This window comes from Streptomyces himastatinicus ATCC 53653 (assembly GCF_000158915.1).
Classification (GTDB): Bacteria; Actinomycetota; Actinomycetes; order Streptomycetales; family Streptomycetaceae; genus Streptomyces; species Streptomyces himastatinicus.
Genome location: NZ_GG657754.1, coordinates 5,415,837 through 5,457,051 on the forward strand (window position 1 = coordinate 5,415,837; position 41,215 = coordinate 5,457,051).

41 protein-coding genes, 1 tRNA gene and 5 pseudogenes are annotated in these 41,215 nt (G+C 70.8%); 23 read left to right on the plus strand and 24 right to left on the minus strand.

The features are described from left to right. Positions 1 to 183 precede the first annotated feature (183 nt). On the plus strand, positions 184 to 1,710 hold the full coding sequence (locus tag SSOG_RS22920) for an MFS transporter (RefSeq protein ID WP_009716623.1): 1,527 nt from the start codon (positions 184 to 186) through the stop codon (positions 1,708 to 1,710). A gap of 77 nt (positions 1,711 to 1,787) precedes the next feature. Beyond that, positions 1,788 to 2,573, plus strand: a complete 786-nt coding sequence (locus SSOG_RS22925; RefSeq protein WP_009716624.1) for a TetR/AcrR family transcriptional regulator — start codon at positions 1,788 to 1,790, stop codon at positions 2,571 to 2,573. A 41-nt stretch (positions 2,574 to 2,614) separates the two neighbouring features. Here the strand turns inward: SSOG_RS22925 and SSOG_RS22930 are convergent, their stop codons facing one another. The 3 genes from SSOG_RS22930 to SSOG_RS22940 form a co-directional block, all read right to left on the minus strand. Further along, complete coding sequence (locus SSOG_RS22930) at positions 2,615 to 3,469, minus strand: YceI family protein (protein ID WP_050799929.1); 855 nt, start codon at positions 3,467 to 3,469, stop codon at positions 2,615 to 2,617. Between the two features lie 188 nt (positions 3,470 to 3,657). After that, positions 3,658 to 6,150: an MFS transporter gene (locus SSOG_RS22935; protein ID WP_483754816.1), complete on the minus strand. Its 2,493-nt coding sequence runs from the start codon at positions 6,148 to 6,150 to the stop codon at positions 3,658 to 3,660. Positions 6,151 to 6,278: 128 nt separating this feature from the next. Further along, positions 6,279 to 6,764 (minus strand): MarR family winged helix-turn-helix transcriptional regulator, encoded by a 486-nt coding sequence (locus SSOG_RS22940; RefSeq protein WP_009716627.1) that lies wholly within the window; start codon positions 6,762 to 6,764, stop codon positions 6,279 to 6,281. Positions 6,765 to 6,964: 200 nt separating this feature from the next. On the opposite strand from SSOG_RS22940, the gene SSOG_RS22945 reads away from it, so the two are divergent. Beyond that, positions 6,965 to 7,165: a hypothetical protein gene (locus tag SSOG_RS22945; RefSeq protein WP_009716628.1), complete on the plus strand. Its 201-nt coding sequence runs from the start codon at positions 6,965 to 6,967 to the stop codon at positions 7,163 to 7,165. A gap of 57 nt (positions 7,166 to 7,222) precedes the next feature. Here the strand turns inward: SSOG_RS22945 and SSOG_RS22950 are convergent, their stop codons facing one another. From SSOG_RS22950 to SSOG_RS57525, 4 genes are all read right to left on the minus strand, one after another. Next, the gene (locus SSOG_RS22950) at positions 7,223 to 8,095 is read right to left on the minus strand and encodes a hypothetical protein (RefSeq protein WP_009716629.1); all 873 of its coding nucleotides are present in this window, start codon (positions 8,093 to 8,095) and stop codon (positions 7,223 to 7,225) included. A 38-nt stretch (positions 8,096 to 8,133) separates the two neighbouring features. Next, complete coding sequence (locus tag SSOG_RS22955) at positions 8,134 to 8,964, minus strand: RNA polymerase sigma factor SigF (protein ID WP_039938434.1); 831 nt, start codon at positions 8,962 to 8,964, stop codon at positions 8,134 to 8,136. A 183-nt stretch (positions 8,965 to 9,147) separates the two neighbouring features. Then, positions 9,148 to 10,002, minus strand: coding sequence for an RNA polymerase sigma factor SigF (locus SSOG_RS22960; protein ID WP_009716631.1), 855 nt, complete (start codon positions 10,000 to 10,002; stop codon positions 9,148 to 9,150). 195 nt (positions 10,003 to 10,197) lie between these two features. Next, a complete protein-coding gene (locus SSOG_RS57525) occupies positions 10,198 to 10,332 on the minus strand; it encodes a hypothetical protein (protein WP_281048219.1) in 135 nt (44 codons plus the stop codon). Between the two features lie 226 nt (positions 10,333 to 10,558). Between SSOG_RS57525 and SSOG_RS22965 the strand changes: the two genes are divergently transcribed. Further along, complete coding sequence (locus SSOG_RS22965; RefSeq protein ID WP_009716633.1) at positions 10,559 to 11,584, plus strand: 6-phosphofructokinase; 1,026 nt, start codon at positions 10,559 to 10,561, stop codon at positions 11,582 to 11,584. A gap of 134 nt (positions 11,585 to 11,718) precedes the next feature. Here the strand turns inward: SSOG_RS22965 and SSOG_RS22970 are convergent, their stop codons facing one another. Then, positions 11,719 to 12,585 carry a universal stress protein gene (locus tag SSOG_RS22970; protein ID WP_039938436.1) on the minus strand — a complete coding sequence of 289 codons (867 nt, stop codon included), beginning with the start codon at positions 12,583 to 12,585 and terminating at the stop codon, positions 11,719 to 11,721. Positions 12,586 to 12,863: 278 nt separating this feature from the next. On the opposite strand from SSOG_RS22970, the gene SSOG_RS54885 reads away from it, so the two are divergent. Then, positions 12,864 to 14,093, plus strand: a complete 1,230-nt coding sequence (locus SSOG_RS54885; protein ID WP_009716634.1) for a DUF6777 domain-containing protein — start codon at positions 12,864 to 12,866, stop codon at positions 14,091 to 14,093. A 136-nt stretch (positions 14,094 to 14,229) separates the two neighbouring features. Beyond that, a complete protein-coding gene (locus tag SSOG_RS52500) occupies positions 14,230 to 14,379 on the plus strand; it encodes a hypothetical protein (RefSeq protein WP_154685971.1) in 150 nt (49 codons plus the stop codon). Positions 14,380 to 14,445: 66 nt separating this feature from the next. Here the strand turns inward: SSOG_RS52500 and SSOG_RS22980 are convergent, their stop codons facing one another. After that, positions 14,446 to 14,685 carry a DUF6411 family protein gene (locus tag SSOG_RS22980; protein WP_009716636.1) on the minus strand — a complete coding sequence of 80 codons (240 nt, stop codon included), beginning with the start codon at positions 14,683 to 14,685 and terminating at the stop codon, positions 14,446 to 14,448. 163 nt (positions 14,686 to 14,848) lie between these two features. Here SSOG_RS22980 and SSOG_RS22985 point away from each other — a divergent pair, with 163 nt between their 5' ends. Beyond that, the gene (locus SSOG_RS22985; RefSeq protein ID WP_009716637.1) at positions 14,849 to 15,799 is read left to right on the plus strand and encodes an aminoglycoside phosphotransferase family protein; all 951 of its coding nucleotides are present in this window, start codon (positions 14,849 to 14,851) and stop codon (positions 15,797 to 15,799) included. A 33-nt stretch (positions 15,800 to 15,832) separates the two neighbouring features. Here the strand turns inward: SSOG_RS22985 and SSOG_RS22990 are convergent, their stop codons facing one another. Further along, the gene (locus tag SSOG_RS22990) at positions 15,833 to 16,414 is read right to left on the minus strand and encodes a GNAT family N-acetyltransferase (RefSeq protein ID WP_009716638.1); all 582 of its coding nucleotides are present in this window, start codon (positions 16,412 to 16,414) and stop codon (positions 15,833 to 15,835) included. Positions 16,415 to 16,515: 101 nt separating this feature from the next. Here SSOG_RS22990 and SSOG_RS22995 point away from each other — a divergent pair, with 101 nt between their 5' ends. Beyond that, the gene (locus SSOG_RS22995) at positions 16,516 to 17,061 is read left to right on the plus strand and encodes a helix-turn-helix domain-containing protein (RefSeq protein WP_245606350.1); all 546 of its coding nucleotides are present in this window, start codon (positions 16,516 to 16,518) and stop codon (positions 17,059 to 17,061) included. Here the strand turns inward: SSOG_RS22995 and SSOG_RS47640 are convergent. After that, positions 17,003 to 17,179 (minus strand): SRPBCC family protein, encoded by a 177-nt coding sequence (locus tag SSOG_RS47640; RefSeq protein WP_009716640.1) that lies wholly within the window; start codon positions 17,177 to 17,179, stop codon positions 17,003 to 17,005. The genes SSOG_RS22995 and SSOG_RS47640 overlap by 59 nt on opposite strands. Before the next feature lie 76 nt (positions 17,180 to 17,255). Here SSOG_RS47640 and SSOG_RS23005 point away from each other — a divergent pair, with 76 nt between their 5' ends. The 4 genes and pseudogenes from SSOG_RS23005 (at position 17,256) to SSOG_RS58485 (ending at position 19,853) form a co-directional block, all read left to right on the plus strand. Further along, positions 17,256 to 17,729, plus strand: a complete 474-nt coding sequence (locus SSOG_RS23005) for a substrate-binding domain-containing protein (protein ID WP_009716641.1) — start codon at positions 17,256 to 17,258, stop codon at positions 17,727 to 17,729. Positions 17,730 to 17,853: 124 nt separating this feature from the next. Next, a pseudogene (locus SSOG_RS54890) lies at positions 17,854 to 18,147 on the plus strand (hypothetical protein); the annotation flags it as partial. Positions 18,148 to 18,253: 106 nt separating this feature from the next. After that, complete coding sequence (locus tag SSOG_RS56215) at positions 18,254 to 19,222, plus strand: YVTN family beta-propeller repeat protein (RefSeq protein ID WP_050799931.1); 969 nt, start codon at positions 18,254 to 18,256, stop codon at positions 19,220 to 19,222. A 367-nt stretch (positions 19,223 to 19,589) separates the two neighbouring features. Continuing rightward, positions 19,590 to 19,853: a VOC family protein gene (locus SSOG_RS58485; RefSeq protein WP_245606351.1), complete on the plus strand. Its 264-nt coding sequence runs from the start codon at positions 19,590 to 19,592 to the stop codon at positions 19,851 to 19,853. A gap of 247 nt (positions 19,854 to 20,100) precedes the next feature. Here SSOG_RS58485 and SSOG_RS23020 read toward each other — a convergent pair. The 4 genes and pseudogenes from SSOG_RS23020 to SSOG_RS23035 form a co-directional block, all read right to left on the minus strand. Next, positions 20,101 to 20,416: pseudogene (locus tag SSOG_RS23020) on the minus strand (VOC family protein); the annotation flags it as partial. 49 nt (positions 20,417 to 20,465) lie between these two features. Then, positions 20,466 to 20,687, minus strand: a complete 222-nt coding sequence (locus tag SSOG_RS23025) for a helix-turn-helix domain-containing protein (protein ID WP_009716645.1) — start codon at positions 20,685 to 20,687, stop codon at positions 20,466 to 20,468. Then, positions 20,687 to 21,178, minus strand: a complete 492-nt coding sequence (locus tag SSOG_RS23030) for a DUF2975 domain-containing protein (RefSeq protein WP_009716646.1) — start codon at positions 21,176 to 21,178, stop codon at positions 20,687 to 20,689. Before SSOG_RS23030 ends, SSOG_RS23025 begins: the two co-directional genes overlap by 1 nt. Positions 21,179 to 21,232: 54 nt before the next feature. After that, on the minus strand, positions 21,233 to 21,985 hold the full coding sequence (locus SSOG_RS23035) for an SDR family NAD(P)-dependent oxidoreductase (protein WP_050799932.1): 753 nt from the start codon (positions 21,983 to 21,985) through the stop codon (positions 21,233 to 21,235). 161 nt (positions 21,986 to 22,146) lie between these two features. On the opposite strand from SSOG_RS23035, the gene SSOG_RS23040 reads away from it, so the two are divergent. The 3 genes from SSOG_RS23040 to SSOG_RS23050 all read left to right on the plus strand — a co-directional run bounded on the left by SSOG_RS23040 (position 22,147) and on the right by SSOG_RS23050 (position 24,961). Then, positions 22,147 to 22,785, plus strand: a complete 639-nt coding sequence (locus tag SSOG_RS23040) for a TetR/AcrR family transcriptional regulator (protein ID WP_009716648.1) — start codon at positions 22,147 to 22,149, stop codon at positions 22,783 to 22,785. Positions 22,786 to 23,131: 346 nt separating this feature from the next. Beyond that, the gene (locus tag SSOG_RS23045) at positions 23,132 to 23,674 is read left to right on the plus strand and encodes a PhzF family phenazine biosynthesis protein (RefSeq protein ID WP_245606352.1); all 543 of its coding nucleotides are present in this window, start codon (positions 23,132 to 23,134) and stop codon (positions 23,672 to 23,674) included. 342 nt (positions 23,675 to 24,016) lie between these two features. Next, the gene (locus SSOG_RS23050; protein WP_009716650.1) at positions 24,017 to 24,961 is read left to right on the plus strand and encodes a MerR family transcriptional regulator; all 945 of its coding nucleotides are present in this window, start codon (positions 24,017 to 24,019) and stop codon (positions 24,959 to 24,961) included. A 257-nt stretch (positions 24,962 to 25,218) separates the two neighbouring features. Here SSOG_RS23050 and SSOG_RS23055 read toward each other — a convergent pair whose 3' ends face one another. Then, positions 25,219 to 25,833 (minus strand): TetR/AcrR family transcriptional regulator, encoded by a 615-nt coding sequence (locus tag SSOG_RS23055; RefSeq protein ID WP_009716651.1) that lies wholly within the window; start codon positions 25,831 to 25,833, stop codon positions 25,219 to 25,221. Between the two features lie 110 nt (positions 25,834 to 25,943). Between SSOG_RS23055 and SSOG_RS23060 the strand changes: the two genes are divergently transcribed. Beyond that, the gene (locus SSOG_RS23060; protein WP_050799933.1) at positions 25,944 to 26,204 is read left to right on the plus strand and encodes a hypothetical protein; all 261 of its coding nucleotides are present in this window, start codon (positions 25,944 to 25,946) and stop codon (positions 26,202 to 26,204) included. Positions 26,205 to 26,244: 40 nt separating this feature from the next. Next, positions 26,245 to 26,346: pseudogene (locus tag SSOG_RS51240) on the plus strand (helix-turn-helix domain-containing protein); the annotation flags it as partial. A 112-nt stretch (positions 26,347 to 26,458) separates the two neighbouring features. Here the strand turns inward: SSOG_RS51240 and SSOG_RS23065 are convergent. The 4 genes from SSOG_RS23065 to SSOG_RS23080 form a co-directional block, all read right to left on the minus strand. Then, a tRNA-Ser gene (locus SSOG_RS23065) sits at positions 26,459 to 26,545 on the minus strand. Positions 26,546 to 26,604: 59 nt separating this feature from the next. Further along, the gene (gene tadA / locus SSOG_RS23070) at positions 26,605 to 27,105 is read right to left on the minus strand and encodes a tRNA adenosine(34) deaminase TadA (protein WP_009716653.1); all 501 of its coding nucleotides are present in this window, start codon (positions 27,103 to 27,105) and stop codon (positions 26,605 to 26,607) included. 19 nt (positions 27,106 to 27,124) lie between these two features. Beyond that, positions 27,125 to 27,661 carry a tRNA adenosine deaminase-associated protein gene (locus SSOG_RS23075; RefSeq protein WP_009716654.1) on the minus strand — a complete coding sequence of 179 codons (537 nt, stop codon included), beginning with the start codon at positions 27,659 to 27,661 and terminating at the stop codon, positions 27,125 to 27,127. A gap of 174 nt (positions 27,662 to 27,835) precedes the next feature. Further along, positions 27,836 to 28,036 carry a hypothetical protein gene (locus SSOG_RS23080; protein ID WP_078510376.1) on the minus strand — a complete coding sequence of 67 codons (201 nt, stop codon included), beginning with the start codon at positions 28,034 to 28,036 and terminating at the stop codon, positions 27,836 to 27,838. A 168-nt stretch (positions 28,037 to 28,204) separates the two neighbouring features. Here SSOG_RS23080 and upp point away from each other — a divergent pair, with 168 nt between their 5' ends. Continuing rightward, a complete protein-coding gene (upp, locus tag SSOG_RS23085) occupies positions 28,205 to 28,840 on the plus strand; it encodes a uracil phosphoribosyltransferase (RefSeq protein WP_009716655.1) in 636 nt (211 codons plus the stop codon). A 54-nt stretch (positions 28,841 to 28,894) separates the two neighbouring features. On the opposite strand, the gene SSOG_RS23090 is transcribed toward upp, so the two are convergent. Together SSOG_RS23090 and SSOG_RS23095 are read right to left on the minus strand one after the other, a co-directional pair. After that, on the minus strand, positions 28,895 to 29,566 hold the full coding sequence (locus tag SSOG_RS23090) for a LytR C-terminal domain-containing protein (protein WP_039938441.1): 672 nt from the start codon (positions 29,564 to 29,566) through the stop codon (positions 28,895 to 28,897). Between the two features lie 114 nt (positions 29,567 to 29,680). Further along, a complete protein-coding gene (locus SSOG_RS23095; RefSeq protein ID WP_009716657.1) occupies positions 29,681 to 29,977 on the minus strand; it encodes a type II toxin-antitoxin system VapB family antitoxin in 297 nt (98 codons plus the stop codon). 402 nt (positions 29,978 to 30,379) lie between these two features. Here SSOG_RS23095 and SSOG_RS23100 point away from each other — a divergent pair. Next, positions 30,380 to 31,856, plus strand: a pseudogene (locus tag SSOG_RS23100) (SDR family oxidoreductase). A 230-nt stretch (positions 31,857 to 32,086) separates the two neighbouring features. Here SSOG_RS23100 and SSOG_RS23105 read toward each other — a convergent pair. Both SSOG_RS23105 and SSOG_RS23110 read right to left on the minus strand, forming a co-directional pair. After that, positions 32,087 to 33,334, minus strand: a complete 1,248-nt coding sequence (locus tag SSOG_RS23105) for a cytochrome P450 (protein WP_009716659.1) — start codon at positions 33,332 to 33,334, stop codon at positions 32,087 to 32,089. Between the two features lie 142 nt (positions 33,335 to 33,476). Then, a pseudogene (locus tag SSOG_RS23110) lies at positions 33,477 to 35,137 on the minus strand (nuclease/transposase family protein). Positions 35,138 to 35,599: 462 nt separating this feature from the next. On the opposite strand from SSOG_RS23110, the gene SSOG_RS23115 reads away from it, so the two are divergent. From SSOG_RS23115 to SSOG_RS53825, 4 genes are all read left to right on the plus strand, one after another. Next, complete coding sequence (locus tag SSOG_RS23115) at positions 35,600 to 36,871, plus strand: acyltransferase family protein (protein ID WP_009716661.1); 1,272 nt, start codon at positions 35,600 to 35,602, stop codon at positions 36,869 to 36,871. Between the two features lie 198 nt (positions 36,872 to 37,069). Then, positions 37,070 to 39,328, plus strand: a complete 2,259-nt coding sequence (locus tag SSOG_RS23120) for a terpene synthase family protein (RefSeq protein ID WP_009716662.1) — start codon at positions 37,070 to 37,072, stop codon at positions 39,326 to 39,328. 134 nt (positions 39,329 to 39,462) lie between these two features. Continuing rightward, the gene (locus SSOG_RS23125; protein ID WP_009716663.1) at positions 39,463 to 39,699 is read left to right on the plus strand and encodes a hypothetical protein; all 237 of its coding nucleotides are present in this window, start codon (positions 39,463 to 39,465) and stop codon (positions 39,697 to 39,699) included. Next, positions 39,696 to 41,215: sodium:solute symporter family protein (locus SSOG_RS53825; protein ID WP_063631590.1), on the plus strand; the 1,520-nt coding region annotated here is incomplete at its 3' end. The genes SSOG_RS23125 and SSOG_RS53825, both read left to right, overlap by 4 nt.

Here is a 41,215-nt window from a genome sequence, read left to right on the forward strand (position 1 = left end):
GAAGGTGCCGGGGTGCACGGCCGCCTGCGCCATGGCGGACGTGAATCCGTAGGGCACCGGCCCGTACCCGTATGGAGGCCCGGGCGCGGACGCGGCAATTCGCTGTACGGCGTACAGTGGCACTTGTACGGTGTAAGCCAAACACGTAGCCATACACCGTACAAACGTCTCCCTGGAGTCCCCATGACGGCCTCGACCGCCGATACCGGACCGGCCGCCCCGCCCGGCACCGCCTCCGGTGGCCATCCCCAGCGCTGGCTGATCCTCGCGGTGATCTGCCTCGCCCAGCTCACCGTGCTGCTGGACAACACGATCCTCAACGTGGCGGTCCCCTCCCTCGCCCGGGAAATGGACGCGACCACCGCCGACATCCAGTGGATGATCAACGCCTACTCGCTGGTCCAGTCCGGACTGCTGCTCGGCGCGGGCAGCGCCGCCGACCGCTACGGCCGCAAGAAGATGCTGGTCGCGGGGCTCGCCCTGTTCGGGGTTGGCTCGCTGGTCGCGTCGATGGCGCAGGGGGCCGGGCAGCTCATCGCCGCCCGCGCCGGGATGGGCGTGGGGGGCGCGCTGCTCATGACCACGACGCTCGCCGTCGTGGTGCAGATCTTCGACGACACCGAGCGGACCAAGGCGATCGGCGTGTGGGGCGCGGTCAGCTCGCTCGGCTTCGCCGCGGGACCGCTCATCGGCGGCGGTCTGCTGGAGCACTTCTGGTGGGGTTCGATCTTCCTGATCAACCTCCCGGTCGCCCTGCTCGGCCTCGCCGCCGTGGTCTGGCTCGTCCCCGAGTCCAAGAACCCGACCGGCGACCGCCCCGATCTGCTCGGTGCGCTGCTCTCCACGGTCGGCATGACCGGGGTGGTGTTCGCCATCATCTCCGGGCCCGAGCACGGCTGGACCTCGACCCGGGTGCTGCTGTCCGCCTTCGTCGGCGTCGCCGTGCTGACCGGGTTCGCGCTGTGGGAGCGTCATATCCCCTATCCGATGCTGGACATGCACTTCTTCCGTAACCGCTCCTTCGTCGGCGCCGTCGCGGGCGGCATCCTCGTCGCGTTCGGCATGGGCGGCTCGCTCTTCCTGCTCACCCAGCACCTTCAGTTCGTGCTCGGTTACGACGCCCTGGACGCGGGGCTGCGCACCGCGCCGCTCGCCCTGGTGATCGTGGCGCTCAACCTCACCGGTGTCGGGGCCCGGCTGCTGCCGAAGCTCGGCACGCCGCTGACGATCGTCACCGGCATGGGGCTGCTCGCGCTCGGCCTCGCGCTCATCGCGGTCCTCGGCGCGGACGGCTACGGCGGGATGCTGCTGGGGCTGGTGGTGATGGGGGCCGGTATCGCGTTCGCCATGCCCGCGATGGCGAACGCCATCATGTCGGCGATCCCGCCGGAGAAGGCCGGGGTGGGCGCGGGGGTCAACGGCACCCTCACCGAATGCGGCAACGGGCTCGGCGTCGCGGTCCTGGGCGCGGTGCTGAACTCCCGCTTCGGCTCGCTGCTGCCCGCGGCCGCCGCCGGAGCCGGATCGCTCCCGGCCGCCGTCGCCGCGGCCCGCACCCCCGAGGACCGGGCGGCCGTCAGGGACGCCTTCGCCTCCGGGGTGGAGACCAGCCAGCTGGTCGGCGCTGCGGCCGTGCTCGCCGGTGGGGTGGTGGCCGCGCTGCTGCTCCGTCGGGCCGAGCGATCTTCACAGACGCCGTCCGCGGCATAGCATCGGACCTGTATGACCCGTCGCGCATCGTGTCCGCCTGATACGCGGCAGCAGCGCAGCGAAGAAGGAGAGCCGCCATGGCAACCGGCAGCCGTGTCACCCGCCCGCGGTCCAGCGTCTGGCTCTCCGAGCGCAAGGCCCCCAAACGCAAGAGCGATCAGCAGCCGGTCGGTCTCGACCATGTGAAGATCATCGCGGCGACCGTCCGGCTGCTGGACGCCGAAGGGCTCGCGGGCTTCTCCATGCGCCGGCTGGCGGCGGATCTGGGGGTCACCGCCATGTCGGTCTACTGGTACGTGGAGACCAAGGACCATCTGCTCGAACTCGCCCTCGACGCCGTCATGGGAGAGATGGCCCTCCCCGCGGAGGCCGCCCAGTCCGCCGAGCCACTGGAACGCCTGCCCACCGAGCCCCGGGACTGGCGCGAGCAGCTGCGCCAACTCACCTTCGAATACCGTCAGTTGCTGGTGCGCCACCCCTGGCTGTCCCCGCTGCTGGGGGAGTACTTCAACATCGGGCCGAACTCGATGGCCTTCTCCAATGCCGCGCAGCGGGTGATGCGCACCAGCGGACTTCCGGACGACAAGATCACCAGCGCGCTCTCCCTCGTCTACCAGTTCGTCTATGGCTTCAGCACCATCGAGGGCCGCTTCTCCGCCCTCTGCCGGACGCTGGGCGTGACCCAGGACGAGCTGCTGGAGGAGGTGATGAGCTCGGTCGAGGAGCGCCCGGAGTTCGACGAATCGCGCAAGACCATGGAAGCGAGCCGCGGGCAGACCGTCGAGGAGATGCGCAACCGGGAGTTCTCCATCGCGCTGGACTTCGCGATCGCCGGTATCGAGGCCCTGCGGGACGCCCCCTAGCCCGCACCCGCACCCACGCCCGCGAGCGGGCGGCGCGGCGGTCATGCCGCCGCCGGAAGCTCCTCGCCCTGCACAGCCTGTATGTCCAGCTCCACCCGCAGGGTGGTACCGATCGCCGCGATGCCCGCCGCGACCACCTGGTTGTAGTTCATCGCGAAGTCCTCGCGGCGCAGCTCCGCCGTCGCCCGGAAGGCCGCCCGCACCCCGCCCCAGGGGTCGGGGCCCGTGCCCAGATAGGTCAGATCCAGGTCCACGTCCCGCACCACACCGTGCATGGACAGCTCACCGTGGACCGTCCACCGGTCCGGCCCGGCCGCGCTCAGATGGGTGCTCTGGTAGGTGAGGACCGGGAACTGCTCCACGTTCAGAAAGTCGGGCGACTTCAGGTGGCCGTCCCGCATCCCGTTTCCGGTGTCGATGCTGGCCGCCTGGATCACCGCCTCGACCCGCGACTTCTCGATGTCCTCGGCGATCTCGATCCGCCCGCCGAAGTCCGTGAACCGCCCGTGCACGCTGGAGATCCCCAGGTGCTGCGCGACGGCCCCCACCGTCGAATGCGCGGGATCCAGCGTCCACGCCCCGGGCGGCGGCAGCTCCACCCCGCCCTGCCGGGCCAGCACCACCGTGCCCGCATCGGCGCGCCCGGCCGCGGTGACGATCGCCGTCGACGCCACCGGTGCGTAACCCACCGCGGTGACGATGATCGTGTACGGACCGGGCGACAGCGGCTCCTCGCTGTGCACCGAACCGTCCTCGGTGGCCTGGGCGCGCAGCACCTGCCCGCCCGTCATATCGGTCACGGTCAGCACCGCGTGCTGCACCGCCCATCCGTCGCGGGTGAGGATCCGGGCCCGCAGCCCCGCTCCCCCGCCTGCTCCTGCCCCAGTGGTCGTCATGCCCTGCGTCGTCTCCTGCTCCCGTGCTGCTTGGTCTTCCGCGCCCGGACCGGGCAGCGGTGTGAGGCCGTCCCCTGCCTGATGTACACCGCTGCCCGGCTCCGGGTTCCGGGTCCGGCGAAATGTGTGCCGCCCGGACCGGGGTGGGGGCGCGTCTCCGCTCTGCTCACGCCCCCGCCCCGGGGTTCTCAGTCGCCGGGGTGGGCGAGTTCGACGTCGTGTCCGTCGATCCCGTGCCCGGCGACCGTGAGGTTGCCCGCGACCGGCGGGTAGCCGCTCGCGATGACCGTGTAGTCGCCCGCGTCCAGGTCGGTGAAGGCGTACGCGCCGTCCTCCCCGGTGGTGGCGGTGGCGACCACGTTCCCGGCCCCGTCGACCAGCGTGACCCGCGCGTCCGGCAGCGGGCGGCGGTCGGCCCCGGCCCGTACGGTGCCCTGCACCCGGGCGCCGGCCTGGAGCGCTATCTCCAGCCGGGTCAGGCCCTGGGAGCCGACCTCGACGGGCAGCGCGGCGGGCCGGAAGCCGGGCGCGTTCACCGCGACCGTGAAGGTCCCGGCGACCAGTTCCTCGAAGCTGAACTCGCCCCGCTCACCGGTCTTGCCGGTGGCCAGCACCTCACCGCGGACATCGGTGACCACGACCATCGCCGCGTCCACCGGCTGCCCGTCGTCGGCGCCGCGCACGGTGCCCACGAGCCCGCTGGTGGCCGACAGCACGATGTCGAAGCCGAGCGGCTCGTCGCCGACGACGACCGTGGACGCCTGCGGCTGGTGGCCGTCGGCGGCCGCGATCAGCACGTACGAGCCGGAGCCCGGGGCGTCCAGGGCGTACGAGCCGTCGCTGTGCGCCACCGAACGGCCGAGCTGCCGCCCGGCGAGCGAGATCAGCGTCACCGCGGCGCGCGGCACGGCGCCGCCGTCCCCGTTCCGCACGAAGCCGTGCACGCCTTGCCGGGGCTGGTGCCCGGACCCGCCGTCACCGGCCGAGGCGAACGCCGCCAGGCGCTGCGGAGCGACCGCGGCGGCCGTCGCGCGGTCGGCGTCCGACGTGGACAGATCGGCGGACGGGGCGCCCACCAGGGCGGGCTCCCGCTCCTCGATCCGGTCGGGGCCGGTCATGGCGTCCGCGGGGGGCGCCGACTCGGCGGCAGCGGCGGGCGCTTGCGAATCGGGAGCGGAGCTGGCGTTGGTACGCAGTGCGACCTCCTTGATGAAGAGGGTCAGCAGGAAGGCGAGCAGCGCGGCCGGGGCGGCGTACAGGAAGACGTCCCCGATGCCGTGCCCATAGGCGCTCTCCATGATCGTGCGCATGGGCTCCGGCAGTGCCTTCACATCGGGGATGCCCCCGCCGCCGGTGCCGCCGTGGCCCATCGCCTGGCCCTTGGGGCCCAGCTCGGCGAGGCCGTCCTTGACGTAGTGGGTGACCCGGTTGGCCAGCACGGCGCCGAGCGCCGAGACGCCGATCGCCCCGCCCAGGGAGCGGAAGAAGGTGACGACGGAGCTGGCCGCACCGAGGTCCTGCGGAGCCACCTGGTTCTGGGTGGCCAGCACCAGGTTCTGCATCATCATGCCGATGCCGAGGCCCATGAGCGCCATGAAGATCGCCATGCGCCAGTACGGGGTGTCGTACCGGATGGTGCCCAGCAGCCCGAGGCCCGCCGTCACCAGCGCACCGCCGCAGACCAGCCATGCCTTCCAGCGACCGGTCTTGGTGATGATCTGACCGGAGATGGTCGAGGAGACGAACAGGCCGCCGATCATCGGGATGGTCATGAGGCCGGACATCGTCGGCGTCTTGCCGCGCGCCAGCTGGAAGTACTGGCTGAAGAAGACGGTGCCGGCGAACATCGCGATACCGACGAAGAGGGAAGCCAGCGAGGCGAGGGTGATCGTCTTGTTGCGGAACAGCCGCAGCGGAATGATCGGTTCGCTCGCCTTGGACTCGACCAGGATGAAGAGCAGGCCGAGCACGAGCGAGCCGCCGACCATCGCGTAGGTCTGCCAGGAGATCCAGTCGTACTTGTCACCGGCGAAGGTCACCCAGATGAGCAGCAGCGACACCGCGGCGCTGATGAAGAAGGCGCCGCCCCAGTCGACCTTGACGTCCCGCTTGACGACCGGGAGCTTCAGGGTCTTTTGCAGGACGATGAGCGCGATGACGGCGAACGGGACGCCCACGTAGAAGCACCAGCGCCAGCCCAGCCAGTCGGTGTCGGTGATCACGCCGCCCAGCAGCGGTCCACCGACGGTCGCGACGGCGAAGGTCGCGCCGAGGTAGCCGCTGTAGCGGCCGCGCTCGCGCGGGGAGATCATCGCGGCCATGACGATCTGGGCGAGGGCGGAGAGTCCGCCGACGCCGATGCCCTGGACCACCCGGCAGGCGATCAGCATGCCGGGGTTCTGCGCCAGACCGGCGACCACCGAGCCCGCGACGTAGATCACCAGGGCTATCTGGACCAGCAGCTTCTTGCTGAACAGATCGGAGAGCTTGCCCCACAGCGGGGTGGTGGCCGTCATGGCCAGCAGGGTTGCGGTGACCACCCAGGTGTAGGAGGACTGGCTGCCGTTGAGATCAGCGATGATCTCGGGTAGTGCGGCAGAGACGATGGTCGACGACAGGATCGCGACGAACATCCCGAGCAGCAGCCCGGACAGCGCCTCCATGATCTGCCGGTGGGTCATCGGTGCCGCGGCTTCGGCACCCTGGCCGTGGGGGCCGCGGTGTCCTCCTCCGCCATGCTTGGCGTGGGCGGGGTGCCCCGCGGGTCCCCGCACACCGCCGTCCGGTGTGGTCGTTGCCATGAATGTCCTTAACTTTGCGAAGGTGTACGGGTGGTGCTGTCGGCCGGGTACGGCAGGAGCCGGTGCCGGGTGTCACCGAAGCTCGTCCGCAGCCGGGCGAGAAGTTCATTGAGGCGGCCGACGTCGTCGTCCGACCAGTCGCTCAGACAGCATGCGAGTGCCTCCGTGTAGCGCTCGGATACCTGACTGAGCAGCTGCAACCCGCTCGCGTTGATGCTGAGCAGCCGCGAGCGCCGGTCGAGCGGATCGGGCTTGCGGTCCACCCAGCCGCGATCGGCGACATGGGCCACATGGCGACTGGTGACCGACATGTCGATGCCGAGCAGTTCGGCGAGTTTGCTCATGCGCATCTCGCCGTAGCGGTCGAGGAGCATGAGGACGACGGCCGAACCGGCCGGGCAGTCGGCCGGGAGGACGCGGCCCAGGCCGCGCTTGACGGTGCCGATGGCGCTGAGCTGACGGGCCAGCTCTTCGTACTGACTCTGCGCTGCCATCGCACCTCCCTGACTTTAGGTTGCTTTAGGCAACCATAGAAGAAGTTAGTTGCTACAGGCAAATGACAGGGTGGGTTGGGGCGGTAAATTCCCCTTAAAGGCTTGTCCTCTTATCGGTCAAATGGGGCCACTGAGATGTGAGGTGCCTGGAGTGACCCAGGGGTGGGCGGGAATCCGCTCGTTCGCTAGGGTCTGGGCCCATGGCGAACAACCCCCAGAGCCCCAACGGCAACCAGGATCAGTCCGGCTCCACCCAGATGTTCCGCGCGTTCGTCGACGAGGGCGGACGGCAGCCGCAGACGGCCGCCACCGCGAGCGGCGGCTCGCGGGTCGGCGTGATCGTCGGCGTGGTCGCCGCGATCGTCATCGTCGCGGCGGTGGCCTGGCTGGCGCTGGGCTGATCCATCCGGCCCGTCAGGGGCCGTCAGGCATCGGGTCCTTCGGGGCCCGTCAGGTACTCACGACACCTCTGGTGTCCCGGACTCCCGGGGCTTCGGGGGCTTCCACGGCTTCCAGTCGACGGAGACGTCCCGGGTCTCGATGTGCATGCCCAGCGGAACCCGCCAGGCGTCCACACACACCTTCCAGCTCCGTGTGCGCTTCTGACCCGCGCCGATCGGCGCGGGCAGCTTCCTCTTCGACTCCAGCGTCGCCCAGTCGAGGCCGAGCGCGTCGATGACGTGCGTCGACAGCGTCACCGTGCCCGATACGACGGGCAGTCCACCGGTGTTGCGGAACTCGACGCTCACTTTCTCGCACCAGCGCTCGTCGGTCGCCGTGCGCTCGGGGTCGCCGACCTTCAGGGCGGCGGGTTTGCCGGGCGCGGAGGGCGAGGGTGACGTGGTGCCTGGCGGGGACGAGGGGACGGGCTCGCCGTTCGTACGCCCGCCGCCGGGGTCGCTGCCGCCGCCCGGGTCGTCGGCATCCGGTGAGCCGGTGGCCTGGGGCCGTGATGACGCCGAGGGCGCGGGCGTGCCGGTCTCCGCACCCGATCCGGTGGTGGGCCCGGTAGTGGGGGACGCGCCGCTCGCCTCGTCCGTACCGGCCGTCCCCGGGCTCCCGCCTGGTCCGCCCTTGCCGTCCGTACGGCCGCGCGCGCCGGGGTCGTCGTCCTGGTCCAGCGGCACCAGGTCGACGCCGCCGTCCGGGGGGACGGCCTTCGTCGGGGCCCGCCCGTCGCCGGGCCCGGCCGCCCCGGTCGCGACATGGCCCTCGCCGCCTCCGGCGCAGCCGCTGAGCAGTGCGCCCAGGCACAGCGCGGCCGCCGAGGAGGCTATCGCCGTGCCTCGGCGGCCCGTTGTCCGGCCCTTGCGCATCCCTGCGGGTCGCATCGGGCCAGTGTGGCTGACGACCCGTCAGGAGTACAGGGTCAGTCCGCGATGAGTCCCTCGCGCAGCTGGGCCAGGGTCCGGGTGAGCAGCCGGGAGACGTGCATCTGGGAGATCCCGACCTCCTCGCCGATCTGGGACTGCGTCATGTTGGCGAAGAAGCGGAGCATGATGATCTGGCGCTCGCGCGGGGGCAGTTTGGCGAGGAGCGGCTTCAGCGACTCGCGGTACTCCACACCCTCCAGGGCGCTGTCCTCGTACCCGAGCCGGTCGGCCAGCGAGCCCTCGCCGCCCTCGTCCTCCGGGGAGGGGGAGTCCAGCGAGGACGCGGTGTAGGCGTTGCCCACCGCGAGCCCGTCGACCACGTCCTCCTCGGAGACGCCGAGCGCCGTGGCCAGCTCGGTGACGGTCGGGGAGCGGTCGAGGGTCTGGGCCAGCTCGTCGCTGGCCTTCGTGAGCGCCAGTCGCAGCTCCTGAAGCCGCCGCGGGACGCGCACCGACCAGCTGGTGTCGCGGAAGAAGCGCTTGATCTCGCCGACGACGGTCGGCATCGCGAAGGTCGGGAACTCCACGCCGCGTTCGCAGTCGAAACGGTCGATGGCCTTGATCAGGCCGATCGTGCCGACCTGGACGATGTCCTCCATCGGCTCGTTGCGGCTGCGGAACCGGGCCGCCGCGTAGCGCACCAGCGGAAGGTTCAGCTCGATGAGCGTGTCACGTACATAGCCTGCTTCCTCGCTGTCCCGGTCGAGTGCGGCAAGCCGCAGGAACAGGGAGCGGGAGAGGGTGCGGGTGTCGATGGCGTCGCAGTCGTCAAGCACGTGCGGTGCGTCGTTGGTGAGCACCTTCGAGCTGCCCAGTTCTACGGACATGCCACCCCCTTGAGGTCGCGGACGGATCCCAGTTGCGCTCTCCGCGTTCAAACGCAGCCTCCCCCTGAATACCGGAGGTCGGGCCGCGGCAAACGCGACTCCAGCAGAATGTCACATGTCGGCAACACGCTGTAGCGCCATGTCGACATTACAGCGCCGAAGGGGCGGGGTGGGGGTCCCTCGTCACGATGACGGTTCGATCCGATTTGCGGATCTCAGCCTGGCGAAGCTGCGGGACAGCAGCCGGGACACATGCATCTGTGAGACACCCAGTTCGGCGCTGATCTGAGATTGAGTCAGATTGCTGTAGTAACGGAGCAAAAGAATACGCTGCTCGCGCTCGGGCAGCTGTACGAGGAGGTGGCGCACCAAGTCGCGGTGCTCGACTCCGGCGAGCGCCGGGTCCTCGTAGCCGAGCCGGTCGACGAGCCCCGGCAGCCCGTCGCCCTCCTGGGCGGCCTCCAGCGAGGTGGCGTGGTACGAACGCCCGGCCTCGATGCAGGCCAGCACCTCGTCCTCGCCCAGGCCCAGCCGCTCGGCGATCTCGGCGGTGGTGGGTGAGCGGCCGTGCAGCACGGTCAGGTCCTCGGTCGCGCCGTTGACCTGCACCCACAGCTCGTGCAGCCGGCGCGGTACGTGCACGGTGCGGACGTTGTCGCGGAAGTAGCGCTTGATCTCGCCGACGACGGTCGGCATCGCGAAGGTGGGGAACTGGACGCCGCGCCCCGGGTCGAACCGGTCGATCGCGTTGATCAGGCCGATCGTGCCGACCTGGATCACGTCCTCCATGGGCTCGTTGCGGCTGCGGAAGCGGGCGGCGGCGTAGCGGACCAGCGGCAGATTGGCCTCGATCAGCGCATCGCGCACCCGGTTGTGCTCGGGGGTGCCGGCGGTGAGGCCGGACAGTTCGGCGAAGAGCACCTGGGTGAGGGCTCTGGCGTCAGCCCCGCGGCTTCTGCCGCTCTCGCTGCCGCCGTCACCTCTGCCGCCATCGCCTCGGGGCGGGGTTCTGGGCGCGGTACGGGCCGACACGGTCACGCCACCCCTTCACGATGTACTCACCCGGCAAAGCGGTCATAGCATCACAAGACATGTGCACTGTGTGCAAGCACCGCTTTACTACGTGTTGGTGGCGAAATTGCCCCATGCTGGGACAGGTGCTTCCGCCAGTACTCGGAAGGCGGAGCCGGTGATCACCCGGGTGCTGATCCCGGGCGGGTGTCCCGGCCTCGGTCAGTTGACCAGTTCGCTCATGAACTCCCCGACGCTCTTCGCGGCCTCCGATATGCCCTCGAACCCCACCTGGACGAGATCGGCCGCTCGTGCCGGGGTCTGGATGATCGTGTACAGCACGAAGACGATCAGCATGTAAAGCGCGATTTTCTTCGCCTGGGCCATCTCGTACTGCCTCTCCCGCCGTGTCCCCTGAGGTAATCGCGGCGGAGTCTATCCACACCGCACAAGGATCAGTCTTATCAGTCCGATCATCTGGCAGGTGATCCACAGGTGCGGACTCCGTGGAGTGGGCGCCCGGGCGACGATGGGTGGACTCTGGAGAGGGGCGGGGCATCGAAGGCCGTGGAGGGAGGCGGAGATGCGGGTGGGTGTGCTGACAGGCGGTGGCGACTGCCCTGGGCTGAACGCGGCGATCCGCGGCATCGTCCGCAAGGGCGTCGAGGTGCACGGCTTCGACTTCGTCGGCGTGCGGGACGGCTGGCGCGGCGCCATCGACGGCGGGATCGTGCCGCTGGACGTGCCGGCCGTGCGCGGCATCCTGCCCCGCGGCGGGACCATCCTCGGCTCGTCCCGCACCAACCCGCTGGCGAGCGAGGACGGGGTGCACCGGGTCCGGGAGACGCTCGCCGACTATGACGTGGACGCGCTGATCGCCATCGGCGGCGAGGACACGCTCGGGGTCGCCGCGGCCCTCGCGGACGAGGGGATCCGCGTGGTCGGCGTGCCCAAGACCATCGACAACGACGTCGCGGGCACCGACAGCACCTTCGGCTTCGACACCGCGGTCAACATCGCCACCGAGGCCATCGACCGGCTGCACACCACCGCCGAGTCCCACACCCGCACCCTGGTCGTCGAGGTGATGGGCCGCCACGCGGGCTGGATCGCCCTGTACTCGGGCATCGCGGGCGGCGCCAACGTCATCCTCATACCCGAGCAGCCCTTCGACGTCGACCAGGTCTGCGGCTGGGTGGAGGACCGCTTCAAGATCAGGTACGCCCCGATCGTGGTGGTGGCGGAGGGGGCCGTGCCGAAGGAGGGTCAGATGGTGGTCAAGGACTCGGCGCTGGACGAGTTCGGCCATGTGCGGCTGTCCGGCGTCGGGGAGTGGCTGGCCCGGGAGATAGCCGACCGCACCGGCAAGGAGGCCCGCACCACCGTGCTCGGGCACATACAGCGCGGCGGTACGCCCAGCGCGTTCGACCGCTGGCTGGCCACCCGCTTCGGGCTGGGCGCGGTCGACGCGATGAAGGATCGGGAGTTCGGCGTCATGGTCGCGCTGCGCGGTACGGACATCGTGCGCGTACCGCTCGCCGAGGCCGCGTCCGGGATCAGGACCGTCGACCCCGCGCTCTACGCCGAGTTCGGCGTGTTCTTCGGCTGAGGGGGGAGATGTGACCAATCGGAGAGGGGCGACGGGGGGCTGGGCCGGCATGGGCTGAGACGGGCTGACGAGGGGCTGGACTGACGGGAGCTGGGCCGAGAGGGGCTGACGGGGGTGAGGGCGTAGGTCCGTGGTCAGGCGGGGTGCGGTACGACGACCACCGGGCAGTGCGCATGGTGCAGCACCGCGTGCGCGACCGGGCCGAGGCGGCGCTCGGCCACCCGTGGGCTCGTGCGGCGTCCGACGACCAGCAGCCGGGCCCGCTCCGACGCCCGTACCAGCGCCTGCGCCGGGCCCAGGAGCACCACATCCGGCACCACCGCGACCTGCGGGTACTCCTCCCGCCACACCCGCAGGGCGTCGGAGACCACCTGGCTCTCCTGGTCCTCCCACAGGCCGCGGTCCTCCTCCAGCACGGTCAGCATCCAGGCGGAGGGCGCTGCTGGGGGCAGCTCCCAGGCGTGTACGACCCGCAGCAGGGCGTTCCGCTCCCGGGCGGCGCGGAAGGCGAAGCCGATCGTCTCGTCCGCCGGGGCGTGCGCGGTGAAACCGACCACGACCTCGTCCGCGTCCGGCGCCCGCGCCGCCGGGTCGGGCACCGTCACGACGGGGCAGTCCGCGGTGGCCGCCACGTGCAGCGCCACCGAGCCGACCGCGAGGCCGTCGAAACCGCCCCAGCCGCGCGCCCCGACGACCAGCAGTGCGGCGTCCGCCGCGGCCGCGAGCAGGGCCTGCTCGGGTTCGGCGTCGGCGTGCACCCCCTCGACGCCGAGGCCGGGGTGGCGGGTCATGAACTCGTCGGCCGTCCGTCGCAGCATCTGCTCGCCCACGTGCTGCCAGGCGTCCACCCCGGGCACCGGGGAGACCCTGCGCGGCAGCGGGGGACACGCGTGCGCCAGCAGCAGCCCCACCCCGCGGCGCAGCGCCTCCCGCGCGGCCCACTCGGCCGCCACCAGGCTGCGTTCTGAGCCGTCGACGCCCGCGACGACAGGGCCGGTCATCGCCTTCTCCCTCCCGGAGCGCGGATAGGGTTTTGCGTTTAGTCTAGATACGAGGGATTTATCCGCGATGTTCGGAGAGTCCTCTCCACAGAACCGCGAGGGGCAGCGGCCGCCCCCGGTCCGGGCCACCGGACCGGGGGCGGTTCTGCGTACCGCCGGGTCCCGCGGATGGGGGTGCCGGTCACGTCCCCCGAAGGTGGGGGCGGATCCCGGGTTTTCGGGGGACGCGGCGGTGTGCGGGGCGAGCGCAGGATGGGGACGACGGAAGGGAAACGGACATGCGCTCGATCTCATGGCATCTCACCTCGCGCCGATCAGGACTTGCCGCCGGATCCGTCGCCGTCGTGTCCGCCGTGGCGGTCCTGGGGACGGTCACCCCCTCCGGTCGGGCCGCGGCGGTGGAATACCGCCGTGAACCGGTCGGGAAGACCTCGGTACCGGCGTTCACCCAGGCCGTCGGCCACGACCGCAGACATGTGGTCTCGCCCTCCAACGGGGGCCGGGCCTTCCAGGGCGACACCCCCGGGCTCTACTCCGGGGTCCCGGGCCGGAAGCCCTGTGACCGGCAGGAGCTGATCCGTGACCTCAAGGCGACCCCGAAGAAGGCCGCCGCCTGGGCCCGGGTCCAGCACATCCGGCCGGAGCGCATACGGGCCTACGTCCACCGGCTCTCCGGCGTCGTCCTGCGGTCGGACACCTACGCCAGGACGTACGGCTACCAGGGCCGGGTGAAACCCGCGGCCACCGTGCTCCAGGCGGGCACCGCGGTGCTCGTCGACAAGCGGGGCATGCCGGTCGTGAAGTGCGCCTCCGGCAACCCCATCAGGGCGGCGGCGCCGAAGAAGAACGCCGAGCCGACGTTCACCGGCCCCGAGTGGTCCGGCTTCTCCCGGAACGCGGTCACCGTCATCCGCCCCGCCCCGGACGCGGTCAAGAAGATCACCGTGGTGACGATCGGGAAGTCGGAGCTGTTCCGGCGGGTGATCGGTGACGCCAAGGGCAAGAAGGCGCGGGACGCGGTGATCTCCCCGGCCCACTACCCGAAGTACCTGGCGATGCCGGGCGAGCAGAACGCCCCGAACCTGGCGGAGGCGCCGAAGAGCATCAAGCGTCATTCGCCGCTGGGCCTGGAGACCATCCGACCGTCCGAGACCACATCGGCGGAGCCGTCCCAGCCGACGGATCAGTCCCAGCAGCCCACGGATCCGGGCCAGCAGCCCACGGATCCGGGCCAGCAGCCCACGGATCCCGGGCAGCAGCCGTCGGACCCGGCCCAGCAGCAGCCCCCGCCGCCGCCCAACCAGCCGCCGTCCGACCCGGCTCAGCAGCAGCCGCCGTCCCAGCCGCCGTCCGACCCGGGACAGCAGCCCCCACCGCAACAGCAGCCCCCGCCGCAGCAGCCGACGGACCCGAACCAGCAGAACCAGCAGCAGCAACCCCAGCCCCCGCCGCCTCCGCAGCAACCGCCCCCGCCACCCCCGCCCCAGCAGCCGCCGCCCCAGCAGTAGCCTTCGGGGCCGCGCATGAAGGAGCCGTCCCGGCCCGGGACGGCTCCTTCGTCCGGTTACTGCATGCTGTGCGCATGTCTTCAGAAGCCATAGCCGCCTTACGCGAGGTCCACGACCTGCTGACGACTTTCGACGCATGAATCGCCGGGGGATCTTCGTCGCCTGGGCGGGGCTGTGCCTGGCCGGTGTCGCCGCCACCGCCGCGCTCAACGCCGAGCCGTACACGGGCCGGCCGGAGTCCCCCGCCGGGAAGACCGTGGCCTGTGGGGAAAGTGAGGCGGGCTGAGCCACGCGCACACCATGGTGCGGCACCGACGGGGCGCCGCGGCGCGGCCGTCCGGACCAGAGCCGTCTAGAACGGCATGCGGCCCCGGGCGCGGCGGCCCGCGGAGCCACTGCGGCCAACTGCCTTGGAGCTGCTGCGGAACGGCTTGCTGAGGATCCGGCCCAGGAGGCCGGGGGCCTTGCTGCCCGCGCGTGTGCCGACGCCCAGGGTGCGCTGGGTGCCCCGTTCGGGGTGGCGGGACAGGCGCGGGACGAAGAAGGCCAGCACGGCCAGAACGACGCAGATGCCGACGATGGCGAAAATCATGGTGAAGCACTCCTCTGTGAGGCGTTGGTGCCGAGTACCCACCCCGCCCGACCGCATGCCGCCCGGGCCCCGCCCGCATCGCGCCCGTAATTCCGCCCGTATTCCGTTGCCCTGCGCGAGAATTGTCTTTCCGTGCCGCTCCGTGACATGGAACGATCGAACGATGACCGATTTCATGACATCAGCGCATATCGCCCGTCGCGCCTCCGCCGCAGTCGACGCCGCCGTCGGAGCGGGCCGGGATCTCGGGCTCACCGTGACCGATGCCGCGGTCCTCCACGACCTGTTCTCCGTCGTCGTCCACCTCGCGCCGTCCCCGGTGGTGGTCCGGGTCCCCACCGTCCTGCCGCACTCCGCGGACCTCGACTCCCAGGCGCGCCGCCAGCAGACGGAACTGGACGTCACACAGTGGCTCGCGGACCAGGGAACCCCCGTGATCCCGCCGAGCCCGCTCGTGCCGCGGGAGCCCGTTCGGCGCGACGGGTTCTCGATGACGTTCTGGCAGTTCGTCGAGGAGGACCGGGGCAAGGAGGCCGACTACGCGGCGAACTCCGAAAGCGTTGCCGACCTGCACGCCGCGATGCGCGCCTACCCGGGCCGGCTGTCGTTTCTGTCCGCGGCCGAACCGCAGTTCGTCGCGGAAAGCCTCGCTCTGCTCGAAAAGCACCCCGACCTGATCGGTCCGGCCGATCTGGACCGCGCACGCCGCGAGTGGCAGGTACTGGCACCCCTCACACGCTCCCGCGCGGCGTTCGGGGAGGCCTTCCCGGGGGTCGAACTCCAGCCCATCCACGGCGACTCGCCGCCCGCGAACATCTTCGCCGGGGTGCACGGGGACCTCTACGCCGACTTCGAGCTGGTCACGTCAGGCCCCGTCGAGTGGGACCTGGCCGCCCTCGGCCCCGACCTCGAAGCCGCCTACAACCGCGGCGCGCAGCGCAACGGGATGAGGACGCTGAACCAGGACGTCCTGGGCTTCGTGAACGCCGTGGGCATGCTGCGGGCCATCGCCTGCCTCGCGCTCACGCCGCAACTGCCCGCGCTGGTGGAGTACGTGACACCGGCCGTCGACCAGTGGCGGACGATGCCGTTCGCCGGGGGCCTGGCCGACTGATCCCGGCAGTGTGGACGGCGCCGACGGCACGGCTTATCCGGGCTCCCGCGCGGGCTCCTGTGCGGACAAGGGCCGCTGGAGGAGCGCCGTGTCGACCCAGCGGCCGTGCTTGTGGCCGACGGCGGTCAGCCGCCCGGCGTCGGTGAAGCCGAAGCGCCGGTGAAGCGCCGTCGAGGCGTCACTGCCGGTGCCGGCACTGCCCGTGCCGTCACTGCCGGTGTCGTCACCGCCGGTGTCCGCGATGACCGCGATCATCGTCCGCTTCCCGGCCCGTCCGGCCTCGGCGATCAGGCGGCCCAGCAGGGCGCTGCCCAGCCCCTGGCCGGTGGCGTCGGGGGCGAGGTAGATCGTGTCCTCCACCGTGTACCGGTAGGCGGGCTTGGGGCGCCACGGCGCGGCGTACGCGAACCCGACGACCTCGCCGGACAGTTCGGCGACCAGGAAGGGCAGGCCCCGGGCGGTGAGATCGCCGAGCAGCTGCTCCCAGTCGGCGGCGGAGCGGGGCGTCTCGTCGAAGGTGATCACGCTGTGGCGGACGTAGTGCGTGTAGATGTCGGCCACGGCTTTCAGGTCGGCGTGGCCCGCCGGTCGGATGGCCGTTCCGGGGAAGGACATACACGGGCTCATTTCACTATAGAAAAATTGATCGCTACCATAGTGTAATGGACCTCGTGGCAATGGGCAGGTGTATCCAGGGGCTTCGGTACGACCGGGGCTTGACCCTTCAGCAACTGGCCGACACGGCCGAGGTGAGCGTGAGCATGCTGTCCTCGGTCGAGCGCGGCCAGAAGGCGCCCACCGTCGTCGTCCTCGCCCGCATCGCGGACGGGCTCGGTGTCCCCCTCGCCGAACTGGTCACCCGGCCGGAGGACCAGCGGGTCATCGTGCGCCGGGCCGCCGACCAGGACGCCGTCGAAGAGCCCGGAGGGTGGCGGCGGACCATCCTCACCCCGGTGGTGCCCGGCGTGAACTTCGAATGGATCCGCACCACCCTGCCGCCCGGCTGCGACGCGGGCCAGTTCCCCGCGTACGCCCCCGGCTCCCATGAGTTCATCGCCGTGGAATCGGGAACCCTGCGGCTGACCGTGGCGGACGGGGCGGTGGACCTCGGAGCGGGAGACTCCGCGTACTTCGCCGCCGACGTCACCCACGCCTACGCCAACCCCTCGGACGCGCCGTGCACGTACCACGTCGCCGCGCTGATCATGCGTCCCAGGACGCGGCGCGGACCAGCCCGTCCAGCCACGCCTGGTGGCCGTTGAGCATCGGGTTCGGGGTCTGCCCGGCCAGCTCCGCGGCGGGCTGACCGATCTGCGTCTCCTGGGTCAGGACGCGCACCCGGCCGCCGGGAAGATCCTCCACCAGCCAGGCGTGCAGCACGTCGAGCCGCTCTTCGGGCTTCCCGTCCTGCCGCGCGGTCCACGACAGCCGCCCGGGACACCGTCACCGGGACCTGGTGATCACTACCAGGCGCCCGCGCGGCAAGGCGCTGGAGTCGGTGCCGCTCGCCGATGAGGAGTACCTGTTGGTGGCGAGCCCCGCATGGGCCGACCGTGTCGCCGAGCATCCGGCGAGCGGTGATCTGTGCGCCGTGCTGCGCGACGTCCCGATGGTGACGTACGCCGAGGACCTGCCGATCGTCCGCCGCTACTGGCGTACCGCCTTCGGCAAGCAGCTCACCGCCCGCGCCGCCGTCACCGTGCCGAACCTGTACGCGGTCCTGTCGGCGGTCAACGCGGGCGCCGGGTACAGCGTGCTGCCGCGCTCGCTGTGCCAGGAGCATCTGGACTCCGGCCGCCTCGCCCTGCTCCACGACCCGGAAGTGCCGCCGCTGAACACGCTCTTCCTCGTCCAGCGCCCCGGCGCCGAGACGAACCCGGACGTCCTCCGGGTCCGCGACCGCCTCCGGCAGGCGGCCCGCTCCTGGTAGTCGCCGCCGCGGACAGGGGCCTCCATTGCTCCGCTCGGGTGACGCGGCGGGATACGTCTTGTCACCCGTATGTACGCCATGCGTTACTGAGCGTGACGGAACGGGCGGTGTCGCGGTGGTGAGTATGGGGCAGGGGCGATGTAAGCGGTGGGTGGCGAGGGTGCTGGCGCCCCTGTTCCTGGCAGCGGTGACGGTGATCGCGGTGCCCTCGGCACCGGCGGCCGCGGTCCCCCCGGGCAGCTACGCCTTCGTCGTCAACCTCGGCGGCGACACCGTGTCGGTGATCAACACATCCACCGGCGCGGTGACCACCGTCCCCGTCGGCAGGAGCCCGGCCGGGGTGGCGGTGACCCCGGACGGCAGCCGCGCCTACGTCACCGTCAGGGGCAGCGACAGCGTGTCGGTGATCGACACCTCTGCCGACACGGTGACCGCCTCTGTCGACGTCGGCGACGAACCGTGGGGAGTGGCGGTGACTCCGGACGGCAGCCCGCGCCTATGTCACCAACAGGGACAGCGACACCGTGTCGGTGATCAGCACCTCCGCCAATACGGTGATCGCCACCATCGACGTCGGCGACTACCCGCAGGGGGTTGCGGTGGCCCCGGACGGCAGCCGCGTCTACGTCACCAACTCGGGCAACGGCGACGGTGTGTCGGTGATCGACACCGGCACCCATACGGTGACCGCCACCGTCGCCACCGGCAACCACCCGAACGCGGTGGCGGTCACCCCGGACGGCACCCGCGTCTACATCGCCGACGCCGGTGACGACAGCCTGTCGGTGATCAGCACCTCCACCAACACGGTGACCGCCACCATCAGCGTCGGCGACAACCCGGAGGGAATCGCGGTGGCCCCGGACGGCACCCGCGCCTACGTCACCCTGTACAACAGCGCCAGCGTGGCGGTGGTCGACATCTCCGCCAACACGGTGACGGACACCATCGGTGTCGGCACCCTCCCGTACGGGGTGGCGGTGACCGCGGACGGCACCCGCGCCTACGTCACCAACAGCGACGGCTACGCCAACACCGTGTCGGTGATCGACACCTCCGACAACACGGTGATCGACACCATCGACGTCGGCACCTTCCCGTACGGGGTGGCGACAGCGGTGGTGCGGGCGCCGAAGCCGACCTGCGCGAACGCCACGCCCACGATCACGGGAACGAACGGGAGCGACAACATCACCGGCACGCCGGGCAACGATGCGATCTTCGCTTCGGGCGGGAACGACGTGGTCGACGGCGCCGGCGGCAACGACCTGGTGTGCGGCGGCACGGGCCACGACGTACTACGGGGCGGCACAGGCGATGACCGTATCGAGGGCGGCGACGGGAACGACATCCTCCTGGGCGGCGACGGTGACGACGCCCTCTTCGGTGAGGCCGGGAACGATGTCCTCGTGGGCAACGCCGGGGACAACACCAACGACGGTGGCGCGGGAGCCAACATCTGCGCCAACCCCGCCACCGGCCCCGGTTGCTGACGTGCCCGCCCGCGACGATGGACGCCGCCACATCCGTCGCCGGAAGGAGGTTGGCGTGGTCGAGGCGGACCATGATCAGGTCGGCGGGGTCGAACGTCGGCAGGCCGGGGACGCGGTCCATGGGCCCGGCCGCGCCGGCGATGATCAGCTGCTGGTAGGCGAGGGCGGCCCGCATGACGCCGAACATGTCGCTGCTCACGATGGTCTCGGTGTCCACGCTCAGGCTCGGGCGCACACCCGCGGCGAGCAGACGGTTGGTCGCCGGCTGGCCGAGCCCTGGCATGAAGACCTCCAGGGCGCTGGCCACGGACGCGGTGGCCCCGTGCGCGGCGAGCATCCGCAGCTCTTCGTCCGTCGAGGTGCAGAGGTGGATGAACGTCATGTCCGAGGCCAGCAGCCCGACTCCGCGAGCTGGCGGACGGCCTGCTGCTTCGCCCCCGACTCGCCGAGCCCCACGTGCATGCTGCTCGGCGTCGCCCTGTGGTTCAAGACCGGCGACGCCCAGGCCCTCCATGACCGCCTCCAGGCCGCCGGGACCCCCATCGTCAAGGAACCGGAGGACGGCCCGTTCGGCAGGATGTTCACCTTCCTCGGCCCCGAGGGCTACGCCATCACCGCGCACGGGAACTGACCGTGCACGCCTTCACCATCACCCCGCAGGGGCCCTTCTCCCTCGCAGCCGGTCTCAGCTTCCTGAGGGGCTTCACCCCGCCGCGTATCACGACACCGCACAGGACACGCCGCGATGGCGCGCGCCTACGATCTGAGCGATCCGGACGCCTCCGACACGAACCGCCTGGCCGGCATCAGCAACCGCTGGGCGCCCTACCGCAGCTGGGCCGCCCTCCTGTTGCGCACGCACAGTGGGTCGTGATCGTCAGCTGCTCGGCGAGTCCGACGACGATGTTTTCGGGGCCGCGGACGTAGCAGAGCCGATAGATGTTCTCGTACTGCACGATCTCGCCGACGAGTTCCGCACCGTGGGCCCGCAGGCGGGCAACGACGTCCTCGATGTCGTCGACGGCAAACATGATGCGACGAAGGCCGAGCGTGTTCGCCGGCGTGTCTTTCGGCTCGGGGGTGATGGCCTTCGGCCTGTGGAACATGGCCAGCTCTACACGCCCGTGGCCGTCCGGGGACCCGCAGCATGGCGATGTCCTGCCGGACGTCATCGAGTCCGATGACACGCTCCGCCGTGTCGCGGGCCGGTGGTGCCAGGCGTTTTCACGCCCGCCGGGGGACGTCATTCGCCCGCGGCGTCCTCGGTCTCCCAGCGCAGCAGGTCGCCCGGCTGGCACTTGAGCACCTCGCAGAGCGCGGCGAGCGTCGCGAAACGCACTGCCTTGGCGCGGCCGTTCTTGAGTACCGCCAGGTTGGCGGGCGTGATCCCTACGCGGTCCGCGAGGTCGCCCACGGACATTTTCCGCCTGGCCAGCATCACGTCGATGTCGACGACGATCGGCATCAGATCACCTCGTCCAACTCGGCCTGCATCTGTGCCGCTTCGACGTCGCGCGCGACGGCCTGGGCGAGCAGCATCCGCAGCACGAGCACGATGAGCGCGACCCCCAGGATGGCCAGGCCAATCCCACCCATGATCACGGTGACGCCCGGGTCGGTCCGCTGGCCCGGCGCATTGAGGGCCGTGACCGCGAACCACAGGAGGGCAGCCGCCACGATCGCGCCGATCACGGCGTCCACGTACCGGAAGGCGGCGTGGGAGAACACGGTTCCGCGACGCACCATCGTCACCAGCCGCCATACGCTGACCAGGGCGACCTGGGCCGAGCCCATGCCCAGGACCGTGATCACGCGCAGCGCGGTCAGCGGGAGCGCCCCGTCCTCCGGATCGCTTCCGCTGACCAACACCCACACCATCAATGCCTGCACGGACACGGTGCCGGCGAGCACCACCACGAGCACGGCGCGAAGCGCCCGCACTGCCAGCTGTCCCATGGCCCATCCTTCCATCGAATTGCGATGGTAATCTATCGAATCTCGATAGATGAATCAAGGGCTGAGTTCTGACCGCTCTTCCGTGATGGCTACGGCCTTTGCCGGAGCAGCAGGTCCTGGAGGGACGGCCCTTGCCACGGAGGTGGCGAGCAGGGCGAAGGACGCCTTGGTGAGGGCGCGCAGTGGTTGGGGAAGGTGGTTGGGCATGCCGGTCGCTACGGGGCCGGGGTTGTAGCCGATGTAGCGGATCGGGGTGTTGGTGTGCACCGCGGCGAAGGCCACGCCGAGCAGGTCGTTGGCGCGGAAGGACTGAAGGGTGGCTTTGGTGCCGTTGTAGCGGCGTGTCAGCTGTAGGTCGTCCCAGTGGATCCGGCCCGGCGGGGTGCCGGGGGTGCCGACGTTCATGATGACTGGTCGTGGTGCGGACTCCAGTGTCTTGCGCAGTCCGTGGCTCAGGACGTATCGGCTCAGATAGGCGAGGGCGAAGCTGTGCTCGAATCCTTCGTGGGTGACGGTGCGGGCGCCGAAGAGCCGGTACCGCTGGGCGCACAGGATGAGCTTGTCCACGGAGGAGCGGGTGCCCTCAATCGTGGTGACGAGTTCCTGGGCCGCCGTAACCGATGTCAGGTCGGCCTGGAGGAATGTGGCGCGGTCACCGGCTGAGAGGGCTGTCGCCTCCGCCAGAAGGGCCTCGCCCTTGGCGGGCGTGCTGCCCACGGCGAGCACGCGCGCTCCTTGGTGCAGGTAGTGCAGTGCGAGCCCTTTGCCGAGCCCGTCGGTTCCTCCGGTGATGACCACGGTCTGCATCCCTGGCCCCCATCCCTTCCGAGCTGTGCGACTGGAGTCGCGGCCCGATGCCACGAAACCACTATGTGGATATCGCGTATCCGCTTATGCGGGGACCGTACCACGAAGCGGATATGCTGTATCCGGTTTGAGTACGGGCACGCCAGCGGAAGGAGTCGTTCATGGGTAGGCAGAGGGGAGGCGCGGAACCCGCTGCGGCAGGGGCACGTCCGCTGAGACGGGATGCCGAGCTAAATCGTCGGCGCATCCTCCAAGCCGGACGCGAGGTCTTCGCCGCGCGTGGCCTTCAGGCCACGCTCAACGATGTCGCGCACCATGCCGGCCTCGGAGTCGGCACCGTCTACCGGAAGTACCCCGACAAACAGGCGCTCGCGGAGGCCGTCTTCGGTGAGGAACTCGACGAGATCGCGGCGATGGCGCAGGAGGCCCGGGCCGAGGATGACGCATTCGCCGCGTTGGCCGGCTTCCTCGAGAGGGCCCTGGCGCGGGCCGCGCACAACCGCGGGCTGCGTGAGCTGATGCGGCACGGCATCATCGAGGGCGCCGGTCCTGCCCGGGCGCGGCAGGAGATCACGTTGCACTGCGAGCATCTCCTGGCACGGGCCCGTACGCAGGGCGCCCTGCGTGACGGAGTCACCGAGGCCGACATCGCACCGATCGCCGCGATGATCGACGCCGTCATGGCCCTGCCCGCCGAACACCCCTCCGAGTTGTGGCGACGCTATTTGGTGATCCTCCTCGACGGGCTGCGCGCCCATCCGCACCAGGCGCCGCTGCCCAGCCTTGGCGGCGCTGACTGACCTCGGCTTTCACCAGCCTGAGTGGAACATCGACACCCTTCACGCATCACCATGGCCGCGTCCTCGGTGCCACCTGGTCCGCGGGCCACTCCACTTCGGCAGAGCAGTCCAATTTCTCGTAATTGGACGTGTCCAGGTGTCGGCGGTGTCCGCTGGGATGGGCATGTTGCCGCTGACGCGTGTGCCTGGGCGGCTGTCGCTTCCGCCGCTGTTGAAAGGGCCCTGATGACCATGCCGCGCGCACGTCCTTTTGCGCAGGTCGACGTGTTCTCCTCGACTCCCTATCTCGGGAACCCGGTGGCCGTCGTGCTCGACGGAACTGAGCTGGACGACCAGGCGCCGCATCGTGCAACAGTGCGCGGCCGGACTGGTAGAGGTGCGCCGCAGCGAGGGCATCTTGTCCTTCGCGGCCCCGCCTACCCAACGCTCCGGTGACCTGGAGAAGGAGTACCTGGATCAGGTCGTAGCGGCGTTCGGTATCGGTCGTGACCAAGTCCTGGCCCACCAGTGGGTCGACAACGGTCCCGGCTGGGCGGTTGTACAGCTCGCCACGGCTGAGGAAGTGCTGAGCCTGGAACCCGACCTCTCGCGGATCCCCACAGCCATGGTGGGGGCCGTTGGCGCGTATCCGCCGGGCTCGGAGCACGCGTTCGAGCTGCGCACCTTCGCCCCCGGCGCCGGGGTGGCCGAAGATCCGGTCTGCGGCAGCATGAACGCTTCGGTCGGGCAGTGGCTGACCAGCTCGGGCGCGGCGCCCGCCCGCTACACGGTCTCCCAGGGCGCTCGGCTCGGCCGGGCCGGAGAGATCACCATCACCGCCGACCCCGACGGAACCGTCTGGGTCGGCGGCGCGACGACCACCTGTCTGCGTGGTACGGCCGCCTTGTGACAGCGCGCCCCGATCGGGCCGTGTTGGCCAGCAGCAGCGTCAGATCGGGGCCGGGCACGGCGATGACGACCAGGGACGCGGCGACGAAGCCGATCAGTTCTGACATGGGGTCCCTTCAGCGTGTGCTCGAACCCGGGTGACCGCTCAGAGGAAGCGACAACATGGCCATCTCAACTGACGCCCCGACGCCAGGGCAGAGCCAATCGCAACAATCTGGACTGCTCACGGAGGCTGCGTGAGCATCCTGGCCGCCGTCCCGGGCCATTGAACGCACCATGTACGCCACAAGCCCTTCGCGCAGCGGTTGAGTCTCCAGTGGGGGGAGACCTCAAGCTGAGGTGCATGGACAGCGACAGCCTCTATTCCATCGGAGAACTATCCCGCCGAACCGGTCTGACGGTGAAGACCATCCGGTTCTACTCCGACCAGGGCATCGTCCCGCCGACCGACCGGAGTCCGGCGGGCTACCGGCTCTACGGTCCCGACGCACTCGCACGCCTGGGCCTGGCCCGCACGCTGCGCGATCTCGGGCTCGGCCTGGCGACCGTGCGCAAGGTGCTGGATCGGGAGGCATCCATACCGGAAGTCGCGGAAGCACACGCCAACGCCCTGGATGTGCAGATCCGAACCCTCCGCCTGCGCCGGGCAGTGCTACGCGCAGTCGCCGGACGCGGCCCCACCCCCATGGAGATGGATCTCATGCACCGACTCGCCACGCTCTCCCAGACCGAACGACGCCGGCTGGTAGCCGACTTCATCGACGACACCTTCAGGGACCTCGATACCAACCCCGAGTTCGTGACCCTGATGCGATCCGCCATGCCCGAGTTCCCCGACGACCCAACCCCTGATCAGGTCGGGGCCTGGGTGGAACTCGCCGAACTCTGCCAGGACGCGGACTTCCGTGCGGTAGTGCGGCACATCGCCGAGGAGCAGGCGGAAGACCCTTCCCCACAGGGTGTCAGCAACCTGCACGATGGTCTCAACCAAGCGATGCGTGAACGAATGGACGAAGCCGTATCCGTCGGCCTCCTCCCGGCCTCCGTCAATACCGGACCTGACTCACTGGGCGGCCTCTACGGCCATGCATTCGAGCGTGCCGGCGACGGCGATCTGCGCCGCTGGCTCCTCGCCCGCCTTCAGATGACCGCCCACCCACGCGCCGCGCGCTACTGGCAGCTCCTGGCGACGATCAATGGGTGGCCCACATCCCCGACTCTCGCCCCTGTGTACACCTGGTTCACCACCGCCCTCCGCGGTGCTTCTGCCGTGGCGGCGACGTCGTGAGCACGGGAGGGCAGCTCGTCGGTCGACTGCTTGTGGCGGCAGAGCCCAGAGTGTGGAGTGCTCGGCGTCGGGAAAGCCGGACGGTGTGTATGCGAGGAGGGGAGCCAGGCGGGGAGGCCATTGCTGCTCCTTCCGCACGGACTGTCCCGTGTCGGCGGTTCGTGGAAGTCGGCCTTCGTCTCCCGTAACTGCTGATCTGCTCTGAGCGGGCTGCAAACCTGGGGCTGGCGAGATGCCGATGTCTTGGGCTGGAGGCGTCAGTCGCGGTCGGATGCCTCTTCCAGCAGGTGGTCGATGTGGCGTTGGAGGATGGCCAGCGCCGTGGCCGGGGCGTGGTGGCCTGCCAGGACGTGGGCCGTGAGGCCGTCGGCCAGGGCGAGGAGCGTGTGTGCTTCGCGATCGGGGTCGAGGTGCTGGGGAACTTCCCGGGTGTCCTGGCCGTAGCGGATGAGCCACGCGATGAGGCCGTGGAGCTTGGCATAGGTGTCGCGCAGGACGGCGGCCAGTTTCTCGCTGGCAGGGGCATGGGTGACGAAGGCCAGCCAGACCTGAGCCTGGGTCTTCGATTCCTCATCCAGCAGGGCGAGTTCGGCCAGGGTGTGGGACAGCAGGGTCGATGCGGCCTGGGGGGTGGAGGTGGCGGCGATGCGCTGTTCGGCGCGTTCGCTGACGTGTTGGGAGATGTGCTCCAGCGCGAAGAGCAGCATGTCCTGCTTGGTGCGGAAGCACCGCTGGACAGCGCCCATGGACACGCCGGCCTGGGCCGCGACGTCGCGGAGGCTGACGGCCTCCATGCCGGAGCGGGCGATCAGGGTGCAGACCGCCTCGGCGATCCGTCGGCGTCGGTCCTCGTAGTCGACCTGCCTGGGCACGGTTTGCTCCTCTCCACGTTCTGATGCACTTGCATCGTATCCGGATCAGCTGCACGATGTGATGCGATCGCATCGGAACGATGCGCGGATACCGGGAGGGAAAGCTCGTCATGGCGAAGCAGCTCAAGAGGACGGACAGCGGCTCGGGGCAGGGGCTGCTGTGGCTGTTCGGTGTCATCCTCGTCATCCAGGGCTTCGGCTCCGCCATCACGGAGGCCGGGTGGGATACGAGCTTTGGCGTCGCCGGCCTCCTGCGGGCAGCCCATATGCCTGAGTGGGTAACCCTGTTGGTCGGCTTCGTGGGTTTGGCCCTGCTGGGAATGGCGGCGCGCCGTCACTACGCGAGCAAGCGGGCGGACGGCCACCCGTGAGACGTCCGCAGGTCAAGCGGCGAGCTGGGATGCTCTGGGCCGGGGGCTGCTGGCGGCCGCGTACTGGTGCATGAACTTGACCCTGCGGCAGTTGGCGCCGCTGTCCGGTGTCTCGAAGTCCACCGCGGACCGAATCATCGACGGGCCGCGCCCGCATGAAGACCTGACCTGGAAGATCCTCCGCGACTGCCGAAACGGCTGACGCAGAACACCCCCCTGCCCTGCGTTTCCGCAGTTCAGGGGGGTGATTCGAGCGGTAGCGGTGGGATTTGAACCCACGGAGGAGTTGCCCCCTCACGCGCTTTCGAGGCGCGCTCCTTCGGCCGCTCGGACACGCTACCGAGGCAGAGCCTAGCGGACGAAGGGCCGAGATCCGAAATCGGTTCCGGGCGGGGGTCGGTCAGGGGGTGCGGAAGAAGGCGGTGAGGGGGGCCGCGCATTCGTCGGGGAGGACGTCGTGGATGACCTCGGGGCGGTGGTTGAGGCGGCGGTCGCGGACGATGTCCCAGAGGGAGCCGACGGCGCCCGCCTTCTCGTCGATCGCGCCGTAGACGACGCGGTCGAGCCGGGACAGCACGATGGCGCCCGCGCACATGGCGCACGGCTCCAGGGTCACCACCAGGGTGCACCCGGTGAGCCGCCAGCCGCCGAGGCGGCGGGCCGCGGCGCGGAGGGCGAGGACCTCGGCGTGGGCCGTGGGGTCGCCGTGGGCCTCGCGCTCGTTGCGGCCGCGGCCGAGCACCGTGCCGTCCGGGCCCAGCACGACGGCGCCGACCGGGACGTCTCCCGTCTCGGGTGCCCGTACGGCCTCCTCCAGCGCGAGGCGCATCGGGGCGCGCCAGGGGTCACGCAGGGGGTCGGGGTCGGGTCCGGGCAGGATGCCGGTCAGCGGATCGGTCATGTCACCAGTGTGGCGGCGGTCAGCGCACCGCCTCCAGGCCCTCCATGCTGCATCCCAGCATGTCCGCGATCGATTCGAGCGCGTCCCCGTCGAGGGACTTCAGTTCCTTCTCCTCCATGCCCAGGTCGGTCAGGATGTCGCCGTCCCCGAGGGGGCCCACCGGGACGGGTGCGTCGGGGTCGGCGTCGTCGTCCTGGTCGGGCTCGCCGTCCTCGGTGCCGTCCAGGTCGACGAGGCTGTCCAGGTCGTCGTCGGGGTCCCGGCCGAGCAGCTCGTCGGTGAGCATCGAGCCGTATGAGGTGCGGGCGGCCGCGGCCGCGTCCGATACGTAGATGTGCGGGTCCTCCTCGCCGTCCACGCGGACGACGCCGAACCACGCGTCTTCGTGCTCGATGAAGGCCAGAACCGTGTCGTCGTCCTTGGCGGCCCCACGAGCCAGATCGATCAAATCGGTCAGAGTCTCCACGTCATCGAGCTCTGTGTCGCTCGCTTCCCACCCTTCTGCGGTGCGCGCGAGCAATGCGGCGAAGTACACCGTGACTCTCCCACTGGTCATAGGCGTGCCGGGGCGGGCGGGACAGTGTCCCGCCCCAATCGGAATCGTGGCAGAAACCATCGCTTCGCGAGAGGTCTTCCGCGCTGCGTCGTGCACCAGTCCAAAGAGATGTGGCTCACGTGAAACGAAACGGACCGACCTGATCGCTCCATCGGCGGTGCGCCGGGTTCGGGTTCACCAGCGGAACGTGCGCAGATGTATCGCCTCGCGCATGCGGGCGGCGCGGGTCAGCCGCGGCCGTACGCGGTCGCGCACCTGCCGGGCCTCGTTCAGCGCGCGCAGGAAGCTTTCGCGTCGTCGGCGGCGGTCCGCGGCACTCTCGCGTGCGGACACGGCGCCCATCGTCCTGCCGGTGGGCATGTCGGTGTCGGTCATGGCCTCACCCCTCGGGCCGAGGTGTCCGCCCGGACGTGGGGCCCGGGCGCTCCTGCCCACTTTCCCCCGAAACGGCGGTTTGATGCCAGTACAGCGACAGACTGTCGTCGCGCGCCGGAGGGTTACCGGCGGGAGCCGCGACCGGAGGGCTCCGTTAGTGTCGTTGCCATGCGGATCCACGTCGTCGACCACCCGCTGGTGGCGCACAAACTCACCACGCTGCGCGACAAGCGCACCGACTCCCCCACGTTCCGGCGGCTCGCCGACGAGCTGGTGACCCTGCTCGCGTACGAGGCCACTCGCGATGTGCGGACCGAGCAGGTCGACATCGAGACCCCGGTGACGGCGACGACCGGGGTGCGGCTGTCGCATCCGCGCCCCATGGTGGTGCCGATCCTGCGGGCGGGCCTCGGGATGCTCGACGGCATGGTGCGGCTGCTGCCGACGGCCGAGGTGGGCTTCCTCGGGATGATCCGCGACGAGGAGACGCTCCAGGCGTCCACGTACGCCACCCGGATGCCCGACGACCTCTCCGGCCGTCAGGTGTACGTGCTGGACCCGATGCTGGCGACCGGCGGGACGCTCGTCGCGGCGATCCGGGAACTCATAGCGCGCGGCGCGGACGATGTCACCGCGCTGTGTCTGCTGGCGGCGCCCGAGGGCGTCGAGGTGATGGAGCGCGAGCTGGCGGGCGCGCCCGTGACGGTGGTCACCGCGTCCATCGACGAGCGGCTCAACGAGCACGGGTACATCGTGCCGGGGCTCGGCGACGCGGGCGACCGGATGTACGGGACCGCGGGCTAGGCCCGTCCGGTCCCGTTCAACGGGGCGGCGCGGGCCGGGCCCGCCCGGTCCCGTTCAGCAGGGCGAGCCCGACGGGCGGGGCGAGGGCTTGGTCAGCGCGGTGAGCGCCTTGTCGGCGTCCTTCGCCTTGACCAGGTCCTTGAAGGCCGAGCCGATGATCAGGTCGACGTCCTTGCCCCGGCGGGTGTCGTTCTTGGTCGTGGCCCCGGTGAGCTGGGTGGAGAGCACCCGGAAGGTCCCGTCGGCGGAGGCCGGTGCGCCCAGGAGTATCCCCGGGGTCTTGACCTTCTGGTCGTACGCCTTCGGGGCGTTCCCCACGTCCCCGATCTTGAAGCCGCGCTTCTCCAGCTCCTTGGCGGTGTCCTTGGCGAGCCCGGAGCGCTTGGTCGCGTTGTAGACGTTGACGGTGATGTCGGACGGCTTCGGCAGCTTCTTCGCCGCCGTACGGGACGACGAACCGGCGCCCTGGTCGCGGCCCTTGCCGGGCTCGCGCTTGCAGTCCGCGCTGCCGCGCGCCGCGCGCACCGTGTCGCTGCCCTTGCCGCCGCCACCGGAGAAGACGTCGATGAGCTGAAGCGTTCCCCAGCCGACCAGGCCGAGTGCCACGACCGAGCCGAGGGCCGCGAAGACCAGGCGCCGGCGGCTCCGGGGCCGGCGCATGCGCGGGTAGCGGTCGCCCGTGATGCGGTACTTTCCGCCCATGCCAGGAGGGGTCAGCATGCTCATGTGCGCAGCGTAGTGCGGCCTGGTGACGATGCCTACTAAATGATCAATGGTTGGTGTGCAGTCCAACCCGAAAGGGCCAATGCGAAGGCCCGGTCACCCCTCGCCGGGACGGCGTCAGTCGAGCTCCAGGACGCGCGCGTGCAGCACCTGGCGCTGCTGGAGCGCCGCGCGCACCGCGCGGTGCAGCCCGTCCTCCAGATAGAGGTCGCCGTCCCACTTCACGACGTGGGCGAAGAGGTCCCCGTAGAACGTCGAGTCCTCCGCGAGCAGCGTCTCCAGATCGAGCTGCTGCTTCGTCGTGACCAGCTGGTCAAGACGTACCGGGCGTGGGGCGACATCCGCCCACTGGCGGGTACTTTCCCGGCCGTGGTCGGGGTAGGGTCGACCGTTTCCGATGCGCTTGAAGATCACACGGAAAGCCTACCGGGCAAGCGGCTTCCGGCGCAGCCAAGGCGCCGGAGTGCCGGGCCGGGGGCGCGGGGAGGGGCTCCGCGACGCGCTGGCAAAAGGGTGGAATTTTCTCGAAAAGGGACTAGTCGCCCAAGGGGGTCAGGAGTAACCTGAATATCAGCCTGCGGGGCGAGCGAGGGAGCTCGACCGGAGAGGCGCTCAGGACAGAGGACTTTGGTTCTCCGGAACGTCTCGTTGATGGCCGGGCTGAGAGGCCGGAAGGTCGGGGAGACCGGAAGGCGACCTCCACAACCTGATCCGGACAATGCCGGCGAAGGGAGCCCACCTCGCAGGTTTCGTGCTGCCCGGCTGCCTTCCTGTGGCCCGGTTGCGGTTGGTTCCCGCGCGTTCAAGCATGGCCGCATGCGCTGTCTGGTCACCGGGGCCACCGGCTACATCGGCGGCAGGCTCGTCCCCGAGCTGCTGACCGCGGGGCACGCGGTGCGCTGTGTGGTCCGTTCCCCCGGCAAGCTGCGCGATCACCCCTGGGCGGGGCGGGTCGAGACCGTACGCGGCGATGTGACCGACGAGGAGTCCGTCCGGGCGGCCATGGAGGGCGTGGACGTCGCGTACTACCTGGTGCACGCGCTGGGCGGCGGGCCCGGTTTCGAGGAGACCGATCGGCGCGCGGCGCGCGTCTTCGGCGAGCGGGCGCGGGCCGCCGGGGTCCGGCGGATCGTCTACCTCGGCGGGCTGACCCCGGCCGGGGTCCCGGACCGCGATCTCTCTCCCCATCTGCGGTCCCGCGCCGAAGTGGGGCGGGTGCTCCTGGACTCCGGGGTGCCGACCGCGGTGCTCCGGGCCGGTGTGATCATCGGGTCGGGCTCGGCGTCGTTCGAAATGCTGCGCTATCTGACCGAACGGCTACCGGTCATGGTCACCCCCGCGCTGGGTGCGCACCCGCACCCAGCCGATCGCCGTCCGCGATGTGCTCCGGCTGCTGGTCGGCTGCGCCGAGCTGCCGTACGAGGTGAACCGGGCCTTCGACATCGGCGGCCCCGACATCCTCACCTACCGCGACATGATGCTGCGGTACGCGGCCGTCGCCGGGCTGCCCCGGCGCGCCATCGTGCCGGTGCCGGTGCTCACCCCGGGGCTCTCCAGCCTCTGGGTCGGCCTGATCACCCCCGTGCCCGGCGCCCTCGCGCGGCCGCTGGTGGAGTCGCTGCGGCATGAGGTGGTCTGCGCCGAGCGGGACATCAGGCGTTACGTACCCGAGCCGCCGGGCGGCCCCCTCGGCGTCAACCGCGCCCTGGAGCTGGCCCTGCGGCGGATCCGCGAGGCGGACGTGGCCACCCGCTGGTCGTCCGCCGCCACCCCCGGCGCCCCCAGCGACCCGCTGCCCACCGACCCCGACTGGGCGGGCGGCACCCTCTACACCGACCACCGCCGCCGCGCCGTGAACGCCTCCCCGCAGGAGGTGTGGCGGGTCGTGGAGGGCATCGGCGGTGAGAACGGCTGGTACGCGCTCCCCCTCGCCTGGGCGCTGCGCGGCTGGATCGACACCCTGATGGGCGGCGTCGGGCTGCGGCGCGGCCGCCGCGACGCGGCCCGGCTGCGGGTCGGGGACAGCCTCGACTTCTGGCGGGTCGAGGAGGTCCTGCCGCCCCGTCTGCTGCGGCTGCGGGCCGAGATGCGGCTGCCGGGGCTGGCGTGGCTGGAGATGCGGGTGGAACGGGACGCGGACGGCCGTACCGTCTTCCGCCAGCGCGCCGTCTTCCACCCGCACGGACTGGCCGGGCACCTCTACTGGTGGGGCGTCTCGCCGTTCCACGCGCTGGTGTTCGGCGGGATGGCCCGGAAGATCGCCGCCAAGGCCGAGTCGTCTGTGTGCCGTTGACCGGATCGCGGGTGCGCTGTCACCTGCGGCGGGCAGGGCGCGGGGGTCGCTGGGGCGGGTTCCCCAGCCCGCCCCTTCCCGAACCAGGGGCTCCGCCCCTGGACCCCCGGACGGGCCCGCGCGCGCCACACGAGAAGCGGCCATCGGCCACCGTGCCGCAACGGCCCGCCTGGCCGGTCGGGCGCGGCTGATCGCGCCGGCTTTGTGGTCGCCGCGCCGCCGGACACCCCCTAGCGCAGGCCGTCCAGGGTGATGGGGAGGTGGCGGGGGCCGCGGAGGACGGCGTTGCGGCGGTAGGGGGGCGGGTCTTCGCGCAGGCGGGGGTTGTCCAGGCGCTTGGCCAGCGCGGTCAGCGCCAGCTGGGCTTCCAGGCGGGCCAGCGGGGCGCCGAAGCAGCTGTGGATGCCGCTGCCGAAGCCGAGGTGCTGGTTGTCGCGGCGCTGGGGGTCGAAGCGGTCGGGGTCGAGGAAGCGTTGGGGGTCGCGGTTGCCGGAGGCCAGGACGAGCCAGACGGAGGCGCCCTTGGGGATAGTCACCCCGGCGATGTCGATGTCCGACAGCGGGGTGCGCTGGGGCAGCAGCTGGACGGGCGGGTCGTAGCGCAGCAGCTCCTCGACCAGGGGGACGGCCAGATGCGGCTTGGCGCGCAGCCGGGCCAGGACGTCGGGGTTGCGGAGCAGCGCGAGCATGCCGTTGGTGATCAGGTTGACGGTGGTCTCGTGGCCCGCGACCAGCAGCAGCGCGGCCGTGCTCAGCAGCTCCGTATGGCTCATCCCGCCCTCCGGGCCGTGCCCGGCGACCAGGGCGGAGAGCATGTCGTCGCCGGGAGAGCGGCGGCGTTCCTCGATCAGCTCGGAGAGGTAGCGGCCGAGTTCGATGCGCGCCTGCTGGGTGACACGGCGCCGCTCGGCGGCGTCCTGCTCGGGGTCCGGGTCGAGGCTCGCGGCGAGGGTGTCGGCCCAGGTGTGGAAGCGGGGTTCGTCCTCGCGCGGTACGCCCAGCAGCCGGCAGATGACGGTGACCGGGAAGGGGTACGAGAAGTCGTCGACGAGGTCGATGCCGTCCCGGTCCCGGAAGCCGTCGATCAGCTCGTCGACGATGCGGGACAGCTCGCCGCGCATGGCGTGGATCCGCCGCGGGGTGTGCGGCGGGCCGAAGGGGGTCATGGCCAGGCGGCGCAGCCGGTCGTGTTCGGGCGGGTCGAGCTTCAGGAAGGCGGGCGGCAGCCCCGGGTCGTCCTCCTCGGCCTCGGTCTCGGCGTCGTCCGGTTCCCCGGCGGCCCGGGGGTCGAGGTTGCGTGCGTCGGAGCTGATGCGCGGGTCGTGCAGGAGGGCGTGGATCTCCCAGTAGGTGCTGACGATGTACGGGCCGTCCTCCTCGTGCACCACGGGCGTTTTGCGCAGTTCCGCGTAGATCGGGTACGGGTCGGCGCGGTTGGCGTAGTCGGTGATCTTCCGTAGGAGGGGGCCGTGGGCCATGGCGGAGTCCTTCCGGGGATCAGGGCCGCGGATCGGGGCGAGGAACGCGCACTGCGCGTATCCATGGCAGCCGTGGAGATCGCGATTGGCTCGGGTCGCCGGGTCACCGTTCCTCATCAGTGAGCAGGAGTGACTCTTGTGCCTAAACCTGCGTATCTGGCGCATCCCGAACGGTTATGGATGCACTGGTCGCCCGCGTTCGCTCCGCGTCCGGCGGCACGGATCTCGTCCTTGGTCCGGGAAGGCGGGGGCGGGGTCCCTCACGCCGCTGGGCATCCGGTCGAGCCTGGGCGGTCCGACGCCCACGGCGATCTTCCCCAAGCTCTCGGCTTCGCTCGAGCAGGGGAGACCCCGTTGGTCGTCGTGGGGCGGTGTCGTCCGTCGCCGGATCGGGTGTCCGAGGGCGCGTCGCCCGATCGCGATGCTGGCGGCATCGTGCCGGGAAACCTTGCGGTTGCTGGTGGTCAGGGGCTGCTGCCAGTGCTGGGCGCCCCAGCGGGAGGTATAGGCCGGGTCGACCGCGACGATCGCGATGTTCTGCTCGGCGGCCATGGCCACCAGCCGTGCCTTCAGCTTCGCGGTGGGGAAGCGGGAGATGAGGCGGCGGAAGCGCTTGTTGCGGCCGTACTTCTCCCGGCACCGGCCGTCGGTGAAGTCCAGGTCCTCGACGGCGAGCGCCCCCGCCCCGGTGGCCCGGGTGTGGTGCAGCAGCCGGGTCAGGGTATGCCGGATCTGGGCGTCGCGATGCTGGGCCGAACCGCTCAGGCCGTAGGAGAAGCGGCGGGGCTCGCCTACCGGGTTGCCGTGGATGTCCAGGCGCCAGGCGGCCAGGTGATCGTCGTTCATGTCGACGGCGACCACGCCCCGGGCGAGGGCCGCTTCCAGCGGCAGTACGGGTGCAGGGGCGCGTTGCCAGGAGGCGGTCACATACCAGCGGCCCCGGGGCGCATCGTGGTGGATGCGGTAGGCCACTGCCCGGTTGTCCGTGATCCGGTCCCGCCACTCCTCACACCGGTGGTGGAACGCCGCGGTCGCGTCCAGCGCATACCGGCCGTGCGGTGCGTTGACCAGACGGGCCAGCGGGGCGGGGAGTTTGATCGAGAGCTGTCCGGTGGCGGTGATGCGAATCGTCTCGTTGCCCAGGAGTTTGCCGGACTCGCCGTCCGCGGACAGGAACATCCGCGCCGCTCGCCACCGCTCCCGCCACGCCTGCTCGCTCAGTCCGGCTTGGTCCAAGTGGTGGCGCAGGTGCGCGAGCTTCTTCCCGCCACGGGCCACTCGCACGCGGCCCGCGGCCCAGTCCACCTCGACTCCGGCCAGCCGGGCTCGCAGCGCGTGCATGCGGCGAGACTTGGCATGCCACTCGGCCCGCGACCCGTACCCGCGCGGCAGTCCTTCCCGCTTGTCCGCCTTCGCCCCCAGCGGACGCGCCAGCCGCGCCTCCATCGACGCGATCTGCTTGCGCAGCCACGCCATCTCAGCGGCCTGTCCGCGCCGGGCCAAAGCCCACTGATCGTGAGTGGCCTTGGTGATACTGCCTGCCCACCTCGCCGACGAAACCCCCGTCAGCTCCCGCTTCCGCACCGCCCAGCTCTGACCGCCGTGCTCCAGGCCCTGCCGGGAACGCACAGCGAGGTCACCCGCAGCCAGGGTGCCGAGGAACGCCCCCACCTCGGTCAGGACTGCCGCATCGGTCTCCGACACGTGTAACCGGGCACGGATGGCCGTCCCCGCTGGGCCGGGCACCACGAACGGTGCTGCCATCTCCCGCACCCTGTCCACACCCATACTCCCAGTCGGCATCGAAGACCCTCTCGCTGCGTCCAACGACCTCCACTCGCAAAGGTCACGCATTCGAAATACGTACTTCTGTTCCCTTGAAACCGAGGCCCGCACGCAACGTCCCGACCGCCAGGTGTCAGCGCTCACTCGTGCCTGCAAAAGCGCACTCGTACGCAGTCAGGCCGCAGCTGTTCCCTGGGCCCCAGCATGGGCGAGGCGGCAGGGGTCCGCGCGCACAGCCGGGCCAATGGGGCGACGGGCACGATTCCGGTCCCGGTGCGGGGCGGCGCGGGGGCGGGTGCGGGGGCGCAGTGTGCCAGTGGGGGCGGGGGCGAGAACCGTCGTTGCGCAAGAGCTGAGTCATTCCGCCCGTGGCCCCGTGGCCGCCACTACCGTGCGTGGAATGTTCCACTCCGCAGCCCTCTCCTCAACCCCACAAAGAGGCGGGATCGCCGCTGTCGGTTCCATGAGGTGGCGTATGTGATGAACATCTCGTCCTTACGCCGCGCGCAACGCGCCCCCGCCCCCGGGCCCGTCCCCCCACCCGTCTCCTCGTCCGTCCCCCTGCCCGTCCCCTCGTCCTCCGCGGCCCCCAAGCAGCGTGACGCGTTCTTCGACAACGCCAAGTACCTGGCCATCGTGCTGGTCGCGATGGGGCATTCCTGGGAACCGCTGCGGGACGGCAGCAGAGCGGCGTCCGCCCTCTACATGTTCGTCTACGCCTTCCACATGCCGGCGTTCATCCTCATCTCCGGCTACTTCTCGCGGAACTTCGACTTCCGGGCGGATCGGCTGAAGCGCCTGCTCACCGGCGTCGTCGTCCCGTACGTGATCTTCGAGTCCGTGTACAGCCTGCTCAAGGGCTGGGCGGGCGACGACCCCTCGTACCCGATCAGCCTGCTCGACCCCTGGTATCTGACCTGGTTCCTGATCGCGCTCTTCGTGTGGCGGGTCGCCACCCCGGTGTGGCGGATCGTGCGCCATCCGGTGCCGCTCTCGCTCGCGATCGCCGCGCTGGCCTCGTGCTCGCCGGACATCGGCGACGATCTCGACCTCCAGCGTGTGCTCCAGTTCCTGCCCTTCTTCGTGGCGGGGCTGCACATGCGGCCGGAGCACTTCCGGATGGTGCGGCGGCGGGAGGTGCGGATGGTGGCCCTGCCCGTGGCGGCCGCCGCGCTGGTCTTCGCGTACTGGGCGGTGCCGCGCATGAACGCCGGGTGGTTCTACCACCGGGACAGCGCCCAGGAGATGGGGGCGCCGTGGTGGAGCGGCATCGTGATGACGTTCGCCCTCTTCGGCTGCTCCATGGTGCTCACCGCGTGCTTCTTCGCCTGGGTGCCCGGGCGGACGATGTGGTTCACCGCGCTCGGCGCCGGAACGCTGTACGGGTACCTGCTGCACGGCCTGCTCATAAAGGGCTCCCACTTCGCGGGCTGGTACGAACCGTCCTGGCTGCACACCCCGGCGGGCGCGATCGTGGTCACGGTCATCGCCGCGGTGGTGGTGACCGCGCTGTGCTCCCCGCTCGTGCAGCGGATGTTGCGGTTCGCGATGGAGCCGCGGATGGAGTGGGCCTTCCGGTCGGCGTCGGCGTCCGCGTCGTCGGGGTCCGGATCCGAGGCCGGGGCTGCCGCGGCCGCCGCCGGATCGGGGGCCGTCGTGGCCGGATCCGGGCCGGGGGCCGTCGTGGCGCGGTCCGCCGCGATGCCACCCCGGGCTGTCGTCCCGGCCCAGGCCACGAGACCGCCGGGCTAGCGCGCGCCCGACCTGTCGTCTCCGGTCCCGCCGCGGCCGTACCGCCGTGGCGGGGCCGGAAACGATCGCACGTTCATGTGACTAATGGGTCTGTCGGATAGGCGGTCAGGGCCCTGGGTAGGGCCGAGCCGACCCGCCCGCGGGGGCCTGCTTCCGGCCGCGCGGGCAACCGTCGTACGGAGAGGTGCCGGCCCGCCAGTGACACAGCCCTTTCAACTCCCCGACTTCTACATGCCGTACCCGGCGCGGCTGAATCCCCACGTCCAGGAGGCACGGGAGCACTCCACCCGCTGGGCCCGCGAGAGGGGGATGCTCGAAGGCTCCGGGATCTGGGAGCAGGAGGATCTCGACGCCCACGACTACGCCCTGCTGTGCGCCTACACCCACCCCGACTGCTCCGCCGCGGAACTGGCCCTGATCACGGACTGGTACGTGTGGGTGTTCTTCTTCGACGACCACTTCCTGGAGCGGTTCAAGCGCTCGCAGGACCGCGCGGGCGGCAAGGCGTATCTGGACCGGCTGCCGCTGTTCATGCCGATGGATCCGGCGGCGGCCGGGATGCCGGAGCCGGAGAACCCGGTCGAGGCGGGGCTGAAGGACCTGTGGCTGCGGACGGTGCCCGCGATGTCGCCGGACTGGCGGGCCCGGTTCCGGGAGTCCACGGAGAACCTGCTCAACGAGTCGCTCTGGGAGCTGTCCAACATCAACGCGGGGCGGACGCCCAATCCGGTGGAGTACATCGAGATGCGCCGCAAGGTCGGCGGCGCCCCGTGGTCGGCGGGGCTCGTGGAACACGCGGTGGGGGCCGAGGTGCCCGCGGTGATCGCGGAGTCGCGGCCGCTGCGCGTGCTGCGGGACGCGTTCGCGGACGCGGTGCACCTGCGCAACGACCTGTTCTCGTACCAGCGGGAGATCGAGGAGGAGGGCGAGCGGAGCAACGGGGTGCTGGTCCTGGAGACGTTTCTCGGCTGCACCACCCAGCAGGCGGCGGACGCCGTCAACGACCTGCTCACCTCGCGGCTCCAGCAGTTCGAGAACACCACGTTCACCGAACTGGCCCCGCTCTTCGCCGAGCACGGCCTGGACGCGGTGGCCTGCGCGGACGTCATGGCGTACGTCAAGGGGCTCCAGGACTGGCAGTCGGGCGGGCATGAGTGGCACATGCGGTCCAGCCGCTACATGAACGGCGGCGGGGTCGCGGCTGGTGAGCCCGCGTGGTCGCCGTTCTCCGTGAGCGGCCTGGGCGTCGGCGGCGTGAGCGGCCTGGGCGTATCGGCCGCCGACATACGGCTCACCACCGGCCGGGCGGAGCGGGCCCGGGCGCGCGGTTTCAGCCATGTGCCGCATCAGCGGGTCGGCCCGTCCCGGCTGCCGGACTTCTTCATGCCGTTCACCGCCCGGCTCAGCCCGCATCTGGACCGGGCGCGCCGCAATCTGATCGAGTGGTCGCACCGGATGGGCCTCTTCGGGCCCCAGCCCGGCGCCCTCGACTCGTGCGTCTGGGACGAACACCGGCTGCTCGCCGCCGACCTTCCGCTGTGCGCGGCGGGCATCCACCCGGGGGCGTCCCCCGACGAGCTGGATCTGACGTCGGGCTGGCTCACCTGGGGGACCTACGCGGACGACTACTACCCGCAGGTCTTTGGCCGGCGGCGGGACCTCACCGGCGCCAAGGCGTGCAACGAGCGGCTCAAGACGTTCATGCCGGTCGACGCGGGCCCTGCTCCCGTCCCGGCGGGCGGGCTGGAGCGTTCCCTCGCCGACCTGTGGGCGCGTACCGCGGGGCCGATGGAGGAGGGCGCACGCCGGGTGTTCCGCCAGGCCGTCGACGACATGCTGGACAGCTGGCTGTGGGAGCTGGCCAACCAGGCGCAGCACCGGATCCCCGACCCGGTCGACTACGTCGAGATGCGCCGCCACACCTTCGGCTCCGGCCTCACCATGAGCCTGTGCCGGCTCGCGTACGGGAGGCGCGTCCCGCCCGACATCTACGACAGCGGGCCGGTCCGTTCGCTGGAGAGCGCCGCCATGGACTACGCCACCCTGCTCAACGACGTCTTCTCGTACCAGAAGGAGATCGAGTTCGAGGGCGAGGTCCACAACGGCGTCCTGGTCGTGCAGAACTTCTTCGACTGCGACTACCCGACCGGGGTGGCCATCGTGCAGGACCTGATGACCTCCCGGATGCGGCAGTTCCAGCACGTCGCGGCCCATGAGTTCCCGGTCCTGTACGAGGACTTCGGGCTGTCGGCGGAGGGCCGGGCGGTCCTGGAGGGGTATGTGCGCGACCTCCAGAACTGGATGGCCGGGATCCTGACCTGGCACCGGGAGGTCGCCCGGTACCGGGAGGAGGAGCTGCGGTACCAGGCCGGGGCGCCGCGGCTGCTGCGGCAGCTGTTCGGGCCGACGGGGCTGGGGACGTCGGCCGCGCGGCTGCCGGTGGGCGCGGGCCGGTAGGGGGTGTCTTGTCGAGCCCCGCCTTGTCCCCGCGGACAAGGCGGGGCCGCCGTATGTTGGCCGCCGGTGACGATGCCGGACCCAGGGGCGGGTCTGTTGAATGCCGCGCAGTCCCCTCGCGCCCTGGAGGTACCGTGTCGCGGCGCAAACTGCTCGTCCTTCTCCCCGTGGTCCCGGCCCTGGCCCTGCTCGCGTCGGTCTGGCTGCCGTTCGTCAACGCCGAGCGGCTGTGGTTCGGCATGCCCTCGCTGTACGTCTGGGTCGGCGGCTGGGTGCTCATGCTCACCCCGGCGCTGGCCGCCGTCGAGTGGGGGCTGTTCCGGCACGGTGAGCGCGTGGCGGCTGGCGCGGCGGCGGGTGAGGCACAGTGAGCGTCGTCCTCGCCGTATCGCTGCTGGGCATGTGCGCCCTCGCCCTCTGCGGCTTTCTCGGCCGGACCGGGCGCTCCACCGACCTCGCCGAATGGGCCGTCGGACGGCGCAACTTCGGCACCGCCGCCATGTGGTTCCTCCAGGCGGGCGAGGTGTTCACCACCTTCAGCTTCCTCGGGGTCGCGGGGGTCGCGTACAGCGGCGGCAACGCCGCCACGTACGCCGTCGTCTATCTGGCGCTCGCCTTCCTGCTGCTCTACTTCGTCCAGCCGAGGCTGTGGCGGCTGGGCAAGGAAAACGGCTACCTCACCCAGGCCGACTACTTCACCGACCGCTACCGCAGCCCGCTGTTCGGCAAGGTCGTCGCGGTCATCGGGCTGATCTTCCTGCTCCCGTACATCCAGCTCCAGCTCACCGGGCTCGGCATGGTCGTCGGTCTGGTGACCGGCAGTACGGCGTCGGGGCGGCTGAGCATGGTGCTGGCCTCGGTGCTGACGGCGGCCTTCGTGCTGTGGTCCGGTATCCGCGGGCTGAAGAACAGCGCCTACTTCAAGGACGTCCTGACGGTCGGCGTCATGGCCGTGCTCGCCGTCGTCGTCCCGCTGCACTACGTCGGGGGCGGCGTGGGCGAGGTGTTCCGGCGGGTCCATGAGGTGCAGCCGCAGATGCTGACCGTGCACGGCGGGGCGCAGGACCAGGTGTGGTGGACCACCAGCGTGCTGGTCTCGGCGATCGCGGGCGGGATGATGGCGACGCCGCACCACTGGCCGCCGCTGATGGCCGCGGGCAGCCCGCGGGCGATCCGTACGAACAACATCTTCATGCCGCTGTACCAGGTCGCGCTGATGATCCCGATCATGGTCGGGCTCACGGGGGTGGCCGTACGGATCGGCGGGAACGGCGACGGGGTGCTGCTCACCCTCGCCCAGGGCGCGCTGCCGGACTGGGCCACCGGGCTCGTCGTGGTCGCCGCCGCGGCCTCGGCGATGGTTCCGGCCGGGGCGATGTGCATCGGCATCTCCACCCTGGTCGCCCAGAACCTGCTGCCCCCGGGCCGGGAGTCGGCCCGGATGCGGGTCAACCACAGCGTCGTCGTCCTGGCCATCGGCCTGGCCCTCACCCTGGGCATCCTGCGCCCCGGACTCCTGGCCGACCTGCAACTGCTCACGGTGAGCGGCTTCATCCAGCTCGTCCCCGGCCTGCTCGCCGTCCTCGGCGCCCGCCGCCTCCTCACGACACGGGCCGCCCTGGCGGGGCTGGCGGCGGGCGAGGCCGTGGTGACGTGGCTGACGCTGGCCGAGGTGGATGTGCGGCACGTGAACGCCGGGCTGGTGGGCCTGGCGGTGAACGTGGCGGTGGCCCTGCTGGTACACCTGCTGCTTCCCCACCCCACCCCTGCGGGGGCCTCCACCCCCGCCCCGCCCCGGGCCTCCGCCCCGGACACCGGCCCGCGCACTGCCACGGCCACCGCCGCGCCGCGGTCCGACGAATCCCCCCCGCCCCTAAAGGCCCGCGG

What these genes read in the sequence shown, in the direction of transcription:
- SSOG_RS22920 (WP_009716623.1), top strand. Translation starts at nt 184, where the DNA reads ATGACGGCCTCGACCGCCGATACCGGACCGGCCGCCCCGCCCGGCACC.
- SSOG_RS22925 (WP_009716624.1), top strand. Translation starts at nt 1,788, where the DNA reads ATGGCAACCGGCAGCCGTGTCACCCGCCCGCGGTCCAGCGTCTGGCTC.
- SSOG_RS22930 (WP_050799929.1), bottom strand. Translation starts at nt 3,469, where the DNA reads ATGACGACCACTGGGGCAGGAGCAGGCGGGGGAGCGGGGCTGCGGGCC.
- upp (WP_009716655.1), top strand. Translation starts at nt 28,205, where the DNA reads ATGCGGATCCACGTCGTCGACCACCCGCTGGTGGCGCACAAACTCACC.
- SSOG_RS23035 (WP_050799932.1), bottom strand. Translation starts at nt 21,985, where the DNA reads ATGCAGACCGTGGTCATCACCGGAGGAACCGACGGGCTCGGCAAAGGG.
- SSOG_RS23080 (WP_078510376.1), bottom strand. Translation starts at nt 28,036, where the DNA reads ATGACCGACACCGACATGCCCACCGGCAGGACGATGGGCGCCGTGTCC.
- SSOG_RS22985 (WP_009716637.1), top strand. Translation starts at nt 14,849, where the DNA reads ATGACCGATTTCATGACATCAGCGCATATCGCCCGTCGCGCCTCCGCC.
- SSOG_RS23040 (WP_009716648.1), top strand. Translation starts at nt 22,147, where the DNA reads ATGGGTAGGCAGAGGGGAGGCGCGGAACCCGCTGCGGCAGGGGCACGT.
- SSOG_RS23060 (WP_050799933.1), top strand. Translation starts at nt 25,944, where the DNA reads ATGGCGAAGCAGCTCAAGAGGACGGACAGCGGCTCGGGGCAGGGGCTG.
- SSOG_RS22940 (WP_009716627.1), bottom strand. Translation starts at nt 6,764, where the DNA reads ATGGCAGCGCAGAGTCAGTACGAAGAGCTGGCCCGTCAGCTCAGCGCC.
- SSOG_RS22935 (WP_483754816.1), bottom strand. Translation starts at nt 6,150, where the DNA reads ATGACCCACCGGCAGATCATGGAGGCGCTGTCCGGGCTGCTGCTCGGG.
- SSOG_RS23090 (WP_039938441.1), bottom strand. Translation starts at nt 29,566, where the DNA reads ATGAGCATGCTGACCCCTCCTGGCATGGGCGGAAAGTACCGCATCACG.
- SSOG_RS22945 (WP_009716628.1), top strand. Translation starts at nt 6,965, where the DNA reads ATGGCGAACAACCCCCAGAGCCCCAACGGCAACCAGGATCAGTCCGGC.
- SSOG_RS23075 (WP_009716654.1), bottom strand. Translation starts at nt 27,661, where the DNA reads ATGACCAGTGGGAGAGTCACGGTGTACTTCGCCGCATTGCTCGCGCGC.
- SSOG_RS22970 (WP_039938436.1), bottom strand. Translation starts at nt 12,585, where the DNA reads ATGACCGGCCCTGTCGTCGCGGGCGTCGACGGCTCAGAACGCAGCCTG.
- SSOG_RS57525 (WP_281048219.1), bottom strand. Translation starts at nt 10,332, where the DNA reads ATGCTGATCGTCTTCGTGCTGTACACGATCATCCAGACCCCGGCACGA.
- SSOG_RS22980 (WP_009716636.1), bottom strand. Translation starts at nt 14,685, where the DNA reads ATGATTTTCGCCATCGTCGGCATCTGCGTCGTTCTGGCCGTGCTGGCC.
- SSOG_RS22950 (WP_009716629.1), bottom strand. Translation starts at nt 8,095, where the DNA reads ATGCGACCCGCAGGGATGCGCAAGGGCCGGACAACGGGCCGCCGAGGC.
- SSOG_RS22990 (WP_009716638.1), bottom strand. Translation starts at nt 16,414, where the DNA reads ATGTCCTTCCCCGGAACGGCCATCCGACCGGCGGGCCACGCCGACCTG.
- SSOG_RS52500 (WP_154685971.1), top strand. Translation starts at nt 14,230, where the DNA reads ATGAATCGCCGGGGGATCTTCGTCGCCTGGGCGGGGCTGTGCCTGGCC.
- tadA (WP_009716653.1), bottom strand. Translation starts at nt 27,105, where the DNA reads ATGACCGATCCGCTGACCGGCATCCTGCCCGGACCCGACCCCGACCCC.
- SSOG_RS54885 (WP_009716634.1), top strand. Translation starts at nt 12,864, where the DNA reads ATGCGCTCGATCTCATGGCATCTCACCTCGCGCCGATCAGGACTTGCC.
- SSOG_RS22965 (WP_009716633.1), top strand. Translation starts at nt 10,559, where the DNA reads ATGCGGGTGGGTGTGCTGACAGGCGGTGGCGACTGCCCTGGGCTGAAC.
- SSOG_RS23050 (WP_009716650.1), top strand. Translation starts at nt 24,017, where the DNA reads ATGGACAGCGACAGCCTCTATTCCATCGGAGAACTATCCCGCCGAACC.
- SSOG_RS23105 (WP_009716659.1), bottom strand. Translation starts at nt 33,334, where the DNA reads ATGGCCCACGGCCCCCTCCTACGGAAGATCACCGACTACGCCAACCGC.
- SSOG_RS23025 (WP_009716645.1), bottom strand. Translation starts at nt 20,687, where the DNA reads ATGCCGATCGTCGTCGACATCGACGTGATGCTGGCCAGGCGGAAAATG.
- SSOG_RS23030 (WP_009716646.1), bottom strand. Translation starts at nt 21,178, where the DNA reads ATGGGACAGCTGGCAGTGCGGGCGCTTCGCGCCGTGCTCGTGGTGGTG.
- SSOG_RS22955 (WP_039938434.1), bottom strand. Translation starts at nt 8,964, where the DNA reads ATGTCCGTAGAACTGGGCAGCTCGAAGGTGCTCACCAACGACGCACCG.
- SSOG_RS23115 (WP_009716661.1), top strand. Translation starts at nt 35,600, where the DNA reads ATGAACATCTCGTCCTTACGCCGCGCGCAACGCGCCCCCGCCCCCGGG.